This is a genomic window from Thiomicrorhabdus sp., from assembly GCF_041583835.1.
Lineage (GTDB): Bacteria > Pseudomonadota > Gammaproteobacteria > Thiomicrospirales > Thiomicrospiraceae > Thiomicrorhabdus.
Window position 1 is genome coordinate 1 of sequence record NZ_JBFHFC010000008.1, and the last position, 57,671, is coordinate 57,671.

The 57,671-nt window shown below is 47.6% G+C and carries 55 protein-coding genes (1 of these 55 running past the window's edge); 14 read left to right on the forward strand and 41 right to left on the reverse strand.

Annotation, left to right across the window (positions count from 1 at the left end):
• The 10 genes from ABY044_RS05970 to ABY044_RS06015 all read right to left on the reverse strand — a co-directional run.
• A partial coding sequence (locus ABY044_RS05970) for a type II secretion system protein (RefSeq protein WP_373019177.1) occupies nucleotides 1-546 on the reverse strand: 546 nt, incomplete at its 3' end.
• Nucleotides 546-2,051: a prepilin-type N-terminal cleavage/methylation domain-containing protein gene (locus tag ABY044_RS05975; RefSeq protein WP_373019179.1), complete on the reverse strand. Its 1,506-nt coding sequence runs from the start codon at nucleotides 2,049-2,051 to the stop codon at nucleotides 546-548. The genes ABY044_RS05975 and ABY044_RS05970, both read right to left, overlap by 1 nt.
• 12 nt (nucleotides 2,052-2,063) lie before the next feature.
• The gene (locus tag ABY044_RS05980) at nucleotides 2,064-2,837 is read right to left on the reverse strand and encodes a type II secretion system protein (RefSeq protein ID WP_373019181.1); all 774 of its coding nucleotides are present in this window, start codon (nucleotides 2,835-2,837) and stop codon (nucleotides 2,064-2,066) included.
• Between the two features lie 12 nt (nucleotides 2,838-2,849).
• Nucleotides 2,850-3,758 (reverse strand): hypothetical protein, encoded by a 909-nt coding sequence (locus ABY044_RS05985; RefSeq protein ID WP_373019183.1) that lies wholly within the window; start codon nucleotides 3,756-3,758, stop codon nucleotides 2,850-2,852.
• Between the two features lie 347 nt (nucleotides 3,759-4,105).
• Nucleotides 4,106-5,854, reverse strand: a complete 1,749-nt coding sequence (locus ABY044_RS05990) for a DEAD/DEAH box helicase (protein WP_373019185.1) — start codon at nucleotides 5,852-5,854, stop codon at nucleotides 4,106-4,108.
• A gap of 396 nt (nucleotides 5,855-6,250) precedes the next feature.
• Nucleotides 6,251-8,389, reverse strand: coding sequence for a putative bifunctional diguanylate cyclase/phosphodiesterase (locus tag ABY044_RS05995; protein ID WP_373019187.1), 2,139 nt, complete (start codon nucleotides 8,387-8,389; stop codon nucleotides 6,251-6,253).
• Between the two features lie 109 nt (nucleotides 8,390-8,498).
• Complete coding sequence (locus ABY044_RS06000) at nucleotides 8,499-10,661, reverse strand: putative bifunctional diguanylate cyclase/phosphodiesterase (protein WP_373019189.1); 2,163 nt, start codon at nucleotides 10,659-10,661, stop codon at nucleotides 8,499-8,501.
• 143 nt (nucleotides 10,662-10,804) lie between these two features.
• Nucleotides 10,805-12,172, reverse strand: coding sequence for a TRAP transporter large permease subunit (locus ABY044_RS06005; protein ID WP_373019191.1), 1,368 nt, complete (start codon nucleotides 12,170-12,172; stop codon nucleotides 10,805-10,807).
• On the reverse strand, nucleotides 12,172-12,732 hold the full coding sequence (locus ABY044_RS06010; protein WP_373019193.1) for a TRAP transporter small permease subunit: 561 nt from the start codon (nucleotides 12,730-12,732) through the stop codon (nucleotides 12,172-12,174). The genes ABY044_RS06005 and ABY044_RS06010 overlap by 1 nt, the downstream gene beginning before the upstream one ends.
• Nucleotides 12,733-12,891: 159 nt before the next feature.
• A complete protein-coding gene (locus ABY044_RS06015) occupies nucleotides 12,892-13,299 on the reverse strand; it encodes a hypothetical protein (RefSeq protein WP_373019195.1) in 408 nt (135 codons plus the stop codon).
• A 175-nt stretch (nucleotides 13,300-13,474) separates the two neighbouring features.
• Here ABY044_RS06015 and ABY044_RS06020 point away from each other — a divergent pair, with 175 nt between their 5' ends.
• Nucleotides 13,475-15,709 (forward strand): primosomal protein N', encoded by a 2,235-nt coding sequence (locus ABY044_RS06020; RefSeq protein ID WP_373019197.1) that lies wholly within the window; start codon nucleotides 13,475-13,477, stop codon nucleotides 15,707-15,709.
• A gap of 85 nt (nucleotides 15,710-15,794) precedes the next feature.
• Here ABY044_RS06020 and bioC read toward each other — a convergent pair whose 3' ends face one another.
• Both bioC and ABY044_RS06030 read right to left on the reverse strand, forming a co-directional pair.
• A complete protein-coding gene (bioC, locus tag ABY044_RS06025; protein WP_373019199.1) occupies nucleotides 15,795-16,748 on the reverse strand; it encodes a malonyl-ACP O-methyltransferase BioC in 954 nt (317 codons plus the stop codon).
• Nucleotides 16,749-16,766: 18 nt separating this feature from the next.
• Nucleotides 16,767-17,549, reverse strand: coding sequence for an alpha/beta fold hydrolase (locus ABY044_RS06030; protein ID WP_373019201.1), 783 nt, complete (start codon nucleotides 17,547-17,549; stop codon nucleotides 16,767-16,769).
• Nucleotides 17,550-17,804: 255 nt separating this feature from the next.
• Between ABY044_RS06030 and ABY044_RS06035 the strand changes: the two genes are divergently transcribed.
• Nucleotides 17,805-18,014, forward strand: a complete 210-nt coding sequence (locus tag ABY044_RS06035) for a cold-shock protein (protein WP_373019203.1) — start codon at nucleotides 17,805-17,807, stop codon at nucleotides 18,012-18,014.
• Between the two features lie 123 nt (nucleotides 18,015-18,137).
• On the opposite strand, the gene ABY044_RS06040 is transcribed toward ABY044_RS06035, so the two are convergent.
• The 3 genes from ABY044_RS06040 to bioB are packed head-to-tail and all read right to left on the reverse strand — an operon-like array spanning nucleotide 18,138 to nucleotide 23,341.
• Entirely contained in the window at nucleotides 18,138-21,089 is a 2,952-nt protein-coding gene (locus ABY044_RS06040) for a DUF748 domain-containing protein (protein WP_373019205.1), read from the reverse strand.
• Nucleotides 21,090-21,113: 24 nt separating this feature from the next.
• Nucleotides 21,114-22,289, reverse strand: coding sequence for an 8-amino-7-oxononanoate synthase (bioF, locus tag ABY044_RS06045; protein ID WP_373019207.1), 1,176 nt, complete (start codon nucleotides 22,287-22,289; stop codon nucleotides 21,114-21,116).
• A 32-nt stretch (nucleotides 22,290-22,321) separates the two neighbouring features.
• Nucleotides 22,322-23,341, reverse strand: a complete 1,020-nt coding sequence (gene bioB, locus ABY044_RS06050) for a biotin synthase BioB (protein ID WP_373019345.1) — start codon at nucleotides 23,339-23,341, stop codon at nucleotides 22,322-22,324.
• Nucleotides 23,342-23,454: 113 nt separating this feature from the next.
• Between bioB and ABY044_RS06055 the strand changes: the two genes are divergently transcribed.
• Together ABY044_RS06055 and ABY044_RS06060 are read left to right on the forward strand one after the other, a co-directional pair.
• Nucleotides 23,455-24,132, forward strand: a complete 678-nt coding sequence (locus tag ABY044_RS06055) for a ComF family protein (protein ID WP_373019209.1) — start codon at nucleotides 23,455-23,457, stop codon at nucleotides 24,130-24,132.
• A 95-nt stretch (nucleotides 24,133-24,227) separates the two neighbouring features.
• On the forward strand, nucleotides 24,228-25,163 hold the full coding sequence (locus tag ABY044_RS06060; protein WP_373019211.1) for a cation diffusion facilitator family transporter: 936 nt from the start codon (nucleotides 24,228-24,230) through the stop codon (nucleotides 25,161-25,163).
• On the opposite strand, the gene ABY044_RS06065 is transcribed toward ABY044_RS06060, so the two are convergent.
• The 11 genes from ABY044_RS06065 to hisB form a co-directional block, all read right to left on the reverse strand.
• Complete coding sequence (locus ABY044_RS06065) at nucleotides 25,144-25,830, reverse strand: zinc metallopeptidase (protein ID WP_373019213.1); 687 nt, start codon at nucleotides 25,828-25,830, stop codon at nucleotides 25,144-25,146. The two genes, ABY044_RS06060 and ABY044_RS06065, sit on opposite strands and share 20 nt — an antisense overlap.
• Before the next feature lie 88 nt (nucleotides 25,831-25,918).
• A complete protein-coding gene (locus tag ABY044_RS06070; protein WP_373019215.1) occupies nucleotides 25,919-27,679 on the reverse strand; it encodes a thioredoxin domain-containing protein in 1,761 nt (586 codons plus the stop codon).
• 34 nt (nucleotides 27,680-27,713) lie between these two features.
• Nucleotides 27,714-28,832 carry a twin-arginine translocase subunit TatC gene (gene tatC / locus ABY044_RS06075; RefSeq protein WP_373019217.1) on the reverse strand — a complete coding sequence of 373 codons (1,119 nt, stop codon included), beginning with the start codon at nucleotides 28,830-28,832 and terminating at the stop codon, nucleotides 27,714-27,716.
• 3 nt (nucleotides 28,833-28,835) lie between these two features.
• Nucleotides 28,836-29,357: a Sec-independent protein translocase protein TatB gene (gene tatB / locus ABY044_RS06080; RefSeq protein WP_373019219.1), complete on the reverse strand. Its 522-nt coding sequence runs from the start codon at nucleotides 29,355-29,357 to the stop codon at nucleotides 28,836-28,838.
• A 36-nt stretch (nucleotides 29,358-29,393) separates the two neighbouring features.
• Nucleotides 29,394-29,642, reverse strand: coding sequence for a Sec-independent protein translocase subunit TatA (locus ABY044_RS06085; protein ID WP_373019221.1), 249 nt, complete (start codon nucleotides 29,640-29,642; stop codon nucleotides 29,394-29,396).
• Nucleotides 29,643-29,866: 224 nt separating this feature from the next.
• Complete coding sequence (locus tag ABY044_RS06090) at nucleotides 29,867-30,187, reverse strand: histidine triad nucleotide-binding protein (RefSeq protein WP_373019223.1); 321 nt, start codon at nucleotides 30,185-30,187, stop codon at nucleotides 29,867-29,869.
• A 12-nt stretch (nucleotides 30,188-30,199) separates the two neighbouring features.
• Nucleotides 30,200-30,529: a phosphoribosyl-ATP diphosphatase gene (locus tag ABY044_RS06095; RefSeq protein WP_373019225.1), complete on the reverse strand. Its 330-nt coding sequence runs from the start codon at nucleotides 30,527-30,529 to the stop codon at nucleotides 30,200-30,202.
• The gene (gene hisF / locus ABY044_RS06100; protein ID WP_373019227.1) at nucleotides 30,526-31,299 is read right to left on the reverse strand and encodes an imidazole glycerol phosphate synthase subunit HisF; all 774 of its coding nucleotides are present in this window, start codon (nucleotides 31,297-31,299) and stop codon (nucleotides 30,526-30,528) included. Before hisF ends, ABY044_RS06095 begins: the two co-directional genes overlap by 4 nt.
• Nucleotides 31,300-31,310: 11 nt before the next feature.
• A complete protein-coding gene (gene hisA, locus ABY044_RS06105) occupies nucleotides 31,311-32,054 on the reverse strand; it encodes a 1-(5-phosphoribosyl)-5-[(5-phosphoribosylamino)methylideneamino]imidazole-4-carboxamide isomerase (RefSeq protein ID WP_373019229.1) in 744 nt (247 codons plus the stop codon).
• Nucleotides 32,055-32,068: 14 nt separating this feature from the next.
• A complete protein-coding gene (gene hisH / locus ABY044_RS06110; RefSeq protein WP_373019231.1) occupies nucleotides 32,069-32,707 on the reverse strand; it encodes an imidazole glycerol phosphate synthase subunit HisH in 639 nt (212 codons plus the stop codon).
• The gene (hisB, locus tag ABY044_RS06115; protein ID WP_373019233.1) at nucleotides 32,707-33,294 is read right to left on the reverse strand and encodes an imidazoleglycerol-phosphate dehydratase HisB; all 588 of its coding nucleotides are present in this window, start codon (nucleotides 33,292-33,294) and stop codon (nucleotides 32,707-32,709) included. The genes hisH and hisB overlap by 1 nt, the downstream gene beginning before the upstream one ends.
• A 462-nt stretch (nucleotides 33,295-33,756) precedes the next feature.
• Between hisB and ccoN the strand changes: the two genes are divergently transcribed.
• From ccoN to ccoS, 9 genes are all read left to right on the forward strand, one after another.
• Nucleotides 33,757-35,187, forward strand: coding sequence for a cytochrome-c oxidase, cbb3-type subunit I (gene ccoN / locus ABY044_RS06120; RefSeq protein ID WP_373019235.1), 1,431 nt, complete (start codon nucleotides 33,757-33,759; stop codon nucleotides 35,185-35,187).
• A gap of 74 nt (nucleotides 35,188-35,261) precedes the next feature.
• A complete protein-coding gene (ccoO, locus tag ABY044_RS06125) occupies nucleotides 35,262-36,089 on the forward strand; it encodes a cytochrome-c oxidase, cbb3-type subunit II (RefSeq protein WP_373019237.1) in 828 nt (275 codons plus the stop codon).
• 5 nt (nucleotides 36,090-36,094) lie between these two features.
• Nucleotides 36,095-36,277, forward strand: coding sequence for a hypothetical protein (locus tag ABY044_RS06130; RefSeq protein ID WP_373019239.1), 183 nt, complete (start codon nucleotides 36,095-36,097; stop codon nucleotides 36,275-36,277).
• Between the two features lie 20 nt (nucleotides 36,278-36,297).
• Nucleotides 36,298-37,206: a cytochrome-c oxidase, cbb3-type subunit III gene (gene ccoP, locus ABY044_RS06135; RefSeq protein WP_373019241.1), complete on the forward strand. Its 909-nt coding sequence runs from the start codon at nucleotides 36,298-36,300 to the stop codon at nucleotides 37,204-37,206.
• A gap of 118 nt (nucleotides 37,207-37,324) precedes the next feature.
• Nucleotides 37,325-37,465 (forward strand): hypothetical protein, encoded by a 141-nt coding sequence (locus tag ABY044_RS06140; protein WP_373019243.1) that lies wholly within the window; start codon nucleotides 37,325-37,327, stop codon nucleotides 37,463-37,465.
• A 147-nt stretch (nucleotides 37,466-37,612) separates the two neighbouring features.
• Nucleotides 37,613-39,085 carry a cytochrome c oxidase accessory protein CcoG gene (gene ccoG / locus ABY044_RS06145; protein ID WP_373019245.1) on the forward strand — a complete coding sequence of 491 codons (1,473 nt, stop codon included), beginning with the start codon at nucleotides 37,613-37,615 and terminating at the stop codon, nucleotides 39,083-39,085.
• 108 nt (nucleotides 39,086-39,193) lie between these two features.
• Nucleotides 39,194-39,715: a FixH family protein gene (locus ABY044_RS06150; RefSeq protein ID WP_373019247.1), complete on the forward strand. Its 522-nt coding sequence runs from the start codon at nucleotides 39,194-39,196 to the stop codon at nucleotides 39,713-39,715.
• Between the two features lie 4 nt (nucleotides 39,716-39,719).
• On the forward strand, nucleotides 39,720-42,203 hold the full coding sequence (locus tag ABY044_RS06155) for a heavy metal translocating P-type ATPase (protein ID WP_373019249.1): 2,484 nt from the start codon (nucleotides 39,720-39,722) through the stop codon (nucleotides 42,201-42,203).
• Nucleotides 42,203-42,463 carry a cbb3-type cytochrome oxidase assembly protein CcoS gene (gene ccoS, locus ABY044_RS06160; protein WP_373019251.1) on the forward strand — a complete coding sequence of 87 codons (261 nt, stop codon included), beginning with the start codon at nucleotides 42,203-42,205 and terminating at the stop codon, nucleotides 42,461-42,463. The genes ABY044_RS06155 and ccoS overlap by 1 nt, the downstream gene beginning before the upstream one ends.
• Nucleotides 42,464-42,629: 166 nt before the next feature.
• On the opposite strand, the gene ABY044_RS06165 is transcribed toward ccoS, so the two are convergent.
• From ABY044_RS06165 to ABY044_RS06210, 10 genes are all read right to left on the reverse strand, one after another.
• Nucleotides 42,630-43,277, reverse strand: coding sequence for a hypothetical protein (locus ABY044_RS06165; RefSeq protein ID WP_373019253.1), 648 nt, complete (start codon nucleotides 43,275-43,277; stop codon nucleotides 42,630-42,632).
• Nucleotides 43,274-43,876 carry a hypothetical protein gene (locus tag ABY044_RS06170; RefSeq protein WP_373019255.1) on the reverse strand — a complete coding sequence of 201 codons (603 nt, stop codon included), beginning with the start codon at nucleotides 43,874-43,876 and terminating at the stop codon, nucleotides 43,274-43,276. The genes ABY044_RS06165 and ABY044_RS06170 overlap by 4 nt, the downstream gene beginning before the upstream one ends.
• Before the next feature lie 13 nt (nucleotides 43,877-43,889).
• On the reverse strand, nucleotides 43,890-44,264 hold the full coding sequence (locus tag ABY044_RS06175; RefSeq protein ID WP_373019257.1) for an Hpt domain-containing protein: 375 nt from the start codon (nucleotides 44,262-44,264) through the stop codon (nucleotides 43,890-43,892).
• 13 nt (nucleotides 44,265-44,277) lie between these two features.
• Nucleotides 44,278-44,715 carry a D-aminoacyl-tRNA deacylase gene (gene dtd, locus ABY044_RS06180; RefSeq protein WP_373019259.1) on the reverse strand — a complete coding sequence of 146 codons (438 nt, stop codon included), beginning with the start codon at nucleotides 44,713-44,715 and terminating at the stop codon, nucleotides 44,278-44,280.
• Nucleotides 44,712-45,677 carry a prolyl aminopeptidase gene (pip, locus tag ABY044_RS06185; RefSeq protein ID WP_373019261.1) on the reverse strand — a complete coding sequence of 322 codons (966 nt, stop codon included), beginning with the start codon at nucleotides 45,675-45,677 and terminating at the stop codon, nucleotides 44,712-44,714. The genes dtd and pip overlap by 4 nt, the downstream gene beginning before the upstream one ends.
• 120 nt (nucleotides 45,678-45,797) lie before the next feature.
• Nucleotides 45,798-47,618 carry a translational GTPase TypA gene (gene typA / locus ABY044_RS06190; RefSeq protein ID WP_373019263.1) on the reverse strand — a complete coding sequence of 607 codons (1,821 nt, stop codon included), beginning with the start codon at nucleotides 47,616-47,618 and terminating at the stop codon, nucleotides 45,798-45,800.
• Nucleotides 47,619-47,885: 267 nt separating this feature from the next.
• Nucleotides 47,886-48,389 (reverse strand): YeeE/YedE thiosulfate transporter family protein, encoded by a 504-nt coding sequence (locus ABY044_RS06195; RefSeq protein ID WP_373019265.1) that lies wholly within the window; start codon nucleotides 48,387-48,389, stop codon nucleotides 47,886-47,888.
• A gap of 92 nt (nucleotides 48,390-48,481) precedes the next feature.
• Nucleotides 48,482-48,970 carry a YeeE/YedE family protein gene (locus ABY044_RS06200; protein WP_373019267.1) on the reverse strand — a complete coding sequence of 163 codons (489 nt, stop codon included), beginning with the start codon at nucleotides 48,968-48,970 and terminating at the stop codon, nucleotides 48,482-48,484.
• 160 nt (nucleotides 48,971-49,130) lie between these two features.
• Nucleotides 49,131-50,270 carry a hypothetical protein gene (locus ABY044_RS06205; protein ID WP_373019269.1) on the reverse strand — a complete coding sequence of 380 codons (1,140 nt, stop codon included), beginning with the start codon at nucleotides 50,268-50,270 and terminating at the stop codon, nucleotides 49,131-49,133.
• Nucleotides 50,271-50,306: 36 nt separating this feature from the next.
• Entirely contained in the window at nucleotides 50,307-50,603 is a 297-nt protein-coding gene (locus ABY044_RS06210; protein WP_373019271.1) for a hypothetical protein, read from the reverse strand.
• A gap of 163 nt (nucleotides 50,604-50,766) precedes the next feature.
• On the opposite strand from ABY044_RS06210, the gene ABY044_RS06215 reads away from it, so the two are divergent.
• Nucleotides 50,767-51,312 carry a YaeQ family protein gene (locus ABY044_RS06215; RefSeq protein ID WP_373019273.1) on the forward strand — a complete coding sequence of 182 codons (546 nt, stop codon included), beginning with the start codon at nucleotides 50,767-50,769 and terminating at the stop codon, nucleotides 51,310-51,312.
• Between the two features lie 89 nt (nucleotides 51,313-51,401).
• Here ABY044_RS06215 and ABY044_RS06220 read toward each other — a convergent pair whose 3' ends face one another.
• The 5 genes from ABY044_RS06220 to metH form a co-directional block, all read right to left on the reverse strand.
• A complete protein-coding gene (locus ABY044_RS06220) occupies nucleotides 51,402-52,331 on the reverse strand; it encodes a DMT family transporter (protein WP_373019275.1) in 930 nt (309 codons plus the stop codon).
• Between the two features lie 116 nt (nucleotides 52,332-52,447).
• Entirely contained in the window at nucleotides 52,448-53,512 is a 1,065-nt protein-coding gene (gene rsgA / locus ABY044_RS06225; RefSeq protein WP_373019277.1) for a ribosome small subunit-dependent GTPase A, read from the reverse strand.
• 281 nt (nucleotides 53,513-53,793) lie between these two features.
• Nucleotides 53,794-54,813, reverse strand: coding sequence for a DUF3800 domain-containing protein (locus tag ABY044_RS06230; RefSeq protein WP_373019279.1), 1,020 nt, complete (start codon nucleotides 54,811-54,813; stop codon nucleotides 53,794-53,796).
• Nucleotides 54,814-54,979: 166 nt separating this feature from the next.
• Nucleotides 54,980-55,780 carry a M23 family metallopeptidase gene (locus ABY044_RS06235; protein ID WP_373019281.1) on the reverse strand — a complete coding sequence of 267 codons (801 nt, stop codon included), beginning with the start codon at nucleotides 55,778-55,780 and terminating at the stop codon, nucleotides 54,980-54,982.
• Between the two features lie 159 nt (nucleotides 55,781-55,939).
• Nucleotides 55,940-57,671, reverse strand: partial view of a methionine synthase gene (gene metH / locus ABY044_RS06240; protein ID WP_373019283.1) — the final stretch only. The gene runs 1,979 nt beyond the window's last position; 1,732 of the gene's 3,711 nt are visible here — the last part of the coding sequence; its start codon lies beyond the right edge, outside the window; it ends in the stop codon at nucleotides 55,940-55,942.

Below are 57,671 nucleotides of genomic sequence, written 5' to 3' on the forward strand. Positions count from 1 at the left end.
GGTGGTGTTTGAGTTACAGATATAGTAATTGCCTTGGCCGCGGTCGGCTGCGGTCGGCGGAGTGTCGGTTAAGGTAAACCAAGGCGTGACATTCGCGCCTTGGTTGCAGAAAAAGCTGGCCGAGCTACGCTTATCGCAGATTAAAGTGCTGTCAGTAGCATCGGCGTTAATCGCATAACGAAACGGGTTGCCCCATTCGTCCCGAGTCTCTTCTTGCTGCATGCCTAAATCCAGGTAGGGTACCGTTCCGACACTGACCGTACATTGCCCGGAGCGGTCTTCGTGACCGTCATTATTCGCATCCGGACAAGGTAGGAATTTATGAACGCGCCCGTAACTGAGAAGTTCTTGCTTGATGTGGGTTAACGAACTTTTGGATTCCTTGATTTTTTGGACGTGGCGCAGGCTGCCGGTATTGGTTAAAAAACCAATCAATACAAGCGCCATAATCAGGGTAACGATCGTAATTTCAACCAACGAAAAGCCGGACTCTCTACTTAACGACCCTGATTGGTTTGTTTGAACCGGTTGTTTTATGTTGCGCATCAGTCTAATCCTTGCGTTTGAGCGATACCGTCAATGGGCTGAACGCTCGGAAAACTCGGTATCAACGGTGGTGTATCGTAAAGGATTAATTGAATATTGGTGAAATCGACCTGTTCGTCCGTACCGGTGGTAGCAACTGCAAATTCGATATTGGCATCGCCGTTTTCATCCAGTTGGAAGACGACTTCGTGAGAGTCGTCCCAGTATTTTTCGGTTCGGTTGGCGACCCCTTCCGTTCCCCCGCGAGCCGGATCGTAATAGCTGTAATAACCGTCTTGGTCATTTTGCAAAGCGTCGTAGGTCAGGGTTTCCAAGATTTCGCCGTTGCCGGAAATGAAGGCTTTGTCACTGGTTAATCCCGGATCGCGTCTGGATGGTTGATCCCACGTGCCGTAGGCTTTGGTGTCCAGGCTCATTACCACGGTTTTCCCAGCATTTTCGGCACCAAAACTCACAGTCTGGTCAAACACGGCTGTCTGAACATTATTGCTGTACGGGTTATTGTCCCCGATGTTACCGATGCTTTTGTCGGCACCGCCGCCCGTAATATTTTCCCCTGTTTTAAGTGTGTTGATGGTATTTGTATTGGTGACGTTAACGACTTCATAGGTGTCCATATCGTTGGAAAGCTTTAATTCGTAGGCACCGATTCCAAGAATCGAATCGTCGTAGTGCGGCGATTTTGAGTAATCGGAGACGACAAAGTCTTGGTCGCCATCTAGGTTTTCCGCTTCGTCGGCATCTAGGCCGCTAGTGGCTTGGCCGTTTTGATTTTTTGCGATCAGAACGACAACTTGTCCGTCGGCAATATCGTTTCCGGAACAGGCGGCGCTGGAACAAATTCTAAGATTGTTGCTGCCTAGCTGAGTATCGGTCGGCAATGTGGATGAGCCAAAGGCCGGGAGTGCGCTACCGGGGTAGACTCGATTTGGCGGAAGGCTCGGAATAGGATCGCGGTTGAAAAAGCATGACGTGTCTTCCGGGCAGCTCAGCATTGCATCCGCACTGGTGACGCCCTGATCGACGGCATAGACGATTAAATTCCCCCAGCTGTCTTCGACGGCAGCGCGGCTTAGCCACAGCGTTTCATAAGGAAAGGTACCGCTATCCGCTGTACAGTTACTGACCGGAATTTTAGGTATGGCAGGTTGTGCAGGCACCGCCGGAATGGCCGGAATGGTCGGACGGCTTTCGGTCCCCGGTACGGCCTGAATGGCAGGGGTTGCAGGAACCGCAGGAATGCGGCCTCTGACTACGGTTCTTGACTCGAAGCCGTCTTGATTACTGTCGGGACAAGGCACGAATTTGTTCTTTTGCGTGAATTTGATGATCGCTTTTTTGACTACGGCCAATTTCCCTTGGCTTTCCTGCCATTTGGCATGATCGTGAAATTCCGAATAAGCGATGATCGAACCGGCGCTAATCACACCCACAACGGCCAAAACAATGGTCAGTTCCAGTAGCGAGAAGCCTTTTAAATAGGTATTTGAAGTATTCTTTTTCATGACGGCTTATCCTTAATGAAGGCCTCGTGGCGATTTCATCAGCGCATATTTGCTTTCGTAACCGGTGATCCAAGCGAGGGAGTCATCTGCTTGATCGATAGACGACTGCCAAAAAAAGGCATCGTCATCGGCATTTTCTTTTTCGGCTTTGTCTAGCGTACTGAGATTTCCGGAGCTGATATCCCCCCAGGTTTGAGGGCTGTTTTTCCCAAAGCTGACGATCACTGCAATCGCCGCCTTTTCTAATAGATTGTTATTGGAAGTACCTCCGTCACAGCTCGAAGTTTCGTTTTCGGAACAGATGGTTAAGTTGCCGGTTCCTCCGGTGGTGCCGGTTGGCGGCGTTGCGAAAGTGAATACGGGAGCTGAGTTGGAAGCAAAGTAGCTGGCCGAAAAACCAGTGTTGCTGATGTTTGCGGTAGTGGTCTCCGTATTGACCTTGTAAAACAAGCTTTCATTCCATGCATCCTGTTGGGAAATCCCCAGCATCAAGTGCGGCAGTTTTCCCGAATCGTTGGAGCATTGATCGCCGGTACGGTTTTCCCAACCGTCGTTGTCCGTATCCGGGCACGGTAAATAGCCGTTGGTCTGTAAAAAGCCGATCAACAGTGTTTTGGCGACTTTGACGTGGGAGATGTTTTCGCGCAGGTTCTGGTAGTCACTGGAGATCATGTTGGTTTTGACTAATGTGGTCGTTAAGAAGCCGAGAATAACCACGGCAATAATCACCTCTAACAGTGAAAAACCGGACTCTTTTTGCTTGGCTGTGTGACTTAAATGTTTCATAACTGTCTCAATTTAAGGGCAGACAATTGAACGCCAGTTCTGTCCGGCAAGATTGTCATAAGCGGTTCCGTCGCAAGTAAATACCGGTCTGCTTACCGGGTTAGTGTAAGAACACTCATTGAACCAGTTTTCAGTACCGTCAGTTACCAGACTGCACAAATCCGGTGTACCGTCTTGAGGTACAAGATCCTGGCTGATGCGTGACAAAATGGCCGCTTCCCACTCGGCACGTGTAATCGTAATCACATAGTCGTTAAAAACGTCGTTATTTGCTCCCACGGATTGGAAGTCAATGTTGTAACCGTTGGTGACGGTGGGTTGCTCAAGATAGTCGCTCACATTGTTACTGCTACGCGATTGCCCGCTGAGTGCGGGTCCGGCGTAAAACAGCGCCATGACGATATCGTCTTTGCCGTCAACCAGAAATGGTGGGACATCATGGTTACCTTGATCTTTTACTTGGGCGTCTAAGTTGGTGTTGACCGGAGCGAGGCGTTTGGCCGTCGTGAATTGATAGAAGCCGTGGTCGTTCACCAATCGAGCGTCCACCGCCATCCAATAAAGAGACGAATCCACCTCGGAATCGATAAAAGAGAAGAAATGATTGGGTATCTCTTCAGGCACCCGGCCAAGTACGAAAAGTTGGTTAACGCCGGAAGTGAAGCCGCATGGCGTATTGGAAACACCGTCGCCATCGGTATCCGGGCACGGAAAATAACCGACACCGGGAATGATGCTTTCATCTGCATAGATTTCCGGGTGAAGTACGGCATAGGCCAGCATGCGGTTTTTTATGGATTGCAGTTCCAATAGGTTGCGGTCATCGCTCTCAATTTTCATTGAGTTGGTTCGAATCTCTCCATAGGTGCCAAACCATACAGCCGCACCCACCGTTAGCATCATAAGGATCATGAGTATCATAAACCCTTCCTGCTTAGAGGCTTTAAGTGGTTTATTGCCGTGAGAGAGGTTCATTGTGGGTACCATACGTGTGTTTAATCGTAACGATTTAACATATCCATTGGAAGTATGTGAGTATTATAGCGCATTGTTTTTAAAAATAAATTTTAATCAATGTAGTCTGTGAGGTTTTAAAAAAAGGTTCACAAATGAAAGGGCTTGGAGCACGGGCTCAGATGAAACAAGATGTTGAGTTGACCATGATTGGGTATAGCAAAATGTGGGGGAGAGGGGGAAGGTTAAAATGAAAAAAGGCCTGTCCGAATTGGATTCGAGACAGGCCTTTTTGAGTGCTTTTTAAAACAAAATTACTGAGCTAAACGACGCGGCTTACCTTTGTCTTTCGTGCTGGTCTTTTTGCGAGTCAAGCGCTTGCGAGGAGCCGCTTCACCAATGGTTTTAACCTTTGAGATGTTTAGCTGCTGACCGCATACCCAAGCTTTTTTCAAATCCATGAAAGCTTCTTTAGGCATGTCGGAAGGCAGATCTACCGTGCTATAGGTATCGTCAATGTTCAACTGACGAATAAATTCGCTGTCCAAGCCGGCTTCGTTAGCGATGCAGCCGACGATGTTGCCCGGTCTTACACCGTGGGTGCGACCGACTTCCAAACGGTAGCGAGTCATGCCTTCATCCGGTGTTGCACTGCGTTCACGACGTTGACGAGGCTCACCACGCGGTTCGCGGCGTTGACGTGGTTCGTCATCGCGGAAAGATTCGCGACGTGGTTCGCGCTGTGCTTTTTCATCCAAGAAGAACGGCACGTCACCTTGAAGCAGTTGCGCCAAACCTGCGGCAATCTCGATGGCCGGAATGTTTTGCTCGGATTCAACCTGTTCGATCAATTCCTGATAGAACTGGATGTTTTCCTGTTGAGCGGCATCAATGATACGTTGCTTGAAACGTGCGACACGGTTTTCGTTGATGTCTTGAGTCGAAGGCAGCTCCATCATCGGAATTTGTTTTTTGGTCGAATGTTCGATAGAACGCAGTAAACGACGTTCGCGCGGCGCTACAAACAGGATTGCAGTCCCTGAGCGTCCGGCACGACCGGTACGGCCGATACGGTGAACGTAGGATTCATTGTCGTGCGGAATGTCATAGTTGATGACATGGCTGATGCGCGGAACGTCCAAGCCACGTGCGACGACGTCGGTGGCGACTAAGATATCCAGTTTACCGTTTTTCAATTGATCGACAATGCGTTCACGCTGGTTCTGGGCGATGTCGCCGTTCAACGCGGCCGCCGCATAACCACGGGCTTCAAGTTTTTCGGCAAGTTCAACCGTTGCCGTCTTGGTACGTACGAAGATAATGACCGCATCGGTTTCTTCATGTTCCAAAATACGTGTCAAAGCATCCAGTTTGTGTGTGCCGCTGACCAACCAGTATTTCTGGTCGATCGTCGTCGCAGTCGAACTTTTTTGCTTGATGATGACTTCGGTCGGGTTCTGTAAATGTTTGTTGGCGATACGGTGAACTTCTTTCGGCATGGTTGCAGAAAATAGTGCGATCTGACGCTCTTTAGGCGTGTGTTCAAGTACCCATTCGACGTCGTCGATGAATCCCATGCGCAACATTTCATCCGCTTCGTCTAAAACTAGGGTGGTTAAACCGTCTAGTTGCAACGTGCCTTTACGGATATGGTCCATCACTCGGCCAGGCGTTCCGACGACGACATGTACGCCGCGCTTAAGGGCACGAATCTGTGTGCCGTAATCCGATCCACCGTAAATCGGTAGAACGTGGAAACCTTTCATGTGGTGAGCGAAGCTTTGGAACGCTTCGGCAACCTGAATGGCTAGTTCGCGCGTCGGCGCTAAAACCAATACTTGAGGTTTGGTTTTTTTGATGTCGATTTTGCTTAAGATCGGTAATGCAAACGCGGCGGTTTTACCTGTACCGGTTTGCGCCATCCCTAAAATATCGCCGCCTGCCAACAGAGTTGGTATCGCTTGCGCCTGAATCGGGGAAGGGGTTTCATAGCCGATCTCTGAAATTGCTTTCAGTACATCTTCGCTAAGTTCAAGTTGGTCAAATCTAATTTCGGTGGTCATCCAGTAATCCTTTGTCGCTCTGTGAGCGGTCGATTTGCCCTGGAATAAAGGAAGACATGAGTTCAATTTGGATTTGAATCAGGTAATCGTAACGAGTGACGCGCGCTACTCCATCTCAACTTTCAAAAAAAGGATGGTTGCGTCTGTTTGTTATTCTGGGGCAAAAATTCTTTTAATTGAGCACTTTTGCAGCAGAACAGTCGGGTCAACTTCGGGTTGTATCGTTGAAGTTGAAAAGCATAAATATGCGGGCAAGTGGCTCAGTGATGTCCGTTTGTTTCTCTTTTGGCGATTTTTTCAGCCGATGAAATCAAACGAAGCGCGGATTATACTAAATTATTAATACTATTGCAAAAATAACTTATGGGGTTTGGTTTTTAGGTTTTGTTTTTGCCGTTAAGCCGGTTTGTCGGAAGCCAGAAAGGTTGTTTCAAATTCGACGGCCGGGATCGGTTTGCTGTAAATGTAACCTTGAATCAACAGATCCTTGGATTGTTCTCTGAGAAAGGCGGCTTGCTCTTCGGTTTCAACTCCTTCGGCAACTACCGAAAGGTTTTTGGTTTCCGCCAGTTTCAGAATCGAATCGACAATGGCAATGTCTTCCGGGTTCTCGGGAATATGGCGGATGAAGCTTTGATCGATCTTTAATTCGTGAAGAGGCAAGCGCTGTAAATAACTTAATGACGAGTAACCGGTTCCGAAATCGTCGATCGAGATATGGAATCCGAGACTGACCAAATGTTGAATCTTCTGCAGTGCCAAATTGGTGTTGCGGATCAGCACGCCTTCGGTCAGTTCCAGTGTGATGTCTTTTGGATTGACTTGGGTGAATTTAATCAGCCCGATTACCAGTTCGACAAAACTCTGTTCGTGGAATTGAATGGGGCTGATGTTAATCGAGACCCGTATTTTCGGGTAGGCCTCATTCCAGGCTTTCGCTTGTAAGAACGCCTTATGCATGACCCATAATCCGATTTTGATAATCTGTCGACCTTCCTCGGCAACCGGAATGAATTCGCACGGCGGAACGAAGCCCAGCGTTGGATGGAACCATCTTAATAGCGTTTCTGCGGCGACGGCACGGCCGTTCGAATCGATCTGTGCCTGGAAGTAGAGTTGGAATTCGTCGTCCAACTCGGAATGGTTCAAGGCTTGCAGCATTTCCAGACGCTGTTTGGCCACTTCACATAGCTTGTCTTCAAATATGTAGACTTGGTTGCCGCCGAGGTTTTTAGCTTCGTGCATCGCCAGATTGGCGTAACCGATTAATTGGTCGGTCTGGCCGCATTCTAGGTGGTGCGGGAACATATAGACACCAACACTGGCCGAGCAATGTAGCGAGCGGTTTTTGATGGTGTAGCGGTCATCCAGTTCTTCTTGAACTCTGTTGGCAAGTTCCAGTACGCCCTCATAGGCAATTTGCGGATCTTGACTGAGTTCTTTGACCAAAATCGCGTATTCGTCGCCGTCAAGACGTGCGACTAGATTGTTTTCTCCAGCCAGTTTTGCCAGTTTTTGAGCGACCATAATCAAGAGCTGGTCGCCGATGGTGTGCCCCAGCGTGTCGTTAAGGATTTTGAAACCGTCCAAATCGAGTTGAATCAGAGCGGAATAACTTTCGGTTTCCGGAGCGTTCTGGATGGTGGATTCGATGTGGTTGTGCAATAAAGTGCGATTCGCCAGTCCCGTCAGTTTGTCGTAATAGGCGAGACGTTCGATTTCGGTTCGGGCTTCGTGAATATCGGTAATGTCTTGTAATACCCCGATGAAATGTTCGATATTACGATTTTCGTCAGTCAGCATCGAAAGGCTGAGTACGGCATAAAATTGCGCGTCGGATGAAGCGGTGATTTTGACTTCGCCGCTCCAGGAACCTTCGGTTAGCAGCGATTCCATTACGCTTCCGAACGGAACGCTCAACGTGACCTGCTTAGTCAGCCAATCGAGATAGGTCATCGTTTTCAGTGTGTCCGGTTTGAGTCCGGTGTAGGCGGAAAAAGCATAGTTCGGTTGAGTGATATAACCGTGCGAATTGGTAATGAACTGCCCTGCGTAGCTGGCTTCCATTAATCGCATCTGAGCTTCGGCTTGAACTTGCAGTGTCAGGTCTTTGATGTGCAGCAGTATGCCGTCGAGGGTATGTTGGCGGTTAACGATCGGGTAGGCTTTCAGCTGGACCGGGATCAGCGCATTGTCGTTGTCGTCTTTATGCTGTGGTTTTAACCAGACCATCTGTTCGCAAATTGATTCACTTAGGTTGTGAATGCAGTTTTCAATCCAGTGTTTTAAATCAAAGCGTACGTTATTACGTTTTTTGGTATAGAGCTTGAGACTTGTGAACAAGGATTCCGATTCGTTTTCGTCGCAGATAAGGTTCTGAATTTTGTTGTTGACGAGTTTTGGAGTGAGCTCGGTTGAGAAGAGAATCAAGCCTTCTTGAAAAGAGTCTGCAATTTGCTGTCTTTGAAAACTATGCGCCTGATTGAGTTCGGCGATGAGTTTTGTGATTTCAGTACTGTGCTTGGGGGCTTTCATAGAGCTCGATGGCTTTTGGTTAAGTTATTTATAAACAAATAATTAGTACCATAATACACTAACTTTTTGTGTGTGTATTAATGAAAAATTAAATAAAAAAATAATTTTTTCAGGCGTCGGATTTGTCCGAAAAGGCCTCTTCTTCAGCCTGGAAATACTTTTCGAATTCAGTCGCATTGCAAGGTGTGCCGAATAAGTAACCTTGAATGATGATATTGTCCGGCTGCTCTCTTAAAAACGCTTCTTGCTCTTCGGTTTCAACCCCTTCGGCGACAATCAGCAGGTTTTTGTTTCGGGCAAGGCTGATGATCGATTCGACGATGGCAATATCATCCTTACTTTCCGGAACTCTGAAGATAAAGCTTTTGTCGATCTTAAGTTCGTGAATCGGCAGTCTTTGCAAATAGCTTAAGGACGAATAACCGGTTCCGAAGTCGTCGATCGAGATATTAAAGCCAAGCCTGGTTAAATCTTCGATTTTCTTGAGTGCACTTTGAGTATCGGAGATCAAAACCCCTTCGGTCAATTCCAAGGTAATGTTTTTGGGAGAGACTTCGGTTTTATTTAAAATTTCGATGGTCTGTTGCACAAAGTCCGCTTCGTGGAATTGAATCGGACTGATATTAATGGATAGATTGAAATCGGGTTGTCGCTTACACCACTCTTTAGCCTGTAAAAAGGCCTTTGACATAATCCAGTCGCCCAGTCGCAATATTTGACGTCCTTCTTCGGCAATCGGTATGAATTTGTTCGGTGGGATTGAACCGAGTTCGGGATGGGTCCAGCGAATTAGGCTTTCTGCACCATGCAGTTTATTGTCGCGGCCGATTTGCACTTGATAATGCAGTTCGAATTGTTCGTCCAGGTCGGCCGTCGTCAGTGCATGCTCCAATGAACGGCGCTCGATGACGACTTCGGACAGTGATGATTCATAGAAATAAATTTTCTGGTTGGTGCGCTTTTTCGCAGCGGACATGGCCAAATCGGCATACAGCATCAAATCTTCCGCGGTATCGCCTTCCTGGAACGGGAATACCGTAATCCCGATGCATGTTGTGCTGTTAAGTGTGGTTTCGTTGATGTGGTAATTTTTATTCAGGTGTTTAGCGATTTTTTTGGCTAGATGGTAAGCATTTTGGGTGGCCTGGGTTTTTGAGAAGGCCTTGTCTTGAGTCAGTACCAAAAATTCGTCGCCGCCCACTCGTGCGATAGTGTCTTCTTCACGTAACGATTCTTTAAGGATTTTGGCGACTTGTTTCAGTAGCGCATCGCCGGTTTTGCGTCCGAATGCGTCGTTAATGCTTTTAAAACGATCCAGATTGATGAAGAATAGGGCGGCGAAAGTATTATGTCTTTTGTGGTGTTTTAAGGCGAGATCCAGATGCTCGAAAGCGAGGCGTCTGTTCGCGAGACCGGTCAGGTCGTCATAGTAGGCCATCTGTTCGATGGCTAACTGCGCTTCGTGAATATCGGTGATATTCTGGATCGTCACCACATAGTGTTCGATATTGAACTGTTCGTCCGCCAGTAGCGAAATACTCAACACGGCATAATAAGTGGTATTCGGCAGAGGGTGCAACTCAACTTCACCGCTCCAAAAACGTGTGTTTAGCAAGGTCGTCAGTACTTCGTTGGTAGACGTTTTTAGCGAGACTTGCTGGTTCAGCCATCCAGTCAATGTCATGCTCTTCAATGTGTCCGCATCGAGACAGGTCAAAGTACAGAATGAGTCGTTTGGATGGGTGATATACCCTTTTTCATTGGTGATGAACTGGCCGTGATAACTGTTAAAGGCGGCTTCCATTAGACGCTTCTGTTCGTCCGACTGAGCATGAAGAGTCCGGTCGTACACCACAAGTAATAGGTTTTTTAAGGTTTTTTCCGGCGTCAATAACGCTTTGGCGGAGAGTAAAAGCGGTGTGGTTTTTAAGGTTTCGCGGTCTTTCAGCCAGATCGAAATCTCTTTGGGAGACGTATCGTCCGGACTATCAAGCGGAATAGAAAGCAATTTTGAAAGCCAGAGATTAAGGTCGAAGCGAACGGTGGCTTTTTTATTTTTGTATAAGGGGGCGTTTTGAATGTGGTTGTCATCGTCCAGATATTTGGCAAATATGAGTTTTGCCTTGGAATTGATGATTTGCGGGGTCAGGTTCGGCTTGAAGACAATGACCGCTTCATGAAAGGCACAGATGATCTCGGATTTGCTTTCTCTCTCTTCACGCAACCTGGCATCGGACAGTTCAAGTTGTGAATAGAGTTTTTCTGGATTCATTCAGTTCGCCGTGGTAAAAAACAATTATTATCACGATTCTAACCAAGAAAACCGGGCTTGCCAATCAATTCTCGAGCAATTTTCACTTATAAATGTAGAGTTTTAAAAAAAACACAGTTTTATGCGTGAAAGTGAGCAAGGGTTTAGTAAATGACGCTTGGCAACCAGGTGACGATTTCCGGCCATATGGCGACAATAGCCAGTACAAAAAGTTGGATCGCTATAAACGGAATCGTGCCTCGGTAAATGTCCGCAGTTAATAACTCCTTAGGAGCCACCCCGCGTAAATAGAACAGAGCGAAACCAAACGGCGGCGTTAAAAATGCCGTTTGCAGGTTAATTGCAATCATAATGCCCAGCCAAATAGGGTCAACGCCCATCATCAACAGAATCGGTGCAACGACCGGAACGATCACATAGGTGATTTCGATGAAGTCCAGGAAGAAGCCGAGCACAAACATTAATACCATTACCAGTAACATGGCCGTAAAGACGCCGCCCGGTAGGTTGGACAATAGTTCGTGCATTAAATCGTCGCCGCCCAATCCGCGGAATACCAACGAGAATAAAGCGGCTCCGATGAAAATCATAAAAATCATGCTGGTCACTTGCAAAGTGTTACGCATGACGGTGTTCATGGTTTTCAGGCTGAGTTTATTTTTGCCCAGAGCGAGCAGGGTCGCACCTAAAGCACCCAATGCAGCGGCTTCGGTCGGAGTGGCGAAACCGCCTAAAATTGAGCCTAATACCAGTAAGATCAGTACCAAAGGCGGCAGTAAGCTGCCGATGACGCGCTTGGACAGACCGGGTGCAACCGGATTTCCGACGTTGTTCGGAACGCTGTCCGGTTGGGTGAAGGCTTTAAACAGGATGTAAAGCATATATAGAACAACCAAAAGCATGCCCGGGAATAAGGCTCCAATGAACAGGTCGCCGACGGAAAGCGTCTCCGGCGAGAAAATACCTTGGTTCAATTGTGCTTGTTGATAAGAGGACGATAACACGTCACCTAGTAAGATCAGTACGATGGATGGCGGGATGATCTGTCCCAACGTTCCGGAAGCGCAAATGGTGCCGCTGGCCAGTTTAGGACAGTAACCTTGTTTAAGCATGGTCGGTAAAGCCAGCAGCCCCATGGTGACGACGGTGGCACCGACGATTCCGGTACTGGCCGCGAGCAGCATTCCGACCAGGATGACCGCGATTCCGAGACCGCCTTTGACGCCGCGCATCAGCTCGTCCATAGTGGTCAGGAGTTGCTCGGCAATTTTGGATTGTTCCAGCATGATACCCATGAAGACGAACAGCGGTACCGCCACCAGGGTTTCATTGTGCATGATGCCGAAAATACGGTTCGGCAGGCTTTGTAGGAAGTCCATGTCGAAAGCGCCGAACAGGTTGGCGATCAAGGCGAATAAAAGCGAAACGCCGGCTAAGGTGAAGGCGACCGGAAATCCGATTAATAATGCGACGAATAGAACCACAAACAGCAGTAAGGATAACCATTCCATTATAAGGTTCCCTCCACTTCCGGTTTTTCTTCGGCCGGCAAGGCCTCGGGGTGTTTGATTTCCAGCCAACTACGGGCGGCGACGGCCAGGGACTGAATCAGTACCAGTACGGCCATAACCAGAATCAACGACTTTAATATATAGAGATAGGCTAGACCGCCGGGTTCCGAGGAGCTTTCCTTGATCGCCCAGCTGGCACTGACGTAATCCCAGCCGGTTACGAGAATGTATAACATGCTCGGAATGGCAAACAACAGGGTTCCGATTAGATTAATCCATGCCTTTCGCGAAGGTGAGGCGTGAGTGTAGAAAACGTCAACGCGTACATGCTGATCTTGTTGGTAAGTATAGGCGATACCGAGCATGAAGAGGATGGCGTGGTTATACATCGCCGCTTCCTGCATAGCGACTGAGCCGATATTGAAACCGTAGCGTAGAATCACGATGAGTGCCATCAATAAGACTAAAGTGATGCTTCCCCAGGCAACAATATGACCAAGCTGGGTTTGGAAACGGTTTTGCAGTGAAATAAAACGTTGAAGTGTTCTGGCAAATTGCATAGTTTTTTTGGTTATTAACTTGATTTGCCATGTATTTTACGGCTTTACGGCTGATTTTGCAGGTTTTCTATTTAATTGCAGTTGCGGTTTTAATATGGAGAGGTTGTGCAGGCCTGGTTTGAGATGACGGCAGACCTGCGGAAGATGACGTTTTAGGGATTATTGGATTTCCCAAAGAATGTCGTAAAGCACGCGTGTCCTGGTATTCATGATGGCGATGTCGTTACCGACGATGACCCGAATATAACCAGCCGGCAATGGCGACAGGCGTCTTTCCAGCTCCCATGGTAGGGGGCGGTAATGGTATGAACTCGGCAGCGGACGGTGCCTTTCCAAACGTTTGTAATGCCCGGGCGGGATTTTCTTATAGCGTCTTTTGTTGGGATAGCCGTAATATTTATAAATGTAATTGCGGTCGTAGTCGCTGAATATGAGGTGCATTCTGAGATTGTCGTCACGCACGTGAACCGACGTCTGGGTTGAGACCGGATGTGCTACGCAGCCGTTTAATAGGCCGATCAAACCAAAAATGACAATGGTAAATGAGGCTTTGAATAACTGATTCATGCTCTTCTCCCAGTAGAGTTTACAGATAAACAATAGCACTTTTTAAATGGTTATGCATTGAATAAGTATGGCCTTATCCTGACTTGTGGTGTTGTGGCAGGGATCCTTTATGTCCGTGGGAAATGCGTGGTAAGATTCGGGTTTATTTCGAATTAACAGTTAAAACGAAAATTTAATGATCGTTCAAGTTGCCGTTGCCGGCCCGTTTTTATTCCCGTTGGATTACCGTTTCGAACAGGTGGCTTCTTCGCCGCCTGTGGTCGGCGGTCGCGTGTGGGTGCCATTCCGAAACAAGTTACAGGTCGGTTTGGTGATGGGGCTGACCGAAGAATCGGATTACGACGCCGAAAAATTGAAATGTGTGGAGTCGGTCATTGACGAGCAGCCGTTGTTTTCGGAGTCTCATCTTGAGTTCATCCGCTGGGCGGCGCACTATTATCACGAGCCGATCGGTGAAGTCATTCAGGCCGCACTGCCCAAGAAATTGCGTGCCGGAGACCCGGTGGAGATCAGCGGTCAACCGGTTTGGAAGTTGACGGAACAGGGTAAGGCTTTAACTCCGCAAGATATGCCTAAAAACGCCAAACACCAGTTGGCGCTGTTGACGCATCTGCAAAGCATTTCAGGTTCCCAGTCGGCCAGCCAGCTTTCGTCGGCATTGGAAAGTTGGCGTTCCAGCCTCAAAAAGTTTCTTCAGCAAGGTTGGGTAGAGGAAACTCATGGTTCCTGTCTGACGGAAATGGCCTATGGCGAACGTCCGAACCATATTTTAAATGACGATCAGCAGGCTGCGGTGGATGCGGTTGTGCAGTTGCCCGAAAAGACGTTTAAAGCGTTTCTGTTAGAGGGGGTGACCGGCAGCGGGAAGACCGAGGTGTATTTGGGTATGATCGACGAGGTACTCAAGCGCGGCAAGCAGGCGTTGGTACTGGTGCCGGAAATCGGTTTGACGCCGCAGATGGTGTCGCGCTTCACGGCGTATTTGCAACAGCCCGTGGCGGCGTTGCATTCGGGATTAAATGATTCGGAACGTCTGTGTGCGTGGCATTTAGTGCGCAGCGGAGAGGTTAAAGTTTTATTGGGAACCCGTTCCGCCATCTTTGCGCCGTTTGCGGATTTGGGGATCTGTATTATCGATGAGGAGCACGACCTTTCGTTTAAACAGCAGGAAGGTTTTCGTTATTCGGCGCGGGATCTACTGATCCGCCGCGCTTTCGATAGTAAAGTGCCGGTCGTTTTGGGTTCGGCGACGCCGTCTTTGGAAAGTTTGTATAACATCGACATCGGCCGTTACCGACATCTGGTTTTGACGCAACGTGCCGCCAATGCACAGCTTCCGTCCATCAAGCTGCTGGATGTGCGCGGTGAGAAAATTCAAGAGGGCGTTTCCCGGCCTTTGAAAGTGGCAATGGAGAAGCATCTCGAACGTAAAGGCCAGGTGTTGCTGTTTTTGAACCGCCGCGGATTTGCGCCGGTGCTGATGTGCCACGAATGCGGTTGGCAGGCGCAATGCCCGAGTTGCGACGCCAATATGACGTTTCATCAATCGGGTTCTGCGCACGGCCATTTGCGTTGCCACCACTGCGGCTATCAATGCGCAGCACCGAACGCTTGTCCGAGTTGTCAGAGCGAGGAGTTCGTCAAGGTGGGTCAAGGGACGGAGCGCCTTACGGAAACCATCGAAGAGTGGTTCCCCGAACATAAAGTCGTGCGCATAGACCGTGATACCACTCGCCAGAAAGGCAAGATGGCGGAACTCACCGAGCAGGCTCGTAGCGGCGAAGCGGACATCCTGATCGGCACCCAGATGTTGGCGAAAGGCCACCATTTCCCTAATGTGACATTGGTCGGATTGCTGGACATCGATCAGGGGCTATTCGGCGTCGATTTCCGTGCTTCCGAGCGTATGGCACAGTTGATCTTACAGGTCGCGGGGCGTGCCGGTCGTGCCGAAAAGGCAGGGGAGGTCTTGATTCAGACGCATCATCCCGATCATCCGCTGTTGATCACTCTGATCGGGCAAGGTTATGGCGCCTTTGCGCGTAAAGCATTGCAGGAGCGTCAACAGGCACAATTGCCGCCGTTTCGTTACCAGATTATGATCCGGGCGGAAGCTTTGCAGCCACAAGAGGCGATGCGTTTCCTTACCGAGTTGAAGCACGCCTTGTTGACACAGGCGCAGGCTCAGGCTTCTGGCGAACAGCCGGTTAATGGGTTGGATGTTTGGGGGCCGGTGTCGGCTCCGATGGAACGCCGACAGGGTCGTTACCGTTATCAACTGCTGTTGCAGTCGGCTAAGCGTTCCGATTTACATGCGGTATTGGGTCAGGTGGAACCTTATATTTATAAAAGTCCATTGAGCCGTAAGGTTCGTTGGAGTATCGATGTCGATCCGCAAGAGATGTTCTAGAGAGGAGTTTTCATTCCGGACAGGTCCGTCCGGTTTCGATTTGTGACTCTAAACACCCGGACGAAAAATTTCCGGAGTCTTTTAATCAGAGTTGTTTGGTCTGTTTGGCAAAATCGTCGAGTGAAATTTCCACCAGGCCTGTTCGATCTCGATTCGGGCCTTTGATCACTTCTTGTGCTGCCCAAGCATGCCCGTGCACAACTTCATAGGTGGCCGGTAGCTTGCCGTCATGTTGTTTGGAGTCGCGCAGGTTCTCGTAGGCATCCAGCATAGCCTGGAACTTCTGTTTTCCCATCAAGCCGCGGTTACGGTTGAGGCTTGCGTTGGTTGCACCGATCGCTTTCAAGTCCTTGAGTACGCCCATCGGCTTGTCGTAGGTGAGCGTGTAGTTTTCCATGTCCATGACCGGCTGGCCGAAACCGTTGCGGATCAGGGCATCGCCGATGTCGTGCATGTCAACGAAATGGTTGACGTGTGGGTTCTCTGCATCGGCTGTAGCCCAGGCCTGTTTCAATTCTTTGAGTGTATCCGGCCCGAACGTGGTGAACATGATCAGTCCTTCGGGACGCAGGACTCGACGAAATTCCTGAAAGACGCGATCCAGATCGTCACACCATTGCAACATTAGGTTGCTCACTAGTAGATCGACACTGCCGTCCGCCAGAGGCAGGGCGTAAGCGTCGGCATTGACCAGCTCGGCGGCGGCTTTGGCAGCCAAGGATTGCGGCAGCCATTTAAACTTGGGTTGTTGTAAGCGTTCTCCGGCTCGTTTGAGCATGGCTTCCGACAAGTCGACGGCGATGGTTCGTGCCTGTGGATAACGTTGGATAACTTTTTCGGTCAGCAGTCCGGTACCGGCTCCCACATCGACAATCACTTGAGGTTGGAGTGTCGTCAGGGAAAGACGTTCGTCGACGCGTTCAGCCACCGTCTTCTGTAGAATTGCAGCATCGTCGTAGCTAGGCGCAGCATGGCTGAAATGCTGTTTTATATGGCTGCGATTGACTGCTGGAGAAGATAGGTTTGACTGTTCCGACATGGTGTTCCGTTTTACATTTCACTGCGTTGTGTTTAAAAATTCCTGCAGGGCCTGGGCAGTTTGTTCGGGGTGTGAATAAAACGGCATATGCGCCGCGCCCGAGATCATGCTGACCTGACCAAGAGGCTGTATTGTACTGAATTCCGAAACAAATTCCTTTGGAATCAACGGATCATTTTCGCCTAACAGCCATAAAACGGGCAGATGGAGCTGGTTTAGCGCTTCCCGGTTGTCCATCTCTTTAAGCAGTTGTAAGCCCTGTGCCAAACCGCCTAGCTTCGGTATCTTGCGGGTTTTCATCTGCTGCATGTAGTGTTTTATCAACTTGCGTGCACCGTCCGATCCTTGGATTTGAAGTTTCCAGAAGTGCTGCAGCGTCGCCAGGGTATCTTTCCCCAACGCCTGAATGAAATCGTTCATCAGTTTCGGGTTGACCGCCCAGTGCCAATCTTCGGTTTGCATAAAGCGTGGCGTTGAAGCCAGGCAGGTGAGACTCAAAATCTTTTCAGGATTGCGGATGGCGATCTGTTGAGAGAGCAGGCCCCCGAGCGACCAGCCGACCAAATGTGTCGGTTCGGGCAGGGCTGCAATAAGGGCGTCCAGCCAAGCCTGCTGGATATTTTCCGGTTTTTTGATTTCCGGGCTGTCTCCGAAACCGGGCAGTTCAATGAGTGTCACGCTGTAATCCGCGGCGAAATATTCCTTTATCCACTCTCTCCAGACACTGTTTTGAGCCCCCCAGCCGTGAATGAATGTAAGGTTAGGGCCTGAGCCGAATTGTTCTTTATGCAGCGTGGTCATGTTATAAATTCCAGAATTTCCAATGAATTAATTATGTTGTAAGTGGTTGTCAGGTAATGGATATTTTATCGATATTCGCTTCCGTTAAGGAACTATTACGAGCATCGAAATCGAATGTCATAAAACTTTAATCGGAGTAAGGAATTTTAACTATCTTTTTAAAGATCAACCTGTTACTATGCAAATGTCACACTTCTTTTTCAAGATCCTTTTGGAAAGGGGAAGGTGTGAAGATTGTTTAATTTGAGGTTTATCATGTCAGATGTAGTAACAGGTACCGTTAAGTGGTTTAACGATGAAAAAGGTTTTGGTTTTCTAGCACAGGAAAATGGTCCGGACGTTTTCGTTCATTTCCGCGCGATTAACGGTACAGGACGTCGCACTTTAGCAGAAGGGCAGTCTGTGTCTTTCGAGATTGTTGAAGGCGAAAAGGGCTTACAAGCGGCTAACGTACAGCCACTATAAGTGTTAAAAGCGGCGTTCGGAAACATCTAAAGGCCGCAAATTAACAGAATAAAGGCAGGTTTTACCTGCTTTTTTTATGTCTGCTATTCCTGTTATCCCTTCTGCTGTATGCCGCAATCCGACTTAAATGCCGACAGCAATTTTTGGAGCCGTGTTATCGGCAACCAATTTAGGTTGGCAGAGAATGACCTGACTGTTGGCGCTGCCCAGCTTTAATAAGTAACGTTTTATTTCAAGGTTACGGTTTTCCGCCAGTTTCAGCAATTGGTCGTCACTCACCAGTTCTTTGATGTTCTTGGCTTGTTTATCTTCTTTGTTTTCTTTGGTTTTCTTCGCTTTTTCTGCGGCCTGTTTAGCGAGCTCTGCTAAGAGGGCGCTGCGATCCGCTTCGTTTGCCAAGCCACAAATTTTGATTTGCACCCCTTTACGTTCCTGTAACAGAGTATGAATCTTTTTCAGGTACTCAAGCATTTGAGGCGTAAGCTGGCTTTGGCCTGCTACGAAGTCGATCGGTTGCAAGTTGACGGCCAGGTTTTGATTGAGTAGATAGTCTCCGGCGACCGCGATCGCACCGAAAGGTTGTAAGGCCAGTAATAGGTAGGTTTTGGTCGCTGCCTTCATCGCCGAACCTAAAGCGGTGTTAATCACATCCTGTAATTTAAAATTTGGATCGGTAATGTCGCCTTTAATCGGCAATTTAAGCTTGATGTTGTCCTGCTTGTCTCGCAATAAAGCCAGTGCGGCATCGATCGGCATGCTCAAACTTTGTTGAAATGACGTGTTTTCAGACTGTTCGGCCATGGTGAGTTTAAGTTTGTGCAGACGTAAATCGTTCTGGGCGTCGATTTTGTTTTCCACTAATTTGGTTTCTAAATCGGCTGAAAGTTGTCCGCTATCGATGTTGTACCCTAAAAACTGGGCGCTGGCCGGGCTTAATGCCACCAAGTCCATACCGTCGATATGCGTTGCAAGGTTGGCGGTGATTTTCGGGTTCAAAGGTTGAATCTGCCCTTTACTGGTGAGTTTGGTAAATTCATCCAACGTAACCTGCACTGCAAAATCGGTATCGCGATCCGGTTTTTGGCTGTTTAAAGCACCGAGTTTGAATTCGTCCAGTTGAATGGTTTTATTAAGCGGCTGATCAAATTGTTCCGATGTGAAATGGATCAGATGTTTGCCTTTGGTTTGGATAGCGTGCCACTTGTATTGGAATGCTGATTTTTCATCCGTATCGTTCGATTTAGCTTCTTTTTTCTCTACCGTCTCCGGCTTAGTCTCTTTTTCTGATTCAGCTGTTTGCGGTTCCTCTGATTGTGGCAGGCTTGCCAGCAAATTTTTAAGCTGAGTGATTTCCGCTTCTTTATTGATATTAAGGTAAGTTTGACTGCCGTTGAGTGTCAGGGTTCCGAGTTCCAGTTGGGAAAACTGATTGAGTTTTGCCTGACTCAAGTTGACTTTGTCCAGACTGATGAACTGGGTTTTAGCTTGTTCGCCGACATTCAATCCTTGTAACGATAAGTCTTTTACTTGAATGGAATCAAGCTGTTGAATATTAAGGTCCGAAATTGAGAGTTTATCTAAATCCACCAAGTTTTGTTGGGTGGTCATATTTTGGGTTTTTAGGGTTTGTAAGTCGATTTTTCCGTCGCTTTTAAAATCGGTTTCAGCACCTTGATTTAAAGCGATTTGGCCTTGCCAGTTAAAGGCTTGGACGCTTGCTTGATATGGAGGTTGAGAGGCAAGTAGATTGCTTAAACTCACACTACCTTGTTGTTTCAGTTGCACGCTGCCATCGTCGGCTAACGTCAATTGGGCGTTTAGCTTGGCTTGCAGATCTTGTTGGAGTTCGGTCTTGCTTACAGCATCGGAGATTTTGGCTTGTTTGAGCGTGAACTCCCCGTTCGCGTTGACTTGTGGGGTACTCTGGTTGTCGAATGTGACTTCACCTTGCCATTGGGCTTGCTGCATACCGGCTTCTATTCCGGGTTGTTGGAGTGCAACGTTTTGCAACTGTAGACGACCGGTTTGGGTAACGTGTACGCTGCCGTCCGGGTTGAGTAACGTCACCAGATTGAATTTGGCATCCAGGGATTGCTTGAGGCTAAGCTGTTTTTCAATGTCCTGTGCATTGAAGTTCTGCAGTTGAGCATGGCCGTTGAGGGTAATGGCCGGATCCTGTTCGCTTTCGATATAGCTGAAGTCACCGGACCATTTGAAGCTGTCCCAATCGGCTTGGTAAGGAGACATTTCAACTTTCATCTGGTTGATGAGGATGTCGCCTTGCTGCTGGAAATTAAGCCCTTGCGGGAACAGTTGGGCGGTAAATGTAAGATCGGTGGTCAGTTCTCCGCTGGCTTTGATGTCCGGTTGTTCTGCCAGGTAAGGCAATGTCGCCAAGTTGAGTTGGTCGACTTTTAAAGTTCCGACGACTTTAGGGTATTGACTAAACAGGTGTAGCTGAAAGTTGGTGGCGATGCGTGAGTGATTCAGATAGCTGTTCAAAATCATACGCGCAGGGGTATCGTCCCACATATAGAGATTGTTTAGGCTGAGTTTGTCCAGTGTGTAGGAGGTCTGCTTAATGGCGTGATTGGGACGGATTAACTCCAGGGTCAGGTCTTCAATATCAAGGTTTTCAAGACCGAATAGAAAAAACGGCGTTGTACTTTCCTTGGGTTCTTTTTCGGAAGACAGCGGAATATCGATACCGGCCAGTTGAATGCTTTTCGGATCGGATTGGGTGATCTGGATAAAGCCGTGTTGCAATTGTAAATGTTTTAGCAGGAAGTGTTTTTGCCATAAGGCGCGTAGCTGCATTTGCACACTTAGATTATCGGCTGAAAGTACGGTGTGTTGCTGGTCGACGATCTGCAGGTCTTTAATGCTGAGTCGGCCGGTAAACAGGTTGAAATCGACATCTTCGATTGAGACTTGATCGGCGCCTTGGTGTTGAAGGGCTTTTTGAATGCCGAGTTGAATGCCGAATGGTAACAGGATCAACATTAATCCGATTACGCTGAGAATGCCCACGGTCCATTTGTATTGCTTGAGAGTGGAAAGTAAGCGTTGGAGCATGGCAAAAATCCCTGTACAAATTATTTACGTGTTTGCTTTTTGAATAGCTTCTAAGGCGGTTAGCAAGGCGTCAATCTGTTCCGAAGTATGGCCGGCGGAAAGCGTGACACGCAATCGCGCCTGGCCTTTCGGTACGGAAGGTGGTCGAATAGCCGTTACCCAAAAGCCTTTTTGTTTTAATGCTTCGCTCCATTGTAACGCAGTTTGACTGTCACCCAATATAATTGGTTGTATCGCGGTATGCGATTCCCATAGGGTTAGGCCAATTTGTTGTGCACCTTGGCGGAACTGTTGGATATGTTGTTGCAATTGAGCCCGTTCGGCATCGGCCGATTGAACTAATTTTAATGCGGTTCGAGTGGCGAGCGCATTTAAAGGCGACATGGCCGTGGTATAGATATAGGGGCGAGCAAATTGAATCAAACTTTCTATCAGGATTTGACTGCCGGCGACAAACGCGCCCGAGGTTCCGAAAGCTTTGCCTAAGGTGCCGACTTGGATAGTGTCCTGATTCGGTTGAACCCCTAGATAGTCGAAACAGCCGCGTCCTTGTTTGCCTAACATACCGAACCCGTGTGCGTCATCGACCATTAACCAGGCCTGGTGGGTTTCGGCAAGTTGTTGAATGTCCGCCAGTGGTGCCATGTCGCCGTCCATGCTGAATACGCCGTCGGTGACGATCAGGGTCTGTCCAGTCTTGATCGACTGTAAGCGGCGCTCCAAGGCGTTCATATCAAGATGCGGGTAGCGTTTCAGAGTGGCTTCACTATTCAACGCGCCGTCGACCAACGAGGCGTGATTCAGTTTATCAGCCAGAATGGTGTCTCCGGGCTGCATCAACACCTGTTGTACCGCCAGATTTGCCATGTATCCGGTTGAAAACAGCAGTGCGCGTTCTACGCCGAGCCAGTCGGCCAGTTCGTCTTCCAATAAGTGGTGTTGCAGAGAGTGGCCGGTGACCAGATGCGCGGCACCGGAACCGTAACTGATGTCCTGGTTGGACAGGCCGTCGAGAACGGCTTGTTTGATATCCGGATGATTGGCAAGTCCGAGATAGTCGTTGGAGCTGAAGTTGACCACCTGAATGCCGTTGATCTGCATTTGCGCCCGTTGGGCACTAAAGCTCAAGGGGCGTTGACGGTACAGATGCTGTTGGCGTTTGAGTTCCAACAGCGGCTGAAAACGGGTTTCAATGGACATGAGTATGTGCTTCAGCGTTAGGACGGTATCGTTTAACCCGTCAATTCAGTGACTTGTTCCGAAAGCTTTTTAGCGGCCATTTCGGCTTTGACGTTTTGCTGCATGCGAATGCCGAGTTTGGCGAACAGCTGTGTGTCATGATCCGATTCGGGGTTGTCGGTGGTCAGAAGCTTGTCGCCGTAGAAAATCGAGTTTGCACCGGCAAAGAAACAAAGCGCCTGAGCTTCGTCGGTCAGACTCATGCGTCCTGCCGACAGGCGGACATAGGTCTGCGGCATCAGGATACGGGCCGTTGCAATTACGCGGATGAACTCAAACGAATCGGTTTTGTCTTTCATGTGCGCCAACGGCGTTCCTTCGACGGCAACCAAAAGGTTGATCGGCACCGAGTTCGGGTGGACGCGCATGGTCGAGAAAGTGCGCAACAATTCAGCGCGGTCTTTGTGTTGTTCGCCCATACCGATGATACCGCCCGAACAGACGTTGATACCGGCCTGCTGTACCTTGTCGATAGTGTCCAGGCGATCCTGGTAATTACGGGTGGTGATGATTTTCGGATAGAACGCTTCCGACGTATCCAGATTGTGATTGTAATAATCCAGTCCGGCTTCTTTAAGCTGTGCTACCTGATCGTCGTTCAACATACCCAGAGTCAGACAGGTTTCCAAGCCAAGGTCTTTGACGACGCGAACCATTTCCAGAACACGCGGAAAATCTTTCTTGGTCGGATTTCTCCAAGCTGCACCCATGCAGAGACGGGTCGCGCCGCGCTCTTTGGCAACCAGAGCTTGCTCGATGACTTCCTGGACTTCCATCATCTGCTCTTTTTCAATGTCGGTCTGGTTGCGTGCGCTTTGAGAACAATAGGCGCAATCTTCCGCGCAACCACCGGACTTGATGTTAACCAGGGTGCTGGTTTGAACTTCGTTCGGATCAAAGTATTGACGATGGACGGTCTGGGCCTGGAAGATCAGGTCGTTGAAAGGCTGATCCATGATTTCGCGAATCTCCTCCACTGTCCAGTCGTGTCGAATTTGTCCTAGTTTTTCCATGTTCATAGCTTTGTTCCAGTCTTTAGTAATTACGCGTAAGACGTCTCTAAAAGTTGCTTTTAATGAGATATTATAACTTATTACCATGAAAGAGCGTTAAAGGAGTGTGTCGGTTGCATTGGCTGGAGAGATGGTTGTTGCCGTCAAAATGCGTGCTGAGCGGGGAGGATTCGGAATTGCTGGATATCTCCGAAAGGTTGGTCGAGAGCTGGCGAGTACCTTTGGAGGTCTGTCCGCAGTGTTGCGAACCGAGTCCGGGCGGACAGGTGTGCGGTGCGTGCCTGACAAAACCGCCTAGTTTCGACCGTACCCAAGTCGGTTTTTATTTTGAAAAAGAGTTGGTCGATTTGGTTTACGGTCTTAAGTATCAAAACCGTTTCGCTTTCAGCCGGATATTGGCCGAACTTTTAATGTCGCGCCTGCAGGACGATAAAGTGGATGCCCTTGTTTTCGTCCCTTTGCATGTGAAAAGGCGTCGGGATCGCGGCTATAACCAAGCCGAGTTAATTGCACAGCAACTTGCGAAACATTTCCGGATTCCATTAATTGGAAACGGGGTCGAAAGAGTAATGGATACGCCTTCGCAAACGCACCTGGACGCGAAACAGCGCCACCGAAACCTTAAAAATGCTTTTAAGGTCGATTCCTCGGCATTTAGAGGTGTGCGAAGGATCGCCTTGGTGGACGATGTCATTACCACAGGTGCGACAATGTTACAGTTATCCCGAGCGATCAAGTCGCATACGGAAATCGAATGGGTTGAGGCTTGGGCAGTGGCTAAAACAAAGTGATACAATCGTTTCAAGTTTCGACGTCTTGATGGATTCCCGAACCCTATCCGTTTATGCGAAACAAACCCCGAATAATAATCTGAAAAGGAATGGAAATGAGCGTTCAACCGGTTTCTCACCATCATAATCACATAAGTGAAACCAATGACAAAAATCAACGTAAGGTTTTGATCGCGGCCATTATCACCGGCAGTTATATGCTGGTAGAGATAATCGGCGGTTTGTGGGTGAATTCGATCGCATTGGTGGCGGACGGTGTGCACATGCTGATGGATGCGGTGGCTTTGGCGATTGCATGGTGGGGATTCCACATGAGTAAGAAACCGGCAAACGAACGAATGACGTTCGGCTATCAACGGGTTCAGATCTTGACTGCCTTCATCAATGGTTTTACTTTGCTGTTAATTGTCGGTGGAATTGTGATCTTGGCGATACAGCGCTTTTTCGATCCTCAGGAGATTCTAGGGAAAGAGATGTTTGTGTTGGCGTTGATCGGCTTATTGAATAATTTGGTGGTGTTTTGGATTTTACATTCCGGGGATCAGCATAATATGAATATGCGCGGTGCGACCTTGCATTTCTTGGGCGATACGCTGGGATCGGTGGCGGTTATCGCCGGAGCCATTTTGATCTATTTTACCGACTGGACGCCGATCGACCCGATTTTGTCATTGTTGATTGCTTTGATTGTCGGCATAGGGGCGTATCGCTTGACCCGGGAATCGATGCATGTGCTGTTGGAAGGCGTTCCTGCGGGGTATGAAATCAAAGATATTGCTCAGGACTTAGAATGCCGTTTTGATTATTTGACGGCGGTACATCACATTCATTTGTGGGCGATCAGTGAAGAGCAGGTGGTTATGACGTTGCACGCCAAAACCGATTTAGAGCACATTAATGATGCTGCCTTGGCTGAAATTAAGCAGTACTTGCTCGACGAACACAAGGTTCACCATGTGACCTTGCAGCTTGAGAGTGATTGGACAGAAGTGAAGCCTGAGTTAATTCATTCTAACGCTTCAATGCTTTAAGCCACTTCCAGAGATTAAAGAGGCTCGACAACGAAGCCGCTACATATGTCATAGCGCAGGCGAACAGAATGGTCTTCGCCTGTTTTCGATCTTTCTTACTGAGATATTCGCCTTCCTGTAAAAGCGGTAACGCTCGATTGAAGCTGGCGTCGAATTCGACCGACAGAGTGCTGAGGTGAATGATTACCGGTACGCCCATAGCGATAAATCCTGCACCGAAGGTCATGAGTCCGACAATCGGCGTGTGGCTTAGCGGAATCAGGATGGGCGTTGCCATTAAGGCAATCCCCGCAAATTTCTGCATGACAGCGGCACGTTCAACCAGTATGGTTCGTTGTTTTAGCTGCGGATAATCGGTTTTATCTTGCAGTGCATGGCCGATTTCATGCGCTACCGTCGTGATGGCCGTTAAGCTGTTCGAATGTGCATTTTCACTGGAGATGCGCACGACCTTTTCAATCGGATCGTAATGGTCGCCTTCTGCGGTTTCTTCAACCCGTACACCTTTTAGATCGTATTTTTTGACGAGATGTTCGGCAAATTGTAAGCCGCTGCCCGGAATATCGGGATGTGGTGTACGGTGTTTATTCAGTATGTATTTGGTCCACAAGCTAGGCAGTGTGGTGAGGATAAACAGTATGACAAAGCCGACGACTAACAGCCCCATGAAAAGTCCTTTGAATAGCGATTAGGCAAATCTAAATTCGGGTTTAATGATTGAGGAATCATTCTAACGGATTCGTTTAGTTGTGTCGTTAATCGGTTTGGCATTCCAGTGCGATTAGATAGCTGGCGAAGTCGAGCGGGTTTTGGCGTAAGAGATCCGCGAATCCAGCGTTGCGTTTTTCTCCTCGGTCGTCGGTTGAACATTCCAATAAAGCCGATGGGCTGGGGGTGGCCGTATCTTTAAGTGCAATAAAACGGTTTTGACCCGGTAAAAGAAAATCGGTGCTGGTTTGCCAGCCCTGTTTATTCAAAAAGCGTCTGAGTGTGGATTCAGTCAGTGCTTGTATGCCTTCTTGCAGTGTGTTGTCAGGCGCAACTCTTTGTAAGCTCTGTAGTCCTTGGATTACATAGGCGTAATCTTCCAACGAGGCGTGACCGATGTATTTTGCGTCCCCGGTGAGCGCTTTGGGTGGTTCGGGTTGATTGAGTAGATCGATTAACCGGTTGGCGAGTTGTTGCGCTTTGATCAGGTAGTCCTTTTGTCCGACGGCTTCATAAGCACTTACGTAAGCCGATAATGTCAGGCCGTTCCAGCCGAGTATGTATTTATCGTCGCTCGGAATATCTGTAACCGTGGCTTGTAAAGTTGTTTTAATTTCAGCCCAATGTTCCATCGTGGGACTCGGGTGCCAGCCCAGTTCATAAGGAGCCGGCTGGTCAAGTCGCCAAAGGTGTTCGGCTTCTTTAAACGCCGTCGTTGAAAGTTTCTGTCGCAGTTGCTTTCGATTAAACAGGTAATTCCCGCCTTCACGTCCTTGTTTGTCCAAAGCGGACTGACTGCTTTTAAATAGTCCGAGTTTTGGCGAGTACAAATGCTTTTCCATGTAGTGCAGTGTGTCTTCGGCGGTTTTCAGGTAGCGGTTATTATGAAATTTATGGCCGGCTACAAAGTAGGCTTTTGCTAACAGGGCATTGTCGTACCCCATTTTTTCAAAATGCGGTGTTTGCCACTCCGGATCGACGGTATATCGATAAAAGCCGCCATTGATGTGGTCGATCAAGTGTTGAGACTGCATTTGGTCGAATGTCAGTTCCAGCCAAGCCTGTTGTGTTTCCGAAAGAGAGTTTTGTTCCAATAAGCTTAAAATTAAGGGCATTTGAGGAAACTTGTGGCTGCCTTTCAGTCCGCCGCTTAAGTCATCCAGAGATTGATCGAGATGTTGCAGTAAGAGCGAGCGGAATTCTTGTAGTGAGATTGATTTGGATGCTGTCTGTTTTGTCGATGTGGTTTCGGCTAATGAGCGGATTCTTTTGGATTGGGTTTTCCAGAGTTCGGATAGGTCAATTAAAGTTCGTTTATAGTTCGTGTTGGGTAAATAGCCAAACGCGGCAAACGGATAACCTTTCGGAGTGAGGACGACATGTTGCGGCCAGCCGGCTTTGCCGGTTACCCGGCGAGAAAAATCGATTAGGTAGTTATCCAGATCAGGGTTGAGTTCACGGTCGATTTTCACCGGAACAAAAAAACGATTCATGATTTCGGCTGCATCCGGATCTTGGTAGTTCTCTTTTTGCATGACATGACACCAGTGGCATGCAAAGTAACCACTGGAAATCAGAAGGGGGCGATTGTCTTGCTGTGCATGACGTAATGTAAGTGTATTCCATGGTTGCCAATGAACGGGGTCTTCGGCGTGCATGGCTAAGTAAGGGCTTGGGTGGTTGCTTAGGGTATTGACAGGATCGATCTTGGTTTCGATCGCTTTAGCTTGAACGCAAACGGTCAATAAAGTGATTGAGAACAGTCGTAAGAACGGGAATTTTAAGCAGGGTGTTTGCAAACTGAACAAGTCTGTCCAGTTTGCAAAAAGCGAAGAATTTCGACTATTTTTTGGTTTCGTTACCCGATTCCTTAGAATCTGCATCCGTTTGAGTGTCAGATGTGTCCTTAGGTTCGGTATCGGTCGATTTCGATTCTTTTGATTCATCGGACTTATCTGTCGTTTCATCTTGAGAAGTGGGTTGGCTGCCAGCAGGTTTTTCATTTGCTTGCTTCTCCGCTTCTTTACGTTTGTTGTACTCTTGTTCCAAGATGTTCATTTCAGAATCGATTTTATCGAATTCGTCGTCCCAGTCAAAATCGTCATCAACCTGATCCGCGTAGCGATCGTCAAATTCGTATTCCGGTTCTGCCGCTTGAGCCGCCGTTTTTCGGGTTGAATCGTCAGGATCATGCGGTGTATCGTCGTCTTCGGTGCTGATGCCTTTGCGTTTAAGGACAGTCGCTCCGACCAAAACGCCTAGTTCATAAAGCAGCCACATCGGAATTGCTAATAGGGTTTGCGAAATGATGTCCGGCGGAGTGAGAAGCATACCGATGACAAAAGCACCGACGATCACGTATGGGCGCGCATGCGACAGTTTTTTCGGTGAAGCCATGCCGGTCAATATTAATAGAACCGTGACAATCGGTACTTCAAACGCCATACCAAACGCGAAGAACATCTTGATGACAAAATCCAGGTACAACGAGATATCGGTTGCGATGGTTACGCCGTCCGGTGCGGTCGTGGAAAGGAATCCGAATACCAATGGGAAGACGACATAATAAGCGAAAGCACCGCCTGCATAGAACAGGAACGAACTGAAAAACAGAATCGGAGCGATCAGTTGACGTTCATGTGTATACAGTGCCGGAGCGATGAAGCGCCAAAGTTGATACAGCAATACCGGCATCGCCATGTAGATCGCAAGCACCAAACTTAATTTGAAAGGGGTTAAGAATGGCGATGCCACGCCCGTCGCAATCATGCTCGTGCCTTCCGGCAGGAATCTTGAAAGCGGCTCGGAAATATAGGTATAGATTTCGTTGGCAAACGGGAACAGGATTAAGAAAAACACCAATATGGCTAACACCGCTCGGGTAAGACTGCTCTTTAGGTCAAGCAGGTGTTGAACCAGGGTCATTTCTTGGTCATGTGGTGGCAGCGCAGAATTGCTCATGGCTTAACTTTTTGATTCCGTATTGCGGGTGCCTGAATCAGCAGCTGGATTGGCCGGTTCCTTCTCAGCCGAAGCAACTGATTCAGGAGTTGAGGCCGGAGCTGCCGATGAGGCTGTATTTTCTTGCGGTTTAGGTTGCGCGGCTTCTTGAGGTCGAACCGGTTGCGCCGGAGCCTTGGAAAATTGACTTTGCACGGGTGCGTCAATTTCTTGCTGCTGTCCGCCAAAAGACGGTCGAGTCACGTTTTCCAAGTCGAGGTCTTCTGCTGGTTGAGCAAAGCTTTTATGCAAATCTTTTTCAAGTTCTTGCAGCTGCTGTTGCTCTTCCTTTAGGTCGATGGTCTCTTTTAACTCACGAACGGTTTCCTGCCAGTGACCTTCCTCTTTTACGGAATTGATAAAACGCTTGGTTTTACCCATGAAGGAACCCAGTTTACGGGCCACTTCAGGCATGCGTTCAGGCCCGATCACCAATAAAGCGATGATGAGCACAACGAGGAGTTCTAGAAAACCGATGTCAAACATCGCAATGACAACCTAAGTTAGAAATTAATAAAAGGATTAAGCTTTGTCTTTGTTTTCAGCAGGTTTTTTCTCTTCTGCTGCAACATCAAACACGTTTTCGCCTTCTTTCTTCTCTAGCTTTTGTTCAGCTTCAGCGGCGTCTTTTTTGTCTTCTTCTTTGACTGCGCTCTTGAAGCCTTTGATTGCACTACCTAAATCGCTACCTACGTTTCTTAAACGTTTTGCTCCGAATAGCACCAATACGATTGCTAGGATGATCAGTAATTGCCAAATGCTAATGCCCATGTTTTGCTCCGTTACGTTCACGCTTATTTGTAAGTCGTGGTTGATTCGTTGTTGTAAGCCCCAAAAATATCATTTATTACAGGAGGATATATTCGGGCTAAATATTAATGACCGCTAATAATAGCAAATAACTCAATGGCTTTACACAAAAAAAACTTGTGAGGCATTGGTTTTGATTATCGTTTAGCGGTCTGGATTCGCTAGGGTGCTTTGCCGACGTCGGACTAATTGCCCAGCAAGTGGATGTGTAGATGGAAGACTTCTTGTCCTCCGGATTCGCCGGTATTGATCTGGGTTTTGAATCCATCCAGATTTTGTGCTTGTGCCAGTTGAGGCAAAAGTAACATCATGTGACCCATTAAATCCTTATCTTCCGGCGTTAAGTCGAATAAAGTGGCAATCGGTTTTTTTGGAATCACTAAAAGATGTACGCGGGCTTTTGGATTAATGTCGTTAATCACAATGCACTTGTCATCTTCATACACAATCGTTGCAGGAATTTCACGGTCAATGATCTTGCTGAAAATCGTTTTTTCGGTACTCATGAAGCGTTTTCCTTATTTTGTACGGTTGGCTTTCTCTTCGTGTCCTGAGAGGCCGAAGCGTCTTTGTAATTCTGTCGTAACGTCGTTGCTCGACAAACCTTGTGAAGCAAGTAGCACCATGGTGTGAAACCAAAGATCCGCTACTTCGTAAACTAAATGGTTTTTGTCGCCGTTGTGCTCGATGTCCTTAGCGGCCATCAGCGTTTCTGCCGATTCTTCGGCGATCTTTTTCAGGATTTTTTCCAATCCTTTGTCGTATAGACTCGCGACATAGGACTGGCTTGGATCATCCTGTTTACGTTCTTCTAATACTTGGTCGAGTTGTGACAGGATGTCGCTCATAGTCTTACCTCAATACCATCTGCCTGCATGGCCAGTTTGGCTTCTTCGATGGTGTGTTGTCCGAAGTGAAAGATGCTGGCTGCCAGAACCGCTTCTGCATGTCCTTCGGTAATGCCTTTGGATAAATGAGACAGTTCGCCGACGCCACCGGAAGCGATAACCGGAATTTTGACGCTATCGGCGATGGTACGGGTTAACTCAATATCGAAACCGATTTTGGTTCCGTCGCGATCCATGCTTGTGAGCAGTAGTTCGCCGGCACCGAGTTCTTGCATTTTTTTAGCCCATTCGACTGCGTCGATTCCGGTCTCTTTGCGTCCGCCGTGAGTGAATATCTCCCACTTGTCCGGCTCGCCTTCCTGGCTGACCTTTTTGGCGTCGATCGCAACGACGATGCATTGCGAGCCGAAAGCATCGCAGGCTTCTTTGACGAACCCGGGATTGAAAATCGCTGCAGAGTTAATCGCAACTTTATCCGCACCGGCATTAAGCATGGTGCGAATGTCTTCAATCGAACGAATTCCGCCGCCTACGGTCAGGGGGATGAATACTTGGCTGGCGACTTTTTCAACGACATGCACCATGGTATCGCGTTCGTGGGCGGTGGCTGTAATGTCTAAAAAAGTGATTTCGTCGGCACCTTGTTCGTCGTAACGTTTAGCGACCTCAACCGGGTCTCCGGCGTCGCGAATGTCGACGAACTGTACGCCTTTGACGACTCGACCGTCGTCAACGTCCAAGCAAGGGATGATACGTTTTGCTAAGCTCATTTCGCGGATTCTTATCGTGTTGGTGAAAGTTGATCTGACAAAGCCTGACCTTCTTTGAAGTCTAAAGTGCCTTCGTAGATGGCGCGACCGGTGATGGCGCCGGTCACACCGTCGGCTTCAATGGTGGCCAGTTGGCGAATGTCGTCCAAATTGGTGATTCCGCCTGAAGCGATAATTGGGATGCTTAACGCTTTTGCAAGCGCTTGCGTCGCTTCGATATTGACGCCTTGCATCATGCCGTCGCGTCCGATGTCGGTATAGATGATCGCTTCGACACCGTCGTCTTCAAACTGTTTGCCCAGAGCCGTGACTTCGTGATCGGTAACTTCCGCCCAGCCGTTGATTGCGACCATGCCGTCTTTAGCATCCAGTCCTACCATGATGTGTCCCGGGAAGGCTTTGCAGGCTTCGGCAACGAATTCAGGGTTGTGAACCGCTTTGGTTCCGATAATGCAGTAGCTTACACCTGCATTTAGATAGGCTTCGATGGTTGCAAGGTCGCGGATACCGCCACCGATCTGGATTGGTAGATCCGGATAGGCTTCGCGTACTTGGTAAACCGCTTCGCCGTTAACCGGTTTGCCTTCGAAAGCGCCGTTTAGGTCAACCATGTGCAGGCGGCGAGCGCCTTCGTTGACCCATCTTTCCGCCATGGCAACGATGTCGCCGGAGAAAACGGTCGCGTCTTCCATGATGCCTTGGCGTAGGCGTACGCATTGTCCGTCTTTTAAATCAATTGCTGGAATCAGTAGCATTGTTTGTCCTTAATTTATTGTCCGTTCCACTGTAAGAAGTTCTTGAACAGTTGGATACCGTGTTCCGCACTTTTTTCCGGGTGTGCCTGAATGGCAAATAAATTTTTTGTGCTTAACGCTGAGGCGAAGGTTTCGCCGTGAGTGGTCTGGCCTGCAATATAGCCGGTGTTCTCAGGTTGAACATAGTAGCTATGCACGAAATAAAAACGGCTGTCTTGCGGTATGTTGTGCCATAAGGGGTGTTCATTTGTTTGGTGAATCTGGTTCCATCCCATGTGGGGAACTTTAAGCTCGGGATTGGATTCAAGATCAAAATGTTTAACGTTACCCTTGATGACGTCCAGGCATTCGACCCCATCATTCTCGTCGCTATGCGACATCAGTACTTGAAGTCCCATGCAGATGCCTAGAAATGGTTTTTCCTTGGCCGCTTTTTGGATCGGATGAATCATTCCGGTATCGAGTAGTGCTTGCATGCACGCTTTTGCAGCACCCTGTCCCGGAAAAATGATAGCGTCCGCCGCTTCGATTTCGTCCGGATGGCTGGTGACGATGATTTTGGTGTTTGCGTCAGCGGCATGCTCGGCCGCTTTAGAGACCGAGCGTAAATTTCCCATGCCGTAATCCACCACGGCAACTAACTTTTGACTCATTACAAACTGCCTTTGGTTGACGGCATTTTTCCTGCCATACGCTCATCGGCGCTCAAGGCCATGCGTAATGCGCGACCGAAAGCTTTGAAAATGGTTTCTGCCTGGTGGTGGGCGTTATGCCCGCGCAGACAATCGATGTGTACGGTCGCCTGGGCGTGGTTGACAAACCCCTGGAAGAATTCGAATACCAATTCAGTTTCGAATTGACCGATTCGCGCACGGGTAAAGTCGGCGTTGAAAACTAATCCAGGTCTGCCCGAAAGGTCGATGACAACTCTGGATAGGGCTTCGTCCAGCGGTACATAAGCGTGTCCGTAACGGGTGATTCCCTTTTTGTCACCGACCGCTTCTTTGAGTGCTTGGCCCAGCGTGATGCCGATATCTTCCACTGTGTGGTGATCGTCAATGTGGGTGTCGCCGTTGGCTTCGATGTCTAAATCGATCATGCCGTGACGGGCAATCTGATCGAGCATGTGTTCGAAAAAAGGAACACCGGTTTTTAGTTTGGCTTCGCCTTGTCCGTCAAGGTTTAACGAAATTTTTATTTGCGTTTCCAAAGTGTTGCGTTCGATATTGGCAGTGCGCATCTTTAAATCCTAGTAAACGAAATTTGCACAATATAATAACTGAATCTGCATGGGTTTGATATGTTATCGAACAGGAATCTTGAATATGGGGTGGTTCTGGTGTCGATATCACGGTAGGCACGAATTGTATCGGGCATTTAAGTTGTCGTTATTTGCATGTTGAAAAGTGGGTTATAAGCTTTACTTGATAGGGGTATATAAATTTTTTTAGTACCTAACGTGCCCTATGTTTGGGATAATCAAAAAGATTTATTTGAAAGTCGTCTTCTGTGCTTTTGGTTTGTTGAACGAAAATCCACTAAAAATCTTGATATGGATTAAGTTTAATTTTCATTTTAGGCGGGTCTTTTTGATAGGGCATTGTATAATACAAGCCGATTGAGGAGCCTGTTCCGTAAATGAAATGCAATTTTCAACGCGGAAGAGGGTAAAACTTTAAGACTATAAAGGGGAATCCGACTGATGGATACTACAGCAAAACCACAATATGACAATGGTGTGGTTCAGTATTTGACGGTAGGTGCTGTTGCTTTTTTGGTGCTGGGTACTTTTATGGGTACTTTTGCAGCTGCTCAGCTAGCATGGCCTGCGTTAAATTTTGATATCGCTGAAATCACTTTTGCACGTTTACGTGTAATGCATACCAATACGGTAATTTATGCATTTGGTGGTATGACGTTAATGGCGACAGCCTTCTACACTGTTCAAAGAACGAATGGTGTGAAGCTTTGGAGCAATGCAATGGCTTGGTGGACGGCGATCTTGTTCACAATCGGGCTTTTGGCTGTTGTTGTTACCATTTCTTTAGGAATGAGTACCGGTAAAGAGTACCACGAACAAGAGTGGCCGCTAGCAATCGCTATCGCTGTTGTTTGGACGCTTTACACGTTTAACTTCATTATGACGATTGCGTCACGTAATAAAGAAACTCACCCGAACGTTTACGTTTCGAACTGGTTCTTTATGGGTATGATGATTGCAATCACTTACCTGTATGTTGTAAACGGTTTGGCCATTCCGGTTTCATTGTTCCGTTCTTATTCGCTATTTGCGGGTGTTCAGGATGCGATGATTCAGTGGTGGTGGGGTCATAATGCTGTAGGTTTCTTCCTAACGGCCGGTTTCCTTGCGATCATGTACTACTTCGTACCTAAGCAAGCGCAACGCCCTATTTACTCTTACCGCCTATCTGTAATCCACTTCTGGGCATTGATGTTCGGTTATGTATGGTTAGGTGCTCACCACCTTCAATATACGGCTCTTCCGGATTGGACAGGTTCTTTGGGTGCGGTTATCTCTTTGGCGATGATCATTCCTTCATGGGGTGGTGCATTGAACGGGATGCTGACGCTTTCTGGTGCTTGGGATAGATTGCGTACAGACTACATTCTACGTTTCTTGATTATCTCTTTGGCTTTCTATGCGATGTCGACTTTCGAAGGTCCTGTAATGGCTTCGAAAACTGTAAACGCACTATCTCACTATACTGACTGGACGATTGGTCACGTTCACTCTGGTGCTTTAGGTTGGGTTGCAATGGTGTCGATCGGTGCTTTGTATCACATGATTATGAAGTTATGGAACACTGAGATGTATTCAATGAAGTTGATTAACTTCCACTTCTGGTTGGCGACAATCGGTACGGTGTTCTACATTGTTGCGATGTGGGTATCCGGTATCATGCAAGGTTTGATGTGGCGTGCTTATGACGAGTACGGTACTTTGGCTTATACCTTTGCTGAATCGGTTGCTGCGATGCATCCTTATTATGCAATGCGTGCATTAGGTGGCTTGTTATTCTTCACGGGTGCGGCAGTCATGTTGTACAACGTTGTGATGACAATCCGCATGGCAAATGCGAAATCAACCAGTCAGGTTGAAGCACACGCATAATAATCTGAGTCATAGAGCGGCAATTATTTTAATTGCCGCTTAATTGAAACTAATGAGTTGAGGAGCACAAACTCATGGCAGACAATCAAGAACCTAAAAATATCCAGGATGGTTTAGAGCGTAATATCTTTGCTCTGTTCCTGGCTACCGCATTCGCAGTTTCGATTGCCGGTATCGTTGAAATCGTACCGTTGTTTTATCTCAAGTCTACAGTGGATTACACTGAGAAAACCGATAAATACGGTAACGTTAAAAACGAAAAATTCCCAGAGTTGGTTTGGGAACGTACTTTCTCCGAAGAGAATGGCAAATTAGTGGCTGATAAAGCACTTTATAAGCAAGACAAGAACGGTAAGTGGGTTGTCGCTGACTGGAAAGCGGGTGATGGTGTTCGTCCATATACTCCGTTAGAGTTGGCCGGTCGTGATATCTACTTGCGTGAAGGTTGCTATATCTGCCATTCACAGATGATTCGTCCTTTCCGTGATGAGCGTGAGCGTTATGGTCATTATTCATTGGCGACCGAGTCAATGTATGATCACCCTATGCAGTGGGGTTCAAAGCGTACGGGTCCTGATATGGCGCGTGTTGGTGGTAAGTATTCCGATGAGTGGCATGTTATGCACTTGATGCGTCCACAAGACATGGTTCCTGAATCTGTAATGCCTGCATACCCATGGTTAGCTGAAAACAGCATTGAAAAAGATTTCTTCGGTACTAAGCGTGATATGTCTACAAGACTTTCTGCAATGCGTACTTTGGGTGTTCCATACACCGATGAAGAAATTGCGAATGCAAATGAAGCTATCAAAGGGCATACAGAGATGGATGCATTGGTCGCATACTTACAGGTTCTAGGAACCATGGTTAAGTTGGATGATAGCAAAACATACCGCGAGTAATATCGGTGAGTAATCTTGAACACTATTTCAGTACCGACTGGTCTGCAATGACAGGCCATGATTGGGCTGGATTAATCATCACAGTATTGGTTTTCTTCGGAATGTTGATTACATTCTGGCTGACGTTGCGCCCAAGTAAGCGTAAAGAGCTAGAAGAAGAAAAATACAAGATATTGAAAGATGACTAATTATTCTGAGGAGAATAACTATGGCACAACATAATCCATGGCCGGATGAAGGGAATACTGGTCATATTTGGGATGAAGATCTTCGTGAGTTGGATAACCCTCCTCCACTTTGGTGGATGTTGTCTTTCTATGCCGGATTCATCATGATCGTTTTCTACACTTTGTACTACCCAGTAATTCCATTGACTGATGGAACGGGTGGATATACAAAAGGTGTAGCTGGTTGGACTCAGGTTGAAGAATATCACGACGACTATAAAGTATTGAAAGATTGGCGTAAGGCTAAATTTGCAGATAAAGAAGAGAAGTTAGCTTCAATGTCTGTAGATGAAATCCTTAAAGATGACGATTTGAAATCTTATGCGATCGCGACTTCAAAAATGTTGTTTGGTGATTACTGTGCAGCCTGTCACGGTGCGGGTGGTCAGGGTAACCCTAACTTCCCTGTTTTAGCTGATGATGATTGGTTGTGGGGCGGTAAAGCTTCTCAAGTTCAAGCCTCGATCACTAACGGACGTATTGGTAACATGCCTGCTAAAGGTATGATGGGTAACTTAAACGAGCAAGAAATTGCCGATGTTGCTGATTATGTTATCGCACTATCTGAAGGTAAGGGTAACGATGCATCTGTTGCAGCCGGTAAAGCTGTATACATGAAAGGTATGTGTATGGCTTGTCACGGTCCTGCCGGTAAGCCTTTGGCGCCAGCAGGTGCTGCAAACCTAACCGATCAGGTTTGGCGTTTTAGTTCCGATCGTGATGAGATTATCAATGTCATCACCAATGGTGTGAACGTTAAGAAAAACGGCGTTTACGTTGCTGGTACTAAAAAAGCGATTATGCCATCATTCAAAGAGCGTTTACCTAACGCAGACGTGAATATCAAACGTCTGACCGTTTATGTACACTCTCTTGGTGGTGGACCGTAGTGAAGGTTGAGGTAATCAACGACTGAGCTAAAGTTAAAAGGGAGAGCCGATGTGTTCTCCCTTTTTGTTTTTAGTTGTTTAAAAACTTGATTTAAATCAAGAATGAGGAGATATACAGATGGGTGAATTAAATAACGACTGGGTCCTTTGGGGTTCAATTGCAGCTGTTGTGTTAAGTATCGTCGCATTGGTTGGATTTGCTTGGAAAGCGACTCGAGGAATCGAGGGACTTGAGAAAGATGAAAACGAAGTTAAATAATCATTTAAGTTTATAAACAAAAGTGGGCCTGCATATGTAGGCCTATTTTTGTTTATGGGGTTTGATAAAAACAATAACTTATGCATGGCCAAGTTATTTTTATAAAATGTACGCCGCAAGGAATAATTGATCGCAAGGATTGTATTTATGTCAACAGAAGAACAAGTTAAGCATCAGGAAAGAAGACATACAGGCTCCGTACTTGATGAGATGGATACCAGTAACAAAAACCTACAAAATATTGGTGTAGAGTTGTTGCCGGTACATACCGGCGGTACGGTGCATGCAAAGCGTATTGCGGGTAAGTTCCGTTCGTTTAAATGGTGGGCGGCGTCCTTTTGGATTATCTTGTTTGTCGGTCCTTATTTGAGATGGGACGGACATCAAGCTATTTTGTTCGACCTGCCGAACCGACAGTTCCATATTTTCGGTTTGACGATTCTTCCGCAGGATATTTGGATTCTTGCAATGATCCTGCTGTTTTTTGCTCTATTACTCGCTGCAACAACGGCGATTGCCGGTCGTATGTGGTGTGGATACTTCTGCTTCCATACCGTCTGGACGGACGTGTTTACATGGATCGAAGAAAAATTCGAAGGCCAGCCAAACAAACGTATCAAGTTGGAAGAGCAGCCTTTAAATTTTGATAAGTTGAAGATCAAAGTGCCGAAACATTTGATTTGGTTGTTCATTGGTTTGGCGACTTCATTCAGTTTCGTAGCGTACTTTGTCGATGCTTTGGATTTATGGTCACGTCTATTTTCGTTTGAATGGGGCGTTACCGAAACGACGGTCATTATTGTATTAGGTTTAGCGACGTACTTCTTTGCCGGAATTCTGCGTGAGCAGGTTTGTATCGGCTTCTGTCCATATGCTCGTATTCAGGGTGCGATGTACGATACGGAAACCGTTGTACCGACGTACGATAACGAACGTGGGGAACCTCGTGGACGTATGAAGCGTACTAAGCCTGGCGAAGAAGCCCCTCAGCTTGGTGACTGTATCGACTGTAACCTTTGTGTAGCGGTTTGTCCTACCGGAGTAGACATTCGCTTAGGTCAGCAATTCGGCTGTATTACGTGCGGTTTATGTATTGATGCATGCGATTCGGTCATGGAAAAGATCAAGAAGCCGAAGGGCTTGATCCGCTATGCGTCGCTTTCGGAATTTGGTGGAAAGGAACTGCCTGCAGTGTGGAAACGTCCGAGAGTTGTCGTCTATAGTTCTATTATGCTATTTGCAGCCGCAATGATTCTTTGGGGATTGCTGACCATGTCGCCAATCGATGTAAAGGCACTGCATGAAAGAGCGCCGCTATTTGTCCAAATGAGTGACGGAAATATCCAGAATAAATGGACAATGAAGGTCGTTAACAAAGGCAATATGCCGATGGCCGCCAAAATTACGGTTGAAGGCCCAGAAGGATTGGATTATTCGCTAGATAAACAAATTATCGATATTCTGCCTGGAAACGTCGGGTCAACGGCTTTGTTTGTGCGTATTCCTAGAAAACAATTGGAAGGCGTGAACACTCCGATTGTGATTCGAGTGATCGATGAAAATAATCCGACCAGTGAGTCAACCTATGAAACTACTTTCATCGGACCTCAGAAACGTTGATATGGTTATCAGTCATACTGTCTCAATGATGACTTAATTAAAATTTGATTGATACTGTATAATAAAAAGCCCTTTATCAGGGCTTTTTTATTTTCAGGAGAAGAGTAAATGTCGCAAGCTAAACAAGACACGCGCGATTGGAGTGTTGCGTGGAAAAATCCTTTTGTTGTTGCATGGTTTGTGATCTTGACGATCGTTCTGGCTGTGAATTTCTTTATGGTAAGTATGGCAATCATAACGAACCCCGGTTTGGTTGTTGACGACTTCTATGAAAAAGGTAAAAACATGGAAGCGGTGCTGATTAACCGTAAACGCATGGAAGATATGGGTTGGCAGTTAAATGTCGATTTACCCCTGCTGAAGGAAGGTAAAGACGAAACTGTTAAGTTGACCGTCCTTGATAAAGAAAATAAGCCGTTTGATGTCGATTCCGCCGTACTCTATTATTATCGTCCGTCTGACAAGAATATGGATGGTGAAGTACCATTGGTTTCAACGGGAGTAACGGGCCAATACGAAGCGAAATTCCACTTACCGCTCAAAGGAAAATGGGATTTGTTAATGGAGGTCCATAAAGGCGATCTTCACTACAATATCGGGCGTTCGATCATGGTTCAGGATCCAGAGTAGTTAAATGACGACGGCGTGTTTCCATTGTGGTCAGGCAATTCCCGAGGGCGATATCGTTCTAAAGCCAATTCAGGGGCAGGAACGTGCCTTTTGTTGTCACGGTTGTGCTTCGGTTTGCGAAGTCATTTATGACGCGGGCATGGAGAGTTTTTATCAGCGGACGCCGGATGGCGATTTGCTGGCTCCGCCGCCTCCGCCGAATAAAGATATTGAATTTTATGATTACGATGAAGTTCAATCGCAATATGTCGGTGATCTCGGTGACCGTCGAGAAATAACCTTGATGTCGGAAGCGATTCATTGCGCGGCGTGCGTTTGGTTGATCGAACACACTATGGCTAAAATGGACGGCGTTCTACTCGCCTCCGTCAATTTCACCAACAAACAAATCAAAGTGCGTTGGGATAACAGCAAAATCAAACTTTCCGATATCATCAAAAAACTCAATAGCATCGGTTACGATGCCACGCCTTACGATCCTTCCGCAAGCGAACAAGCTTATCGAAAAGCGAATCGCGACTTGTTATATCGCCTGGGATTTGCCGGATTCGCAATGATGAACGTCATGTGGTTTTCGGTCGCATTGTATACCGGGGCTGCGGATGATCAGGAATTCCGAAACTATTTCCACTGGATTGAATTTTTCATCGCCTCGATTACTTTGGGCTATTCCGGACAGCCGTTCCTTAAAGGTGCCTGGACGTCCTTAAAAGCAAGAACGGTCGGTATGGACCTCTCGATCAGTTTGGGGATGTTGGCAACCTATACCTATTCCTTCTGGGTAACCATTCATCCTGAACGTGTCGGCGAAGTGTATTTCGATACCTTGATCGATTTTATGTTCCTGTTGTTGATTGGGCGATATTTGGAAGCGATCTCCAAAAACAAGGCGTTGGACGCCTCTCGTCGTTTAATGGATTTGCAGCCTAAAGTTGCACGTTTACTGGAACAAGGCGAAACCAAGGTCGTTCCGGTGAGAACACTGGTTAAAGGCAACCAAATTCTGGTTAAACCGGGCGATCAGTTTCCGGTAGACGGCCATATCGTCGAAGGCCAGAGCATGGTCAACGAATCGATGCTCAGCGGCGAATCCAGAGAAATCAGCAAAAGTGTCGGGGATATGGTTTCAGCCGGTACTATCAATATCGACGGAACACTGACGGTCTCCGTAGATGCAATTTTACAGAACACACAGCTGGGTCGGATTATGCATATGGTTGAAGAAGCGCAAGGTTCAAAAGCGCCGATTCAATGTACTGCGGATAAGATCATGCCGTGGTTTGTCAGCACCACGATTACGCTGGCGGTCATGAGTTTTGTTTACTGGTTCTTCAATGCCGGAATCGAGTTTGCCATCATGACCGGAACGGCCGTATTAATCATCACGTGTCCGTGCGCGTTCGGTTTGGCGACGCCGATGGCGATTGCGGTTGCATCGGGGGTCTCGGCGCGTAATGGAATCTTGGTTAAAAACGGAGCGGTGTTGGAAACCTTGCACACGATCGAACATTTCGTTTTCGACAAAACCGGTACCTTGACGAAAGGACAGATGAAGCTAATCGACAGCGAATTGGTTGACGGTATCGATGAAAGTCAATTGATGCGCGAAGTGGCCTCGATCGAATACAAATCCGAGCACAGCCTTGCCATCGCGATTACCGAAGCGGTAAAAGCCAAATACCAGTTCAATAATGCGGATTGGTCGGACGTTCAGGGATTCAAAGCTTATCCGGGTAAAGGCGTACAAGGGCAAGTATCCGGCGAAGACTATTTGGTCGGTACAGCCAAGTGGTTGCAGAGTTTGAATGTTTCTATTCCAGAGACCTTACTGGAAAAAGCCGATAAGCGAGCGCAGATGGCGCAAACGGCCATTTGGATTGCTAAACAAGGTCAAGCCCAAGGGGTCCTGTTTTTAGAGGATGAAATTCGTCCTGAAGCGTTGGATTTGATCGAACGCCTTAAAGCAAAAGGAAAGCTGGTGACTCTACTGAGTGGAGACCAAGAAATCGTAGCGCAAAGAGTGGCTGAAAAGTTAGGCGGTATGAATGTAATTGCCGAAGTGCTTCCTGAAGATAAAAACCAAGTGATTCGCGATCTGCAAGCCAAAGGTCAACAGGTGGCGATGATCGGCGACGGCGTTAACGATGCCCCGGCATTGGTGCGTGCAAATGTCGGTATCGCTCTTGGGTCGGGAACGGATGTCTCTATGGACAGCGCCGATATCGTTTTAATCAATAACGATATCCTATCTGTGAATACGGCGTTGGAATTATCCGAACGAACGCTTAAAACCATTAAACAGAATATCGCCAGTTCGATCACTTATAACCTGATTATGGTGCCGTTGGCGATGAGTGGGGTTCTAACACCGTTGATCGCTGCGATTACGATGCCGTTGAGCAGTTTGGTCGTTATTGGTAATGCTGCAAGAATTCGCGGTTTTTTTAGTCCGAGAGCAATCGCCAAAAGAAAACGAGGAGGTCAATAATGGATGTCGTGTATGGTTTGATCCCGATGATGTTGATATTCGGTTTTCTTGTGGTCGTGGTCTTTATCTGGATGGCTAAAACCGGCCATTTTGACGATCTGGACGGTGCCGCCAACCGCATTTTCATGGACGATGATTATCCGGAAGAACGTCCGGTCAAGCAAGAGACTGAAGTCGAAACTCAGACGAAAGAAGCGGGTGAGAATGCGGATGTGAATGTGGATAAAGAAACGGCTGTAAAAACCGAAAAAACCGACTGATATCTAAAGACTTAGCGGACGTTAAATACCGGTGGATATAAACGGCTTCATGCATGGATAAGCGCGTTCCGTTCGGTTTTATTGGTGTGCCGTAAATAAAAAAGCCCTGAATGGTTCTAGATCATTCAGGGCTTTTTTTATGCCGTGTAGCCAGTGCTAAAGCCATCTATGGTTGGCTATATTGCAATGCCTCCGGGCCTTCGGGATCGATAATCAACTCCAAGCCCATACGGTCAAAGAACCAGTGATCCAGCTTGTCGGATTGAGTTTCTTTGCGATCAGGTTCTCCGAAGCGTAAGTCGATAGCGCGCTGATCCAAGTCCTTTCTAGGAATCAAAGTCACGCTGGAGATGATTTTATCCAGAAAATCCAAATTGTCTTGAGACGACAATTTAATCTCTTTCGCGCCGGAGGTCGTCGGGCTGATTTTAGTTCCGCGGTTATAAACTTCTTCAAGCTCTTCCGGCGAAACCTTTAATTTAACCGCAATCGCCGCTTTGATTGAGCCGATATAAATCACCGGAAAGTAAGCTTCCGCCGATTTGTTTCCACCGTCATGATCGGTAAATAGGCGAATCTCGACATCCTTGCCATAGATGTCCATAGCTTGACGTAGTGTGGTTTGATTCAAGGTAATTCCCAAGGCATGTAATTGGCCTTGTTGATCAAACTGGGCATTCCACGGAAGACGTTCTTCTACGACTTCCGAGCGCTCCGGTTGGAGGACTAAAAATACGCCATAAAGCAGCACTGCGCCGATTAGAACGATAAGGAAAGGTGGAATTTCACGCTTTTTGGTTTCGGTTTGACTCATTTTTCTGACTGTTCCGTCTTTTGGGTTGGTGTGTGTTTGACTTCATCGTCACCTTCACCCAGTTCGGCACTGGAGTTGGCGTCGCGAGGTAAAAACTTTTCAATAGCTGGGTTCGAGATACCGTTACCGGCATCATAAACCGAGATACCCGTTTGCATGAATGTGATCAGAACGGCGACAAAAATCACGACGGCCGAAAAGCGGATGGTGATGATTTCACCTAAGTTGGTCTGTCCGCCTTCGGTCGAGAAATCGTTCATCGAGAAACCGCCCGGGAAAATCATGTCAATCAAGGTATAGACGGCAACCATGGCGATCGCAATTGCATAACTGATTAGAAGAATGCGTCCACGGCGCCAAGCCATGATCCAGTGCGAAGCGACGAACCAGGTGTCGGTCGCGATCACTTTTTTCGTTTTAACGTAAAGGAAGGCGATCACCAGGCTTGAGATAACAGGAACCAATAACAAAGCGATGGTATCGCCGATTTCCAATACAATCATCGAGATGAAAAGGTGGGTAATGATGATATTGATGTTAAAGATGTGATGCGGTGTCTTGGCGCGTCTTTTTTCGTCTTCTGTAACTTGATAGTGCATGGTGAGCTCTTACCTATGTATTAAGCGAATTAAGATAATTCTTGAGAGTGTGTATTATCGCTGAATTTTCCGTTTGAATCATTGAAAGAACTTTGGGGATTTCATTAATATCTTTTGTCTGGTTGAGCAACTCTTCCAGTTGCACGCAAAGTTGTGGCAGGTTGGTCGCACCGATGCTGGAAGCGCTTCCTTTGAGTTTATGACAGACTGAAGCCATGTGGATGTAATCTCTTCGCTCCTGGGCGTTTAGGAGTTCGTCGACATTGATTGAGCTGGTGTCGATATAGGTATTCAAGACTAAGGGCAGTTGCTCGCCGATAAGCGTGTTCAGTTCATCAAGGCGTTCTTGGGAAACGACATCGTGTGAAGAAGATTGGGATGCCTGCATAAAATTCCTATGGTTAGACTTCAAGCCAAAAAGTAACCGGGCCGTCATTGGTTAAAGTGACTTGCATGTCTGCGCCGAAGCGTCCGGTCTGTGGAGTATTGTATTGGTTGGCGACTTCGGCTACAAACTCTTCAAACAGCTTTTCGGCAATTTGAGGTGGTGCGCTGCTGCTGAAACTGGGTCTTAAGCCTTTTTGGGTATCGGCCGCCAGGGTGAACTGAGGGACCAGTAAAATTTCGCCGTTGGTTTGCTGAACATTAAGGTTCATCTTATCGTCGGCGTCCGAAAATAAGCGGTAATGCAGCAATTTATGAGTCATTTTTTTGATTTTGGTTGAATCGTCGCCGGGTTGGAAGCCGGTCAGCACGACCATTCCTACTCCGATTTGTCCGACGGTTTCGCCGGCCACTTCGACTTTACCGTGGGAGGCTCTCTGAATTAAACAGATCACAATTGGGCTCCGATCGAAATGAAGTCGTCGGTCGCTTCAACCAGTGCCTGGGTGATTTCAGGTTCATACGCCGAATGTCCGGCATGGTTGCAAATCACCAGTTTGGCGTCGGGAAGACCATCCGCCAGTTCCATCGCCTGATTGATCGGGCAAACCATGTCATAGCGGCCTTGAACGATGGTGATCGGCAAGTGTTTGATCACGTCCAGATTTTTGATGATCTGGTTATCTTCAATAAACGCCTGGTGTTGGAAATAATGGCATTCGATCCGCGCCATCGCCAAAGCATGAAACGGGTCGCCGAAGTGGTTGACCAGTTCCGGGTCGGTTTGCAGGGTAGAGGTACGTCCTTCCCATACGGACCAGGCTTCGGCCGCGCGCATACGGGCAATTTCGTCTTCGCTGGTTAAGATTTCATGGTAAGCGTGAATCATATTGTCGCGTTTGTGTTCCGGAATCGGCGCAATATAGTCTCGCCAGTATTCGGGATAAAAACGATCCGCCCCTTTTTGGTAGAACCAATTAACGTCTTCCCGACGACACAGGAAAATGCCTCTTAAAATCAGTCCCAAGGATCTTTCCGGATAAGTCTGCGCATACAGCAGGGCAAGAGTCGAACCCCAAGAACCGCCGAACAGCACCCATTTGTCGATTCCCAAGTGGCGGCGAATCTTTTCAATGTCTTCGATCAGGTGAGCGGTCGTATTGTTAGTCAGGCATGCGTGTGGGCGCGAGCGGCCGCATCCGCGCTGGTCGAACAGGACAATCCGGTATTCGTTCGGATTGAAGAATTGGCGATGAGTCGGTGAATAACCGCCGCCGGGACCACCGTGAAGAAACAGAATCGGGATGCCATCAGGATTGCCGCATTCTTCAACATGTAACGTATGTTGATGATCCACTTGCAAGCTATGTTGTGCGTAAGGTTCGGTGGGCGGGTAAAGAGGGTCGTGATGCATCATTGCTGTAAGCCTTCCTTTTCAATCCAAAAGTCTGCCTTACAGTTTACCGAACATCCCGAATTTTGGATATAAAAAAACCGGCTGAGAAGCCGGTTTTAAATGCGATCGTCGAATGGCGGATTAAGCCTTTTGACGACCTGCACGCTTACGATCGTTTTCAGTCAGTAACTTTTTACGGATACGTACGCTTACAGGAGTAACTTCAACCAATTCATCGTCATCGATGAATTCCAAAGCCTGTTCAAGCGAGAAACGAATCGGCGGAGTCAACGTCAAAGCTTCATCCGTACCGGCGGCACGCATGTTGGTCAACTGCTTACCTTTCAACGGGTTAACCGTCAAGTCGTTAGCACGGCTGTGAAGACCGATGATCTGACCTTCATAAACCTCGTCACCGTGACCGATATATAGGCGACCGCGATCCTGTAGAGTGAATAGGGCGAAAGCCAAAGCTTTACCTTGACCCAAAGAGATCAATACACCGTTAGTACGCTCACCCAAAGAACCTGAGAACTTAGGACCGTAGTGAGAGAAGCTCGAGAAGATCAAACCGTTACCCTGGGTAGCCGTCATGAACTCGGTACGGAAGCCGATCAAACCACGTGAAGGAATCACGAAATCGATACGAACGCGTCCGTGTCCGTCCGGAACCATGTCAACCATCTCCGCTTTACGCATCCCTAGTTTTTCCATGATCGTACCTTGAGATTCTTCAGGTACGTCAACGGTTAGGTTTTCGTAAGGTTCTTGAATTTCGCCGTCAACTTCTTTGAAGATAACTTCAGGACGTGAAATCCCCATTTCAAAACCTTCACGACGCATGGTTTCGATCAATACCGACAAGTGAAGTTCACCACGGCCCGAAACACGGAATTTGTTTGCATCTTCGGTTTCTTCAACACGTAGAGCAACGTTGGTTAGCAATTCTTTTTCCAAACGCTCGCGAATCTGGCGAGAAGTTAACAATTTACCTTCTTTACCAACAAACGGAGAGTCGTTAACCTGGAACGTCATGCTGACAGTCGGTTCGTCAACCGTTAGCGGAGTCAAAGCTTCAGGGTGGTTGGGGTCACACAAAGTATCTGAGATGTTCAGTGGGTCCAGACCCGTGAAAGCAACGATGTCACCGGCATGGGCTTCATCGATGTTGATACGATCCAGACCGTGGTAACCGAATAGTTCGCCCACTTTACCGTTACGCTTGTTGCCTTTTGCATCGATGATCGCCACAGACATACCAACCTGTACCGAACCACGTTTGATACGACCGGTTCCGATAACACCTTTATAAGTGTCGTAGTCCAAAGAGATACACTGCAACTGGAAAGGTCCGCCAAGATCAACGTCAGGAGGAGAAACTTTTTCGATGATGGTTTCGAAAACAGGTGTCATGTCACCTTCGCGAACGTCTTCGTCGTAACCGGCAAAACCGTTAAGACCGGAAGCGTAAAGTACGTCAAAGTCCATCTGCTCGTCAGTTGCACCCAAACGGTCGAACAAATCGAAAGTCTGGTCAAGTACCCAGTCAGGGCGCGCGCCAGGACGGTCGATTTTGTTGATAACGACGATCGGCTTCAAACCTTGCTGTAACGCTTTTTCGGTTACGAAACGAGTTTGCGGCATCGGACCTTCAACGGCATCAACCAATAGCAATACAGAGTCAACCATAGACAGGATACGTTCAACCTCACCACCAAAGTCGGCGTGGCCCGGAGTGTCTACGATGTTGATACGGTAATCGTTCCATTTGATTGCTGTGTTTTTGGAAAGGATGGTAATCCCACGTTCTTTTTCAAGATCGTTGGAGTCCATGACACGTTCGCCCGTGTCTTTACGCTCATCCAGAGTTCCGGATTGTCTTAACAGCTGATCAACCAGAGTGGTTTTACCATGGTCAACGTGAGCAATGATTGCAATGTTGCGAATATGTTGTGTGGTCATGAAGCTGGCGCTCTCTATACTAGCTTAGGCGTGATTGCTATTGAATTGTCTGACAGGGCATGTAAAACAATGCAAAACAATAGGTTAGCCCTAAGAATTTGAAAAAAAGGTATTATAATGAAATTTAAGGGAATTTATAGCTTAATAAAGGAATTTATTACGATTAACGCGGCTTTATTGTTCTGGAAGCGGATTTGATCAGTCGGATTTAATCATGAACGGGGCGGATTGATGGTAAAGAGAGCCATATTCCGCCCCGATTCGTTTTTATTTGAATGTGTCGCTAATGCTCTTGTTATGCGCGATGAAGGTCTGTAAAACGCCGAATGCCATGGTGCCCAGAAGCAGACCGGCCAGAACGAATAAAGCGCCGACTTTCCCTTCCCCGATCATCGCCGGAACCGTTCCCGGACACGATGCCGTCATCGCCCAACCGATACCGAATAGAAACGCCCCGGTGATCAAACCGGACTGGTAAGGTTTCTTAACGAAATCCACTTCCGCCCCGGTGCTGATGGCGCGAATATGGAATTTCTTTAACAAGAATACGCCGATCATCGAGACAATCACCGCGGTGGCGATGACTTCCATCAACTGAAAATCGATCATCAGGAACATCTTGGCGTGGTAGTCATAGGTGGTCGCCCCGGCATGACTCATCAGAAAACCGAACATGACGCCCATCAGCAACGCCAGGAAGTTGGAACGGTACACGAAGCTGAAAGAGATCAGAAACAGTTTCGCGCTTTTTAAAAGAGGGAACTTATGCATTTTTAAGCCTTCTTAAGCATCGTCGGCCTTTTGAGCGCGATGCTTGGTTACATTGTTTTGGTTAGGTTGTTAATAAGCGTTTGAATGCGCGCTTAAAAATTGAACAGCAGCTGGGTCGTCAGCATGGCGCTCAAGAAAAATACAAATCCGGCCAATAGGCTTGGCGGATTCATCATGGCTCCGCCGACCAAGGCGTGTCCTGTGGTACAGGCACCGGCCAAACGGGCTCCGAAGCCCAGCAACATGCCGCCGAATACCAGCCATAGGGCCTTGGCCGCCTCCGATTGCGGCAGAATGGTTTCATACATGCCCATATCGAACGTCAGGTGCCAAGGTTCCGGCGAACTCATTGCGCTCAAAAAACCGCCCAACGGGATACCGATCAGGAACCACAATTTCGTGTTGTTCGGGTTGCTGTATTCGCCTTGGCGGTAGTAGGTCAGTTTTTTGCTCAGCAGGCCGCAGACATTCCCGTAACCGGTAGAACATCCTGCAGGTTTGCCCATCAGCCAGAAATGCAGAATCACAAACCCACCAATGGCCAAGCCTCCGAGCCATCCTGCCCAGACAACGATTTCCATAAGTGTTTCCTTATAAATATTTTTTATAACGTGACAATATTGTGTCTATTTAGGGGGAGAGAATCAAAGCAGGGTTTTTTAGTCTTGGATAAATTTTTCTTATGGTCAATAAGAAATCTAAATGGACCGGTGGAAGTCCATGATTTTAATGGGAAAATTCTTATTCGGTGGGGGCTAGCATCACATGCTGGCTGAGAACGTTCAAATCACGCCAAGCGCGCCCGAACGCAGAACCGGTAAATACCGCCAGCATGCCCGCACGGGCTTTCAAAAGGTTGGTCGCTTCGACACAGTCCTGCACGATATCAATGCCGGCTTGCTGAACCTCTTTGCGCAGGGCTTCTTCCGGCGTTTCGCCGTTTTCAAGCTGAGTCCAAACCTGTTCCGCCAAACGGTATAACTCGTCACTGCAAGTTGAGATCAGTTGGTTTGCTTTATCGCATCGTTGTTTGATGCCTTCGTTTTCGGCAAGTGGAGCTGTGGAACCGAACGATTGTTTGTGTTGCGCATATTCGTTGAACTCGTCTAGAGCATGTTGGGCAATACCGACGGCAACGCTGGCAAACGTCAAACTGGCAAGCACTTCCAACGGACAACGGAAAATCGGGTCGTCCAATACAGGTTCTTTGAATAGGGAAAAGGTATAGGCGCGTTTGACCGGAACGGACTCGACGCTGAAATCGTGGCTGCCGGTCGCTTTCATGCCGAATACATTCCAGGTGTCATGAATCTCCACCTGTTCGGCAGGCACGGCCACCGCGGTGATTTCGTTGTCGGTGCCCTCAATCAGACAGTTGGCGGTGAACCAGGTTGCATTGTGTGCGCCGCTGGCATAAGCCCAGCGCCCGGAAACATCATAGCCATCATCTTGGTTTTTAGTCGCAACGCCGGAAGGCATGCCCGACCCGGCAATCACCGCACGTTCCGGTGAAAAGATTTCACTGGCGGCGCTTTCTTCCAAAAAGCCGGAAAACAATCCGCCGCCCGCGCCGATCATCGCCAACCAACCGGTCGCACCGTCCGCAGAGGCAATCAGTTCGAAAGCATGTAACGCCGTCGGTAAATCGGTCGGTTCGCCATTGTACTTTTCAGGAATGAACAGGCGGAACAAGCGTTGCTCGAACAACGCATCCAAAACCTCGTCCTGTAATCGCCCAAGTTGTTCGGAAGCTTCCGCAGCCTGTTTGATGATCGGCAGAATTGCTTTGACGTTATTCAGTAAGTCTTGTGGTGTCGGGTGTTTGCGCATGGCTCGTAGAAGGGGTTCGCAGGTATAGGTCGTGATATTAACTAAAACCATCTCGCCCAATGTGTATTGGACGGGTGGTTAACGGCATTATTTGTGATAGGTTTCGTTGCGGTTGCGCCATAGCTTGGACACCGCTTTGTCACTGCCTAAATACCCTACGATCAAACAAACCAGACCGGTACCGACGAAGATAATCACCGGAAGCAAACCTGCAATCTGATTGGCAAGAAGCGAAAAATAGGTTCCGACAAATCCGAGCGAAATAAACATAAAGCCCATAATCTTGAGCACTTTGCGGTGCGTTGGGCTGTATTCAAAGTCCCCTTCGGAATTTTCCAAAGGAGTCAAAATAGGGGAGGCGAGTTTTAGTAATAAATTTTTCATGGTTATGAGTTTACCCAGTCGTCGCTTGTATGTCGATTAGGAATAATAATTTTTTACTCCGTCTCACTATTTATTGTTGCTGTCGTTAGTCAGACTCACGTGTTTTATGGCATGATGTGCGCCTGCTCAATTTATCGAGTGACTTAACCTTAAAGGGCTTGTTGTGGCATTAAAACCAACCGTATATAAATTCAAAATGTCGGTTTCCGATTTAGACCGTTCTTATTTCGATTCACTTAGTTTAACCGTTGCAAAACACCCGTCCGAGAATGAAGAACGGATGATGGTGCGTTTGTTGGCTTATTGCCTTAACGCGCAAGAATTCCTGAGTTTCGGTGCCGGGTTAAGCGAGTCGGACGACCCTGCAATCAGCGTCAGAACACTCGACGACCAAATTGCCTTGTGGATTGACGTGGGCGAACCCGAGCCGGAGCGAATCAAGAAAGCCACCCGCAGAGCTCAACAGGTCAAAGTCTATAGTTTTAATACCAAGTCCGATGTCTGGTGGGCGCAGGGCGAATCGCAATTCAGCCGTCTGGATGTCGATGTGTATCGCTTTAATTGGAATGACATCCAAACGTTTGCCGATATGCTCGAACGCACAATGGATTTCACCGTCACCATCAGCGGAAACTCCGCATTTCTTGCCACTGCCAAAGGCGAATGCGAAGTCAGTTGGGAAACGTTGCTTGAACAAGCAAAAGCGTAATAAAGAGTAATAAATAGTAATTAGAAGCGGTTTAAAAATATTGGCAACGATTGCGGATACTCAGCAGGCCTGCCGAGTTTTGGCGGCATTTAAGCTTCAAGTTTTCGTAATGCCGCTTTGCGATGTTGATTGCGGCCGTGGATGACCAAACCGATACCGCCGAGCATCAAAAGGGCCGCCAGGATGAAGCGCAGGGTAATCGGTTCCGCCAAAAGCCAGTTTGCACCTAATGCGGCGAGCAGCGGCACCAGCAACTGGGAGGCGGAAGCCATGCTCGGGGAAAGATTGGTCAGAGCCTTGTACCATAAAATATAGGTCAGTCCGGAAGTCACCGCGCCGGAAAAAAGGGCCAATCCAATCCCTTCGGCGGTGAATAGGACGTTCGGCAGAAAAAACAAGCTGACGACTGTGGCCAGAGCCACCATTGGCAGAGTGCGATAAAAATTAAATGCCGTGTCGTGCAAAGGATCAAGCGATTTGCGGCCGTTCAAACTATACATTGCCCAAGTGTAAGCCGAGATACCCACCATGACCAGTCCCCACCAGGAAGGCGTGCTGAGTTTCGGGTACATTAAATAGACCAAGCCCAATAACGCCAAAGCCACGCCTATCCATTCCGCCAGATGTAATTTGTCTCCCTTACGTACCGCATAGCCGATCATGGTCAACTGCACCACAACTGCCAAAATCAAGGCACCGTTTGCGGTGCTGATGGCAACATAGCCGTAAGAAAAGGTGATTGCATAGATAAACAGAAACACCGCTGCCCGCCAACTGCCTCGACTCACAGAAGCCGTTTGGTTACCCGGCGAGCGTGTTTTCTGTTGTCGGCGCATCCACAGCATCACCAAAAACAAAATCGCGGCCGCCGAGCCAAGCCTTAAATTGGTGAAACTGATGGGGTCGATCAGATGATCGTCAAGCGCCCAGCGGCAAACAATCGCATTGGTGGCGAAAGCGACCATCGACAAAAACGTAAACAAGGCGGTTTGGATAAGCGTGGAACGGGCAAGCGGCATTATTTTTTCCCAGTAAACGACCGGAACGGTCGTGTGCGCTATTTTAAGGTTTGTGCGAAAAGAAGCTAGTGGAATTTGAGCCTGATTATTGGGTTTGGTGTTTATTGCCGAGTGCGTTATCTGCGCTTATTCTTCATGGTTGTTTTAACCAGCTTCCCGAAATCTTTATCTTTCTTTCTTTTGTCTAAATAGGACATCTGATTAAAATCGGATTCTCTCTTCATTTTCAGATAGTTTTGATAGCGCTCTTCGGACAAATCACCACTCTCGATCGCCGCTAAAATCGCGCAGCCTTTTTCATTGGTATGGGAGCAGTTGGCAAATTTGCAGCTTTGAGCAAGCTCCAGTATTTCTGAAAAGGTTTCATCCAGCCCTTCATCTACAGACAAGCTGCCGAGTTCTCTCATTCCCGGAGTATCAATGATCATCGCCCCGTTTTCCAAGCGAACCAATTGACGACTGGTTGTCGTGTGTCGGCCTTTACTTTGTATTTTACTCACTGACTGGGTTTCAAATTGTTCGCCACCGATGATGCTGTTAAGTAAAGTCGTTTTACCGACACCGGACGACCCCAACAAGCAATAAGAAGATCCGCTCTTTAATAAACCAATGATGGAATCGATGCTCTCTTGGTTTAGATTGCTGAATTCCATCACGGTTGTTTTAGGGGAAATAGCCAAGATTTTTTCTTTAATTTCGTTAATCTCTTCGTCGGGGAGAAGGTCGCTTTTACTCAGTAGAATAATAGGCTCAATCCCGCTTTCATTGACCATGACTAGATAGCGTTCCAACCGTCGGAGATTAAAATTCTCATTTAGGGATTGGATAATGAAAGCGACGTCGATATTGGCGGCGATCAACTGGAAATCCACCAGCTTTCCGGCGGTCTTTCGTTTCAGAAGTGTCTTTCTCGGAAAAACGCCATAGATGATGGCGTGGGTATCATCATCGAAAAAATCGGCATACACCCAGTCACCGGTGGTTGGAAGGTCAATGGCCGAGTCGGCACTGTAGAGCAGGTTGCCCGACAGTTCAGCAAATATTTCCTGCCCGCCTTTTGTAACCGTGTAGCTGTCTTTATGGACAGAAACGACCCGCGCAACATCATGAGCGGCGATTTTTTCATCATCCGCTCGACTCTCAAACCAGTCGTTATAACCTAGGCTTTTCAGATTACTCATATTTTGATTTATCTCTATTAGTTCAATAGCATCTAACGCGACCAATGTACCGTTAAGGCATTTGCTGTATTTAAAATCTCCTACGGGATTTTCTAAAGGAGTTAGGGTAGGGAGGTTAGTTTTAGTAGATGATTTTACTCCATTACCCACAGCGGAAATTCTGATTTTATCACTGCCTCTAAAGGCGAATGGGAAGTCAGTTGTGAAAATTTACAACGAAAGTACGAGGTTTAAAGAATAAGGTAGTAGCGTGGTGTAGTTTTGTTGCAGGCAGCACTTTGTTAGTTTTTATTTATCATCGGGCGACAATGTTTTGAAAAAAGTCGTACTAATTGCGCAAGCTCTTCATTTACGCTTGCCTCTTCTCCAAACGTAACAAGTTTAATAGGAGGTTGGTTTTTAACCTCTTGCACCATTAACTCACCAAACAATTTAGCGACAAGGTAGTTATTATCAAATTCTTGTCTGAGTAACCGCCTCATACCAGACGCTAAAAGATCGGCAACTTGAATTCCTTCGTACGACTTTGAATCGATGAACTTAATATTTTTTCTAATTATTTTTTGGATATCAAAGCCTTCTTTTTCCTTCAAATGAGGGAATTTGTCTATCAAATATTCTGGTATTTCACCTTTTTTGTACATAAATTCAGACATCGGTCTATAGTCACACCAATTTAGTGCGTGACCTGGATTTTGAAGGGAAAGTGTTTGGAGGAGTGTAGGGCTGAATTTCTCAAATACATCTTCAAAATCAGTTTTCTTTTGGGGTTCTTTTTGATCGATTTTCCATTTAAAAGACTTTAGCGAATTCGGCTTTCTTTGCACAAAATAGCTAATTCCACGATTTACAAATGTATGCATCAGTTGTATTTGGCAGGATAACTGGACATATAACTGAGCTGGAAGTTCTTCAAGCTGGCTAGTCATATATCGAACAGCATTTCTTCCACTTTCGTATTTCATTTCATCAACGTTTTCAAGCATCGAGGTTGCTCGTGTCTTTTGATGATTCATAACCAATTCAAGCTTATTGAGGTGAGAGTCAGTCGCGATGCAGAATAACACCCCTTCTAGAGCACCGAGTTCCCGTAGGAATTTTATGTAATTTAATTCTGATATCTGGTGTAGTTTTAGTTCTTCAGCTACAAGAACTCCCTCTCTTATTTTCAGATTTCTCAGAGTTTCTCGGTATTTCCTCTTTTCAGTCTCTGGACATGCATATGCAGCAACAACACACCAAGAATTCTGAGGCGCATTTTTGACAGCAAAAGACCCTGCCTCATCTATCAATATCTCCATGCATCCTCATCCTAGCTGAGAGCTAACTATTTATTAGACATCCTAATGGGGATGTTGAGTTAGTCAAACGCTTTTAATTGTTAGTTACTGCGCAAAATCTTCTGGAACTTAACCCAGATTCGGTGCGAGCCATTTTCGGTTTGTTCTACTTTCTAGACGAATGGCCTTATTTAACGACATACAAATCATTTGTTGAGACAAAACGGTCGCCGAACAGGATGGCTACCGGCTGGTCATCAAGTCTATTGGCTTGGATGTGGAGATGTGGTTCGTCGGAGTTTCCGGAATTTCCCACTTCACCTATTCGCTGACCTTCTTTAACAGACTTTCCTGTTTCGATTTTCACGCTGCCTTTCTTTAAATGCGCTAAAAGAACCTTAATGTTTTTACATTTTATAACGATATGATTTCCTGCTGTGTGCTCACGATCTACCTTAGTCGGCATATTATCCGGTAAGCCATCGACAGCGGATATCACCTTGCCTGAACATGGACTGTAAACGGCATTGCCAAAGATATGATACTGAGCCAAGCTTTCAGGCAGAAAGTTTGTTGCCCGGTTTCCTAGTTTGCCAATTTCGATGATATCAATGGCGTATTTTCCATCCTCGGACATAGCATGAAACGGGTTTGTCATTCCGTTGCTTCCACCTTGTAAGATGCTGTAGGAACCTTTACCTAAAGGAAATGCCAGCTTGACTGGATTATCGGGGCAGCAGGTGCCGGAAAGGATTTTTACCCCCAACAATATTCCACACAGTGCTAATAACGCTATGCCGCCAAGGTAGCTCCATTTTCCTCCGGAAAGGCTCCAGGATAGGGTACGAACTTTAAGAAATGAATAGAGCGCAGCGATCAAGAAAAAAGCGACGGTAAGGTATCTTAAATAGTAACTGGTTACAGCCCAAGGGCCGATTTTGTAGAAAATAACACAACACTTCCTGTCAGCAAAATCTTCAATAGCCATTCCGATTTACTTCGCATTGCGCTGAATGAGAGCCATGCGATGAATAAAAACGGAAAGAGTATTGTGAGTGCACCGAGTATGTATATGGTCATGTGTTCCTCGTTACCGTGCTAAACAAATAACAAAAAGGGCGAATAAATCGCCCTTTTAATTTTAATGTTACTGCGCAAAATCTTCCGGATCGTAACCCAGGTTTGGTGCGAGCCATTTTTCGCTTTCTTCGATCGTCCAGCCTTTGCGGTGGGCGTAGTCTTCTACCTGGTCACGTCCAAGCGAACCGACACCGAAGTAGCGGCTTTCCGGATGTGCAAAATACGTTCCTGAAACCGCAGCCGTCGGCGTCATCGCGAAGCTTTCGGTGATGTCCAGACCAATGGCGGTATCTGGTTTCAACAGTTCCCAACTCGTGCCTTTCTCGGTGTGATCCGGGCAGGCCGGATAACCGGCTGCCGGACGGATGCCCTGATAGCGTTCGCGGATCAGGTCTTCGTTGTCCAGATTCTCTTCCGGCGCGTAGCCCCAATCTTCTTTACGAACGATTTCATGCAGGGTTTCGGCAAAGGCTTCGGCGAAACGGTCGGCCAATGCTTTAAGCATGATCGAGCGGTAGTCGTCGTGCGCCGCTTCGAAGCGTTCGATGTGTTCGTCGATGTCGATACCCGCCGTCACCGCGAAGAAACCGATGTAGTCGGCCACGCCGGTTTCTTTAGGCGCGATGAAGTCAGACAGACAGTTGTTGGCACCGCCGCGTTTTTTCTCCGCCTGCTGACGCAGGTGGTGGAACGTATGTTGCACTTGGGTGCGTGATTCGTCCGTATAGACTTCAATGTCGTCGCCGACGCGGTTGGCCGGATAGAAGCCGTAGACCGCTTTGGCGGTCAGCCACTTCTCGTCGATGATCTGCTTCAACATCTCCTGCGCGTCGGCAAATACCTTGCGCGCTTCTTCACCGACGACCTTGTCGTCCAGAATGCGAGGGTACAAACCGTGCAGTTCCCAAGACTGGAAGAACGGCGACCAGTCGAAACGCTCGACCAGTTTCTCAAGCGGGAAGTCTTCCAATACTTTTGTGCCTAGGAAGGTCGGTTTAACCGGCGTGAATTCCGACCAGGCCTCTTCAGTCAGGGCAGGGTTCTCACGCGCCTTGTTCACCGGAATACGTTTGACCTGAGCAGCACGTGCTTTACGTTCCTCACGAACCTGTTCGTATTCGGCGCGGATTTTGGCGGCGAAATCGACTTTCAAGTCGTTGGAGATCAAACTCTGCGCAACACCCACTGCACGCGAAGCATCCTTAACATAAACAACCGGATGGTCGTATTGCGGTTCGATCTTGACCGCCGTGTGCGCTTTGGAAGTGGTGGCACCACCGATCAACAGCGGCAGATCCATGTTGCGTTCTTTCATCAGTTTGGCGACGTTGACCATCTCTTCCAGAGACGGCGTGATCAAGCCGGAAAGCCCGATGACGTTGGCGCCTTGTTCGACGGCGGTGTCCAGAATCTTTTCGGCCGGAACCATCACGCCCAAGTCGATAACCTCGAAGTTGTTACATTGCAGTACGACGCCGACGATGTTCTTACCGATGTCGTGAACGTCGCCCTTAACGGTCGCCATCACAATCTTACCGTTGGCCTGCCCTTCGGCTTTTTGTGCCAGCAAATAAGGATCAAGATAGGCCACGGCGCGCTTCATGACACGGGCGGATTTGACCACCTGCGGCAGGAACATCTTTCCGGAACCGAACAGGTCGCCGACCACATTCATGCCGTCCATCAAAGGCCCTTCGATGACCAGTAGGGCGGAACCGAGTTTCTGGTAGGCTTCTTCGGTATCGGATTCGATAAAGTCGGTGATCCCTTTTACCAGAGCGTGCTCAAGACGTTTTTCG

Coding starts and splice junctions, on each gene's coding strand:
- ABY044_RS06040 (WP_373019205.1), bottom strand. CDS start 21,089: ATGCTCCAACGCTTACTTTCCACTCTCAAGCAATACAAATGGACCGTG.
- ABY044_RS06065 (WP_373019213.1), bottom strand. CDS start 25,830: ATGGGGCTGTTAGTCGTCGGCTTTGTCATACTGTTTATCCTCACCACA.
- hisH (WP_373019231.1), bottom strand. CDS start 32,707: ATGAGTCAAAAGTTAGTTGCCGTGGTGGATTACGGCATGGGAAATTTA.
- ABY044_RS06195 (WP_373019265.1), bottom strand. CDS start 48,389: ATGCATAAGTTCCCTCTTTTAAAAAGCGCGAAACTGTTTCTGATCTCT.
- hisB (WP_373019233.1), bottom strand. CDS start 33,294: ATGCGCACTGCCAATATCGAACGCAACACTTTGGAAACGCAAATAAAA.
- ABY044_RS06085 (WP_373019221.1), bottom strand. CDS start 29,642: ATGGGCATTAGCATTTGGCAATTACTGATCATCCTAGCAATCGTATTG.
- ABY044_RS06060 (WP_373019211.1), top strand. CDS start 24,228: ATGAGCGTTCAACCGGTTTCTCACCATCATAATCACATAAGTGAAACC.
- bioF (WP_373019207.1), bottom strand. CDS start 22,289: ATGTCCATTGAAACCCGTTTTCAGCCGCTGTTGGAACTCAAACGCCAA.
- ABY044_RS06220 (WP_373019275.1), bottom strand. CDS start 52,331: ATGCCGCTTGCCCGTTCCACGCTTATCCAAACCGCCTTGTTTACGTTT.
- hisF (WP_373019227.1), bottom strand. CDS start 31,299: ATGAGCTTAGCAAAACGTATCATCCCTTGCTTGGACGTTGACGACGGT.
- tatB (WP_373019219.1), bottom strand. CDS start 29,357: ATGTTTGACATCGGTTTTCTAGAACTCCTCGTTGTGCTCATCATCGCT.
- ABY044_RS06090 (WP_373019223.1), bottom strand. CDS start 30,187: ATGAGTACCGAAAAAACGATTTTCAGCAAGATCATTGACCGTGAAATT.
- ccoG (WP_373019245.1), top strand. CDS start 37,613: ATGTCAACAGAAGAACAAGTTAAGCATCAGGAAAGAAGACATACAGGC.
- ABY044_RS06210 (WP_373019271.1), bottom strand. CDS start 50,603: ATGAAAAATTTATTACTAAAACTCGCCTCCCCTATTTTGACTCCTTTG.
- bioB (WP_373019345.1), bottom strand. CDS start 23,341: ATGGAAAAACTAGGACAAATTCGACACGACTGGACAGTGGAGGAGATT.
- ABY044_RS06000 (WP_373019189.1), bottom strand. CDS start 10,661: ATGAATCCAGAAAAACTCTATTCACAACTTGAACTGTCCGATGCCAGG.
- ABY044_RS06175 (WP_373019257.1), bottom strand. CDS start 44,264: ATGCAGGCATCCCAATCTTCTTCACACGATGTCGTTTCCCAAGAACGC.
- ABY044_RS06170 (WP_373019255.1), bottom strand. CDS start 43,876: ATGCACTATCAAGTTACAGAAGACGAAAAAAGACGCGCCAAGACACCG.
- tatC (WP_373019217.1), bottom strand. CDS start 28,832: ATGAGCAATTCTGCGCTGCCACCACATGACCAAGAAATGACCCTGGTT.
- ABY044_RS06030 (WP_373019201.1), bottom strand. CDS start 17,549: ATGACCACGCTGCATAAAGAACAATTCGGCTCAGGCCCTAACCTTACA.
- ABY044_RS05985 (WP_373019183.1), bottom strand. CDS start 3,758: ATGATACTCATGATCCTTATGATGCTAACGGTGGGTGCGGCTGTATGG.
- ABY044_RS05975 (WP_373019179.1), bottom strand. CDS start 2,051: ATGAAAAAGAATACTTCAAATACCTATTTAAAAGGCTTCTCGCTACTG.
- rsgA (WP_373019277.1), bottom strand. CDS start 53,512: ATGAGTAATCTGAAAAGCCTAGGTTATAACGACTGGTTTGAGAGTCGA.
- ABY044_RS06235 (WP_373019281.1), bottom strand. CDS start 55,780: ATGGCTATTGAAGATTTTGCTGACAGGAAGTGTTGTGTTATTTTCTAC.
- ccoS (WP_373019251.1), top strand. CDS start 42,203: ATGGATGTCGTGTATGGTTTGATCCCGATGATGTTGATATTCGGTTTT.
- typA (WP_373019263.1), bottom strand. CDS start 47,618: ATGACCACACAACATATTCGCAACATTGCAATCATTGCTCACGTTGAC.
- ABY044_RS06155 (WP_373019249.1), top strand. CDS start 39,720: ATGACGACGGCGTGTTTCCATTGTGGTCAGGCAATTCCCGAGGGCGAT.
- ABY044_RS05990 (WP_373019185.1), bottom strand. CDS start 5,854: ATGACCACCGAAATTAGATTTGACCAACTTGAACTTAGCGAAGATGTA.
- ABY044_RS06020 (WP_373019197.1), top strand. CDS start 13,475: ATGATCGTTCAAGTTGCCGTTGCCGGCCCGTTTTTATTCCCGTTGGAT.
- ABY044_RS05980 (WP_373019181.1), bottom strand. CDS start 2,837: ATGAAACATTTAAGTCACACAGCCAAGCAAAAAGAGTCCGGTTTTTCA.
- ABY044_RS06005 (WP_373019191.1), bottom strand. CDS start 12,172: ATGGAATGGTTATCCTTACTGCTGTTTGTGGTTCTATTCGTCGCATTA.
- ABY044_RS06150 (WP_373019247.1), top strand. CDS start 39,194: ATGTCGCAAGCTAAACAAGACACGCGCGATTGGAGTGTTGCGTGGAAA.
- ABY044_RS06230 (WP_373019279.1), bottom strand. CDS start 54,813: ATGGAGATATTGATAGATGAGGCAGGGTCTTTTGCTGTCAAAAATGCG.
- ABY044_RS06165 (WP_373019253.1), bottom strand. CDS start 43,277: ATGAGTCAAACCGAAACCAAAAAGCGTGAAATTCCACCTTTCCTTATC.
- bioC (WP_373019199.1), bottom strand. CDS start 16,748: ATGTCGGAACAGTCAAACCTATCTTCTCCAGCAGTCAATCGCAGCCAT.
- hisA (WP_373019229.1), bottom strand. CDS start 32,054: ATGCTACTGATTCCAGCAATTGATTTAAAAGACGGACAATGCGTACGC.
- ABY044_RS06140 (WP_373019243.1), top strand. CDS start 37,325: ATGGGTGAATTAAATAACGACTGGGTCCTTTGGGGTTCAATTGCAGCT.
- pip (WP_373019261.1), bottom strand. CDS start 45,677: ATGATGCATCACGACCCTCTTTACCCGCCCACCGAACCTTACGCACAA.
- ccoN (WP_373019235.1), top strand. CDS start 33,757: ATGGATACTACAGCAAAACCACAATATGACAATGGTGTGGTTCAGTAT.
- ABY044_RS06205 (WP_373019269.1), bottom strand. CDS start 50,270: ATGGTTTTAGTTAATATCACGACCTATACCTGCGAACCCCTTCTACGA.
- ABY044_RS06010 (WP_373019193.1), bottom strand. CDS start 12,732: ATGCAATTTGCCAGAACACTTCAACGTTTTATTTCACTGCAAAACCGT.
- ABY044_RS06035 (WP_373019203.1), top strand. CDS start 17,805: ATGTCAGATGTAGTAACAGGTACCGTTAAGTGGTTTAACGATGAAAAA.
- ccoO (WP_373019237.1), top strand. CDS start 35,262: ATGGCAGACAATCAAGAACCTAAAAATATCCAGGATGGTTTAGAGCGT.
- ccoP (WP_373019241.1), top strand. CDS start 36,298: ATGGCACAACATAATCCATGGCCGGATGAAGGGAATACTGGTCATATT.
- ABY044_RS06015 (WP_373019195.1), bottom strand. CDS start 13,299: ATGAATCAGTTATTCAAAGCCTCATTTACCATTGTCATTTTTGGTTTG.
- ABY044_RS06095 (WP_373019225.1), bottom strand. CDS start 30,529: ATGAGCGACATCCTGTCACAACTCGACCAAGTATTAGAAGAACGTAAA.
- ABY044_RS05995 (WP_373019187.1), bottom strand. CDS start 8,389: ATGAAAGCCCCCAAGCACAGTACTGAAATCACAAAACTCATCGCCGAA.
- ABY044_RS06200 (WP_373019267.1), bottom strand. CDS start 48,970: ATGGAAATCGTTGTCTGGGCAGGATGGCTCGGAGGCTTGGCCATTGGT.